The organism is Microbacterium soli (genome assembly GCF_039539005.1).
In the GTDB taxonomy this organism is placed as follows: Bacteria; Actinomycetota; Actinomycetes; order Actinomycetales; family Microbacteriaceae; genus Microbacterium; species Microbacterium soli.
The window spans coordinates 570,457-628,127 of record NZ_BAABCP010000001.1; the positions used below are offsets into that span (position 1 = coordinate 570,457).

The following is a 57,671-nucleotide window of genomic DNA, read 5'->3' on the forward strand; positions in this document are numbered from 1 at the left end:
GAGCGGCCAGCGGCTCAGCGCCACGAACCCGTACAGCGGGGTGAACCGGGCGATGTCGAGCATGACGCCGTCCAGCGGCATGAAGACGTTCCCGAAGAAGGCGAAGAAGACCAAGGAGATGGAGGCCAGCGCGGCCGCCGAGTCCGAGTTGAAGACCAGTCCCACTCCGAGGCCGTACAGTCCGAACATGAGCCCCACCCCGAGGATGATCCCCGCGGCGGCGACCCACCGCCACACGCTGTCGGCCTCGGCGCCGGTGAGGGCGCCGGCGATGTACACGACCGCCAGCGCGAACGCGGCGAAGGCGACGGCGGTGAGGAGCTTCGTCAGCGCGTACCCGGCGGTGCTCAGCGGCGTCATGGCGAGTTGTCGCCCCCAGCCCTGCTGCGCCTCCGCGGCGGCCAGGGAGGTCAGGGAGCTCATGGCGACGGCGGTGCCGTACGCCGCCATGGAGATCATCACGTAGAACGCCACATTCCCGTTCCCGGCGGACAGGGCGCCGTAGGCGGGTCCGGCGCCGAAGAGCAGGTACATGACGACGGGCATGGCCAGCGTGAAGGCGAGCGTGTACGGATTGCGCAGCTGGCGGAGCGCCTCGATGCGCAGCATGGTCATCGACATGCCGCCGGAGGAGCGACCGGTGGCGAGAGGGGTGAGCGTCGTGGTGGTCATGTCAGTCCTCCGTCAGGGCGGTGAAGGCGGTCTCGAGGGTGGGGGCGGTGATCTCCAGGTCGCGCGCGCCGGATGCCAGCAGAGCGGATGCCAGAGCGTCGGAGTCCTGGGCCCGCACGGTCAGCCGCCCCGCGTCCACGCGCAGGTCGGCGATGTCGTCGCGGTCGCGCAGGCGGGTGAGGATGTCGTCGCGTCCGGTCTCCGGGAGGGTCGCGGCGATCACGCGGGCTCCCAGCCCCGCGCGCAGCTGCGCGGTGGGGGCGTCGGCGACGATGCGTCCGTGGTTCATCACCACGGTGCGGCGTGCGAACTGCTCGGCCTCCTCCAGATAGTGCGTGGCGAAGAGGATGGTGCGGCCGGCATCGGCATCCGCCCGCATGACGTCCCAGAAGTGCCGGCGGGCGGTGACGTCCATGCCCGCGGTCGGCTCGTCGAGGACGAGGATGTCGGGGTCGGCGACCAGCGCGAGTGCGAAGCGCACCCGCTGCTGCTCGCCCCCGGAGCACTTGGACACCCGACGTCCGATGAGCCCCGACAGGTCCGCGCGCGCCAGAACATCGGGCACGCGGGAGAGGGCGTCCCGGCCGTGCAGGGACGCGACCAGGCGCACGGTCTCCCCGACGGTCAGATCGGCCAGCAGCCCGCCGGTCTGGAGTACGGCCGAGATGGAGCCGGCGGCGGTGGCGCGGGCGGGGCGAGCCCCGAAGACCCGCGCCGTGCCCTCGTCGGGCTCGGACAACCCCAGCAGGATGTCGAGCGTGGTCGTCTTCCCCGCGCCGTTGGGGCCCAGCAGGGCGACGATCTCCCCGGCGCGGACGGTGAGATCGACATCGTCGACGGCCTGCACGCGCTTCGCTCCGCTGCCGAAGCCGCGGCGTATGCCGCGCAGCTCGATGACGACGTCGCGCAGGCCGCCCTGCTGCGCCGTCGCGGTCGCGGTCCGTGGTTGTTCCGTGATCTGCATGTCTCCAGCGTCGTCGCACCGGCGCGCGGATGCCGGAGGGCGGTGTCACGTCTTCGGCATGACACCTGTCATGTCGTTCACGCCGGCAGCAGCGCCCCCTCCAGGAACGCCGCCAGCCGATCCGGCGCATCCAGCGGATGGATCGCCGCCACGTACTGGTCGGGGCGCACCACGACCACCACACCGTCGCGGGACAGCTCGCGCACGGCGAAGATGTCGTCCTCGCACCAGACGGTCGGCGCTGCCGCGTACACCTTCTCCCAGTCGGTCAGGCCGAAGGGGCCCGTCCTCGGCAGGAACAGCGCGGGCGCGTCGGTGATCTGGAACTCGTCGAAGCGCTGCTGGTAGATCGCCTTGACGTCGAAGACGGCGTCCACGTCGCCGTCCTGCGGCGTGTGGCGCGCGAACACGGGGCCCATGGCATCCGCCCAGGTCGCCAGCTTCGAGGCATCCGCATCGGCGAAGGCGTACACCCGCCAGCGCCCATCGGCGGTCGCGTGGTGGCCGAGGTGCACGACGTTGCCGTCGCCGACCCGGGTGACCTCGGCGGACTGGAAGCGCCTGCCGAGCGGGAACCCGATCGCCAGCTCCTGCCGCGAGGAGCCGTCGACGATCATCGACGGCTCGTACTGCGTCATGAACCCGGAGGGGAACTCGGCCGTGGCCAGATAGTAGGTGGCCAGCTCCTGCGGATCGGAGATCTCCTCGGGCTTGCGGGCCATGAGGCTCGACCACTCCCGGTCGAAGTCGATCAGCTGCTGGGCGACCGGGCGGCGCTCGGCGGCGTAGGTGGACAGCAGCTCGGCGGGCGCACGGCCCGTGAGCACGTGCCCGAGCTTCCAGCCCAGGTTGAAGCCGTCCTGCATGGACACGTTCATGCCCTGGCCGGCCTTGGCGCTGTGCGTGTGGCAGGCGTCGCCGGTGAGGAACACTCTGGGGTGGCGCTCGCCGTCCAGCGCATCGTCGAAGCCGTCGGTGACGCGGTGTCCGACCTCGTAGACGCTGTGCCAGGCGACCTCCTTCACGTCCAGCGCGTAGGGGTGCAGGATCTCATTGGCCTTGGCGATGATCTCCTCGATCGAGGTGGAGCGCACCTGATGGTTGTCGCCTTCGGCGACGGCGCCCAGGTCGATGTACATCCGGCTGAGGTAGCCGCCCTCGCGCGGGATGTGCAGGATGTTCCCCGCCTCCGCGTTGATCGCGCACTTGGTGCGCCAATCCGGGAAGTCGGTGTTGACGAGCACGTCCATCACGCCCCAGGCGTGTGCGGAGACACTGCCGACATGCTTGCGGCCGATGGCCTCGCGCACCGCGCTGCGTGCACCGTCGCAGCCGGCGACGTACGTCGCGCGGACGGTGCGCTCGGTGCCGTGGTCGTTCACCCGCACCTCGACCGGGTACTCCCCCTCCTCGTGCACGGTGAGGCCGAGGAACTCCACGCCGTAGTCCGGGACGATACGGCCCGGACCGTGCAGTGCCGCCTCCGCGAAGTAGTCCAGCACCCGCGCCTGGTTCACGATCAGGTGCGGGAACTCGCTGATCTTCAGACCGTAGTCCTCCGTGCGGGAGGTGCGGATGATGTTCGCGGGGTTCGCGGGGTCGGGTCCCCAGAAGTTCATCCAGCCGATGTTGTAGGCCTCGGCGATGATGCGCGGCGCGAAGCCGAAGGCCTGGAACGTCTCGACACTGCGCGGCTGGATGCCGTCGGCCTGGCCGAGCACGAGGCGTCCGTCGCGCTTCTCGATGATGCGCGTGCTCACGTCGGGGAACTGCGACATCTGCGCGGCCAGCAGCATGCCGGCGGGCCCGGAGCCGACGATGAGCACATCCATCTCGTCGGGGAGCTCCGCGGGCCTGTCGAGTCCGATCCCCGCGGCGGGGAGCACACGCGGATCGTGGGAGACATAGCCGTGGTGGTGGAACTGCATCGTCTGGTCCTTCCCCGGACACCGTCGTCAGGTCTTGCATGGCGAGGAGACTTGTTCTATATTCGAACGCAACGTTCTACTATTGAACAGATAGTACGTGATGGTCGGACGCCCGCACAAGGCCGTCCGCATCCCGAAGGAGTCCCATGCCCGCACCCGCCTCGCAGACGCTGAGCCGCGGCATCCGGATCCTGGAGATCCTCGCCGACGGACCGCTCTCGATCGACGAGATCGCCACCTCGCTGAGCGTGCACCGGTCGATCGCCTACCGACTGCTGCGGACTCTCGAGGATCACCGTCTGGTCGCCCGCGATGCCGCCGGGCGTGCGTCCCTCGGCCCGCGCATGGCGGCGCTGGCCGCCGGCGTCGCGCACGACGTGCAGGCGGAGGCTCTGCCCGAGCTGACCGCGGTCGCCAACGATCTGGGGCTGACCGCGTTCCTCGCCGTCCTGGACGGTGACGAGTGCATCACGCTCACGAGCGTCGAGCCCCGCCACACCGTGGCCAACGTCGCGCAGCGACCCGGCACCCGGCATCCGGTCACCGCGGGAGCGCCCGGCAAGGCGATCCTCTCCCAGCTGAGCGACCACGAGTGGCCGGCGATCGACGAGACGCTGCGGGCCCAGGTGCTCGCCGTCCGCGAGCGCGGCTACGCCACCAGCCACGACGAGGTCATCCCGAACCTGAGGTCCGTGGCGGTGCCGCTCCCCCTGCGCGGGCACCGCCCCGCCGCTCTGGCGGTCGTGCACGTCGCCGCCCGGCATCCGGATGCCGAGATCGCCGCGCGCCTGCAGCGCTCCGCCGCCGCGATCCGCGAGGCGCTGGACGGCTGAGCGGCCACCGAGGACCCGTGCGGCCATCGGGCCCCGCCTCAGGCGCTCCGCGCCCCGTGGATCGGCGACGCCGCCTGTTCCGCCTCGTGCTCCGGTCCCAGCGGGATGCCGGTGCGGTCGCGCAGCAGCAGGGTGGCGATCAGCCCGATCACGGTCATCCCCGCCAGGTACCAGGTGATGCCCTGCGTGGAGCCGGTGTTCTGGAAGATCGCCTGCGCGATCATCGGAGAGAACGCGCCGCCCACGATCGCCCCGATCGCGTAGGAGATCGAGACGCCGGAGAACCGGATCGATGCCGGGAACAGCTCCGAGTACAGCGCGGCCTGCGGCCCGTACGTCAGCCCCAGGCCGACGGTGAGGATCACCAGCGCCGCGGTGAGGGAGCCGATCGAGCCGAGGTCGGTGAGGAAGAACAGCAGGAACACGCCCACCAGCTGCAGGATCCAGCCGACGATGTACGTGGTGCGACGACCGATCCGATCCGAGATCCACCCGCCGAACCAGGTGAAGATCAGCCAGGTGACGCCGGAGAGCGCGACGACCCAGAACACCGCCGAGGTGTCCAGTGCGACGGGGCCCGCGGGATCGGTGGCGTAGCGCTGCACATAGCCGCCGGTGGTCATGTAGCCGACGGCGTTGTTGCCGGCGAACACCAGCGCGGCGATGAGCACGAGCGGAGCGTGATGCCGGAACAGCTGCACGATCGGCATCCGGGTCTTCTCCCTGCGCTCGGTGATCTCGGCGAACACGGGGCTCTCCTCCACCCGGCGACGCACCCAGTAGCCGACGGCGATGAGCACGATCGAGAGCAGGAACGGCACCCGCCAGCCCCACTGGCCGAACGCGGTGTCCTGCAGGTGGACGTCGGAGCCCGCCGGGACGCCGGGGGCGATCTGCGCCATGAGCGCGAGCATCATCGACGCCAGCAGCAGCCCGATCGGCACGCCGATCTGCGGCGAGGCGCCGAACAGCCCCCGCTTGCCCCTGGGCGCGTGCTCGACGGCCATGAGGACGGCGCCGCCCCACTCGCCGCCCGTGGAGATGCCCTGGATGACACGCAGGAGGATCAGCAGGATCGGCGCCCAGACGCCGATCAGCGCATGAGTGGGCAGGAGCCCGACGAGGGTGGTCGCGCCGCCCATCAGCAGCAGGGTGAGCACGAGCATCGGGCGGCGTCCGATCCTGTCGCCGAAGTGCCCGGCGAGGAAGGCGCCCAACGGACGGAACAGGAAGCTGACGCCCACCGTGAAGAACGACACGATCTGGGCGAACTCCGCACCCATCGGCTCGAAGAACAGTGCCGCGAACACCGTCGCGGCGGCGAACGCGTAGATGAAGAAGTCGTACCACTCGACGGTGGTGCCGACGACGGTCGCGACCACGACCCGGCGACGATCGCGTGCTGACGCGATGGTGCCCGTCGGCGTGAGCCCGTCCTGCGATTGCCCGCTCATGAGTCCCTCCTCGGGATCGACGCCCTTGTCACCGGCATACGTCGATGTGCTTGCCGGAATGCGACTGAGAATATACGATTTCAGATACAACGCACAAGAGGTTCTCCTGAGCCCCGTGAGACCCCGTGCGCGAACGCAAGGAGGCGCTTCATGCCGGTCATCCCCCGCCCGGGCAAGATCATCGCGATCCATCTCAACTACGTCTCGCGCGCCGACCAGCGCGGTCGGCGTCCCGCAGCCCCCTCGTACTTCTTCAAGCCCTCCAGCTCCGTCGGCGTCAGCGGCGGCACGGTCGAGCGGCCGGCGGGCACCGAGCTGCTCGCGTTCGAGGGCGAGATCGCCCTGGTCATCGGCGCACCCGCCCGCCGCGTCGGCATCGCGGACGCCTGGTCGCACGTGGCATCCGTCACGGCCGCGAACGATCTGGGGCTGTACGACCTCCGCGCGAACGACAAGGGCTCCAACGTGCGCTCGAAGGGCGGAGACGGCTACACCCCGCTCGGCCCCGGCCTCATCGACGCATCGCACGTGGACCCTGCCGCGCTGCGCGTGCGCGCCTGGGTCAACGGCGAGCTGCGTCAGGACGACAGCACCTCGGGGCTCCTGTTCCCACTCCCCCGGCTCATCGCCGACCTCTCCCAGCACTTCACGCTCGAGACCGGCGACGTCATCCTCACCGGCACGCCGGCGGGTTCGTCCGTGATCGTGCCGGGCGACGTCGTCGAGATCGAGGTGGACGCCCCGGATGCCGAGGGCGCGCCGACCTCCGGGCGGCTGGCCACCACGGTCACGCAGGGCGATGTCCCCTTCGACGCGGCGCTCGGCTCGCTGCCCGCCGTGGACGATCTGCAGCGCTCCGAGGCCTGGGGCTCGCGCGAGGCCGCGGGCCTGCCCCCGGCCCCCGCCGCATCACCGGCATCCGCCGCATCCCCGGCATCCGCTTCTCCGAGAACAGGAGATTCACTCGGAACAGGACGATCCGGCGAGAATCCTCCTGTCTCCGGAGAATCTCCTGTTCCGGCGGGTGCACGGATGCTGTCGCCCGAGCTGCGCGCCAAGCTCGAGGCCGCACCGACGGCGAGCCTGTCCAGCCAGCTGCGCAAGCGCGGGCTGCGCTCCTGCTTCATCGACGGCGTGCACGCGAACCTGCCCGGCAGCAGGATCGTCGGCCCCGCACGAACTCTGCGCTTCATCCCGGCCCGGGAGGACCTGTTCGCGGCGCACGGCGGCGGGTACAACGCGCAGAAGCGCACCTTCGACGCGGTGGCGGAGGGCGAGGTCGTCGTCATCGAGGCGCGCGGAGACTGCGGCGCCGGCACGCTGGGCGACATCCTCGCACTGCGGGCGAAGACCCGCGGGGCGGCGGGCGTGGTCACCGACGGTGCCGTGCGCGATTTCGCCGCGGTGGCCGAGATGGGTCTGCCGGTGTTCTCGAAGGGCCCGCACCCCTCGGTGCTGGGGCGCCTCCATGTGCCGTGGGAGTCCGATGTGACCATCGCCTGCGGCGGGGCGGCCGTCCAGCCCGGGGACATCATCGTCGGCGACGGGGACGGCGTGCTCGTCATTCCTCCGGGGATCGCGGAGGAGGTGGCCGATGCCGCCCTCGCGCAGGAGGAGGAGGACGCGTGGGTCGCCGAGCAGGTGGCGGACGGCAACGCACTGGAGGGCCTGTTCCCGATGAACGCCGAATGGCGCGCCGCCTACGACGCCCGGGAGCGGTCATGACCGAGGCAAGGCGCCAGGGCAGCAAGTCGGAGCAGGCCTACGACTGGATCCGTGCGCACATCACCTCGCACGCCTTCGTCCCCGGGTACCGGCTGGTGCTGGGGACCATCGCCGACGAGCTCGGCATGAGCGTGGTCCCGGTGCGCGAGGCGATCCGGCGACTGGAGGCCGAAGGGCTCGTGACCTTCGAGCGCAACGTCGGCGCGCACGTGTCCCTGATCGACGAGAGCGAGTACGCCCACACCATGCAGACCCTCGGCCTCATCGAGGGCTCGGCGACGGCGCTGTCGGCGCCGCTGCTGGACGAGGCGGCGCTGCGGCGCGCCGAGGAGATCAACGACCGGATGCGCCTGCTGCTCGGCCATTTCGACGCGCACATGTTCACCGTCCTCAACCAGGACTTCCACTCCGTGCTGTACGAGCCGTGCCCGAACCCGCACATCCTCGACCTCGTGCATCGCGGCTGGAGCAGGCTCTCGGGCATCCGGGACAGCTCCTTCGCCTTCGTCCCCCGCCGTGCACGTCACTCCGTCGAGGAGCACACCGAGATCCTCGAGCTCATCCGCCGCGGCGCGGATCCGCTGGAGATCGAGCTCGCCGCCCGCAACCACCGATGGCGCACGATGGACGCGTTCCTCGATGCCCACCGCCACCTCACCGAGGAAGGACGATCATGACAGCCCCGCACACCCCGGCCGATCTGCCCGGGAGGATCCAGCACTACATCGACGGCGAATTCGTCGATTCCGTGGACGGCGACACCTTCGAGGTGCTCAACCCTGTCACCAACGAGACCTACGTGCACGCCGCGGCGGGCAAGAAGGCCGACATCGACCGCGCCGTCGCCGCCGCCCGGCGCGCGTTCACCGAGGGGCCCTGGCCGCGGATGCTGCCGCGCGAGCGCTCACGGGTGCTGCACCGCATCGCCGACATCGTGGAGTCGCGCGACGCGCGCCTGGCGGAACTGGAGTCCTTCGACTCCGGGCTGCCGATCACGCAGGCGCTGGGCCAGGCGCGCCGCGCCGCCGAGAACTTCCGCTTCTTCGCCGACCTCATCGTCGCCCAGGCCGATGACGCCTTCAAGGTGCCGGGTCGCCAGATGAACTACGTCAACCGCAAGCCGATCGGGGTCGCCGGACTCATCACCCCGTGGAACACGCCGTTCATGCTGGAGTCCTGGAAACTCGGCCCGGCACTGGCCACCGGCAACACCGTGGTGCTCAAGCCCGCGGAGTTCACTCCGCTGTCGGCATCCCTCTGGGCCGGGATCTTCGAGGAGGCGGGGCTTCCGACCGGCGTCTTCAACCTCGTCAACGGTCTCGGCGAGGACGCCGGGGACGCTCTGGTCAGGCATCCGGACGTCCCATTGATCTCCTTCACGGGCGAGAGCCGCACAGGTCAGCTCATCTTCGCCAACGCGGCGCCGTACCTGAAGGGCCTGTCGATGGAGCTGGGCGGCAAGAGCCCGGCCGTCGTCTTCGCCGACGCCGACCTCGAGACCGCGATCGACGCCTGCATCTTCGGCGTCTTCTCCCTCAACGGCGAGCGCTGCACGGCGGGCAGCCGCATCCTCGTGGAGCGGGCGATCTACGACGAGTTCGTGGAACGCTTCACCGCCCTCACCAAACGCGTGAAGGTCGGCCTGCCGCACGACCCGGCCACCGAGGTGGGCGCCCTCGTGCACCCCGAGCACTACGAGAAGGTGATGAGCTACGTCGAGCTCGGCAAGTCCGAGGGCCGGCTCATCGCCGGCGGCGGTCGCCCGGAGGGATTCCCCACCGGCAACTACGTCTCCCCGACGGCCTTCGCGGACGTCTCCCCGGACGCCCGGATCTTCCAGGAGGAGATCTTCGGCCCGGTCGTGACGATCACCCCGTTCGACACCGACGAGGAGGCTCTGGCGCTCGCGAACAACACCCGCTACGGCCTGGCCGCCTACATCTGGACCAATGACCTCAAGCGCGCCCACAACTTCGCGGGCGCCGTGGAGGTGGGGATGGTGTGGCTGAACTCGAACAACGTCCGCGATCTGCGCACCCCGTTCGGCGGGGTCAAGGCATCCGGACTCGGGCACGAGGGCGGCTACCGCTCGATCGACTTCTACACCGACCAGCAGAGCGTGCACATCACGCTGGGCGAGCCGCACAACCCCGCGTTCGGCAAGCAGGATCCGGGACGCCCCGGACCCACGCTGAATCTCAGAGCAAGGACGCTGACATGAGCAACCACGAAGGAAAGACCCTCACCTCCTCCGGCTTCTACGTGAGCCAGGAGGCCCCCATCGACACGGCGAACCCCGTCGCGACCCCGCAGGCCGCTCCGCCGGACATCCTGCGCTGCGCGTACATGGAGCTCGTCGTGACCGACCTCGCGGCGTCCCGCGAGTTCTACGTCGACGTCCTCGGCCTGTACGTCACGGAGGAGGATGAGGACGCGATCCACCTGCGCTCCACCGAGGAGTTCATCCACCACAACCTGGTGCTGCGCCGGGGACCGGTCGCGGCGGTGGCCGTGCTGTCGTATCGGGTGCGATCGGCGGCCGATCTGGACCGCGCCGAGGCGTTCTACCGTGAGCTGGGATGCGACGTGCGCCGCAACCGCGACGGCTTCACGAAGGGCATCGGCGATTCGGTGCGCGTGGTGGACCCGCTCGGCTTCCCGTACGAGTTCTTCTTCGAGACCCAGCACGTGGAGCGCCTCTCCTGGCGTTACGACCTGCACACGCCCGGGGAGCTCGTGCGACTGGACCACTTCAACCAGGTCGTCCCCGATGTGCCCCGGGCCGTGCGCCACTACCAGGACCTCGGCTTCCGCGTCACCGAGGACATCCAGGACGAGGACGGCACGGTCTACGCCGCATGGATGCGCCGCAAGCCGACCGTGCACGACACCGCCGCGACCGGTGGCGACGGCCCCCGCCTGCACCACATCGCCTTCTCCACGCATGAGAAGCACAACATCCTCGCCATCTGCGACAAGCTGGGCGCACTGCGCCGGTCGGATGCCATCGAGCGGGGCCCCGGACGCCACGGCGTCAGCAACGCCTTCTACCTGTACCTGCGCGACCCCGACGGGCACCGGGTGGAGATCTACACGCAGGACTACTACACCGGCGACCCCGACAATCCCGTGGTCACCTGGGATGTGCACGACAACCAGCGCCGCGACTGGTGGGGCAACCCGGTCGTGCCGAGCTGGTACACCGACGCGTCGCTCGTGCTCGATCTGGACGGCAACCCGCAGCCGGTGCACGCCCGCACCGAGACCAGCGAGATGGCCGTGACGATCGGCGCGGACGGGTTCTCCTACACGCGCGCGAACGACGAGTCGGAGATGCCGGAGTGGAAGCAGGGCGAGTACAAGCTGGGACACCAGCTGTGACCCTGCCCGCCGACACCATCGCGGCGCTCGCGGCCGAGCTCGCCGAGGCCGAGCGCACCCGCGGCACGATCCCTCGTATCACCGCCCGGCATCCGGAGGCGACGATCGAGGACTCCTACGCCATCCAGGGCGTCTGGCGGGACTCGCAGCTCGCCGCCGGGCGCACACTCGTGGGTCGCAAGATCGGACTGACCTCGAAGGCCATGCAGCAGGCGACGGGGATCGCCGAGCCCGACTACGGCGTGATGTTCGACGACACGGTGTACGTCACCGGGTCGGAGATCCCCTTCGACGACTTCTCGAACGTGCGCATCGAGGTGGAGCTGGCCTTCGCCCTGAAGGCGCCGCTGGAGGGTCCGGACTGCACCCTCGAGGACGCCCTGGCCGCGATCGACTACGTCGTGCCGGCGCTGGAGGTGCTCAATTCGCACATCGAGCTGGAGGGCCGCACGATCGTGGACACCATCAGCGACAACGCCGCCTACGGCGCGATGGTGCTGGGCGATGTGCGCATGCGTCCCGACGAGATCGACCTGCGCTGGGTCCCCGGCGTCCTCTCCCGCAACGGGGAGATCGAGGAGACCGGTGTCGCGGCGGGCGTCCTGGGCCACCCCGCGAGGGGCGTGGCCTGGCTGGCGGACAAGTTCCATCAGCACGGGCAGCGTCTGCAGGCCGGGGAGCTGATCCTGGCAGGATCGTTCACGAGGCCGATGTGGGTCTCACGCGGTGACGCCGTGCTGTGCGATTATCACGAGATGGGAACCATCGAATGCCGCTTCGTCTAGACCCGACCTTCCGCGACGCCCTGACGGACGCCGACCGCCCGCTGATCGGGATGTGGCTGAGCACGGGTTCGCCCCTGCTGGCGGAGATCTGCGCCGGCAGCGGAATCGACTGGCTCCTCATCGACATGGAGCACGGGCCCAACACGCTCACGACCGTGCAGCAGCAGCTGCAGGTGATCGCCGCCTACCCGGTGACCGCGGTCGTGCGGGTGCCGTTCAATGATCCGGTGATCATCAAGCAGGTGCTGGACACCGGCGCGCAGAACCTGCTCGTCCCGATGGTGGCATCCGCCGCCGAGGCACGGGCGGCCGTCGCCGCCGTCCGGTATCCGCCGGAGGGCGTCCGCGGGGTCGGCTCGGCCCTCGCCCGCAGTTCGCGCTGGGCGCGCGTGGCCCGTTATGTGCAGGATGCCGCCACGACGGTCTCCCTGATCGTGCAGATCGAGTCGACGGATGCCGTGGAGCACGCCGCCGAGATCGCAGCCGTCGACGGTGTCGACGGCGTGCTGGTGGGCCCCGCCGACCTGTCGGCCTCCATGGGGCTGCCGGGGCAGCAGGACCACCCGGAGGTCGTCGCCGCGGTGCACCGCGTGTTCGAGGCGGCGCACGCCGCCGGCAAGCGGGCCGGTGTGAACGCCTTCGATCCCGCCGCCGCGGACGCCTACCTGGCCGCCGGCGCGGATTTCCTCTCGGCGAGCGCGGATGTGACCCTGCTCGCCCGCGGCTCGGAGGCGCTCGCGGCGCGGTTCATCCCGGCCTCGGGGGCCACGGGTTCCGGCGGAGCCACGGACACGTACTGATCGGAGTGCGGCGACGGCCGTCGACGTGCTTGGATGATCGGATGCACAGCGCCGGATCCGACCGATGACGCGCGGCCTCGCGGCGCTGGGGGACCGCAACTTCCGGTGGTTCTTCCTCGCCCGTGTGGTGACCATGATCACCGGCTCGATGTCATCGATCGCCCTGGCCTTCGCGGTGCTGGAGATCGACAACGACGCCCGCTCGCTGGCGGTGGTGCTCACGGTCTCGACGGTCTCGAACGTGGTGTTCCTGCTCTTCGGCGGCGTCGTGGCCGATCGCCTGCCCCGAGCGCTGGTGATCCAGGCGTGCTACGTCGTCGACATCCTCTCCATCGGGACGATGGCGCTGCTGCTGCTGACGGGAGCCGCGACGGTCCCGCGCTTCGCACTGCTGGCGGCCGTCAACGGTGCGTCCTCCGCGTTCGTGATGCCGGCGATGCAGGGCCTCATCCCGCAGCTGACGACGCCCGCGCATCTGCAGCAGGCCAACGCGATGCTGTCCTTCGTGCGCTCGGCCGTCACGATCGGCGGACCGGTGATCGCCGGCATCATCGTCGCGACGGTCGGTCCGGCATGGGCGATGGTCGTGCAGGCCTGCGGCTGGCTGGCCGCGATACCCCTGCTGGCGATGGTGCGGCTGCCTCGGCCGTCGCACGATCCGGACGGCTCGATGCTGCGCGACCTGCGCACCGGGTGGGGCGAGTTCTGGTCCCGCACCTGGATGTGGGCGATCTGCCTGTCGTTCATGGTGCTCAACGCGATCCACATCGGCGCGTGGCAGGTCGCCGGGCCGTTCATCGCCAACAACGATCCGCGCCTGGGCATCGCCGGCTGGGGGTGGGTGCTCAGCGCCGAGGGTCTGGGAGTGCTGGTGATGACCCTGCTGCTCATGTGGCTGCCGCTGCGCCGCCCGCTGCGGTGGGGGATGCTGGCGGTGTCCGCCATCGCCGTGCCGCTGGCCGTCCTGGGCGCGTCGCCGCACGCGGTGCCGCTGGCCGTCGCCGCGTTCATCGGCGGCGCCGGCATGGAGATCTTCAACACCGGATGGAACGTCACCGAGATGGAGCAGATCCCCGGCGACAAGCTGTCCCGCGTGGCCAGCTACGACATGCTCGCCAGCTTCGTCGCGCTGCCGATGGGGACCATGGTCTACGGCTGGCTGATCGTCGCCGTCGACGTCCCGTCGCTGCTGATCGTCTCCGCGGCGATCTACGCCGCGGGCTCGATCGGCACCGCCCTGATCCCCAGCGTGTGGCGGATGGGACGAGCGGATGCCGCCGTGCCGCCCGATTGAATCCGCACGAGCGGGCTCACAGCATCCGGGTCCAGACTTGAAGGCATGACCTTCGAGACACTGCGAGCCCTCGCCGATCGCGCCGCGCTGTTCACCGCCCTCCGCCAGGATCAGCTGCGCACCGCGACGGACGCGCTCGGCGAGCACCGGTGGGACGTGGACCTCCTCGCGGGCGCGTTCACGTGCACGTCGATCGACGACCCACGACGGACGGTGTCGGCCGTCCCGCACCTGCTGGCGTCGATCGCGCCCGGCCCGCGTTCGCTGATGTGGTCGTGGGCGCTTCCGCAGGGCGACCGCGCGGGTGTCGCGGAGCAGCTGCGCGCGTACGGGCACCAGCACGGCATCGCCGAGCTGACCGAGGGCGAGGTGCCCTTCCCCGACGACGCCGGTGACGACCTCGAGGCCTGGATGACCGAACTCGGCCACGTCATCGGCGGCGCGGCGACGGAGATCACGGGCCGTTCGCCGTACTACACCGCCTCGGTCGACGGCGCCAGGGCGGTGCTGCTGCTGGACGGCGCGATCGCGCCCCTCACCGTCGAGTCCGCGCTCACCGCGCTCCCCCGCCTCCTCTCCGGTCTCGCCCTGCGCGACCCGCGCGCATCGGTGTGGGACCTCGGGCGGCTGGCGGGCTGGCAGCTGGAGTGGGGCGATGACGCGTTCACGGCGGCGGTGCTGACGGATGCCACGGGGTCGGCGACGTTCCGCTTCGATGCGTTCGCGCGGATCACCGACGTCTCGGGCACGCTCGCACAGGTGCATCCCGTCGGCTGACGGGCCGCACGACACCGCGTTTTCCCCCCCCCCGTGCCGTCACCCGGGGCGCGCACGGCTCAGCGCCGACCCGCGGCCTCCTTCGAACCGTCCGTCCCGAAGGGCGTGCTTCCCAGCAGCGGCTGCGTTCCGACGGCGTCGCGCAAGCGCCACACGGTCTCGGTGAAATAGCTGTCGCCCACGATCACGGCGCTGTTCTCCCCGACCCCGTGGCCGTGGGGCACATCCAGTGCGGCACCGCGCAGGATGCCCAGTCCCCCATGGCCGACGACGTAGCCCGCTGCCAGCGCACCGGCCATGTCCGCGGTGTACCGACGCAGGCTGTCCGCGCGCTCCGGCGAGCTCCAGGCGGCCAGTTCCAGCAGACCGGCGTGCGCGAGGCTCGCCGCGAACGAGTCGCGGATCAGCGGCTCCCCCTCGGGCAGCGAGAAATCCCAGACGGGAGACGGATCGTCCTGCACATGATCGATCCAGAAATCCGCCATGGCGTCCGCCCGCTCCCGGTGCGCGGCATCGCCGGTGAGCGCGTGCAGCATGGCGTAACCGTAGATGCCCCAGGCCAGGCCACGCGACCAGCATCCGTCCTCGGCGCGGCCCTGGTAGGTTCCCGTGCCCGCGACGGTGCCGTCCGACGCGAACCGCAGCACCTGCGAGGTCGACCCGTCGGCGCGGATGAGCCGGTCCGCGATGACGGCGGCGGCGTCGCGCACGGCCTGGGCGAGCCGATCGTCTCCGGTCCGTGCGGCGTACCAGAAGGGGATGCAGAGATTGATCACATCGTCGATGGTCGTGAACGGGAAGCGCATGTCCTCCTGCTCGCCGAAGGACTTCATGTATCCGATCCGGAGGAACCGCTGCGAGATCGTCGCGGCAGCCGCCTCCAGCATCGGCAGGAGCTCGGCGGCGCCGTGCGCGCGCAGCGGCACGAGAGCACCGCGGAAGAACATGTGCGATACGGAGGCGAAGCTGGTGATGTCGGTGCGGTTCTCCAGGCGCCGACTCCACCGCAGCGCCCGCTCCCGTGCAGAGGGGTCGTCGTCGTGCGCGACGAACCAGGTGATGGACGGCAGATCCCCCGCCATCCAGGACCCGTCATGAGGCATGATGCCGCGGTCGCCCCGATCCAGAGGGGCTGTCACCCATGCCTCGCCGTCTGTCCACAGCGGGAAGGCCGCCGAGTCCGCCATGACCCGGGTCTTCGCGACCACGCACTGCCATGCTTCATCCAAGATCGTCACTTGTTCTGCTTTCTGATTCGGTGGGTGATGAGTTCCGTGTGCTCGCCCAGGCGGGGGGCCGGTCCGCTCGGCCCGACGCGGGATCGGGACATCCTGAAGGGCGTGTTCACGATGCGCAGCCCTCCGATCTCCGGATCGGGGACTTCCGGGAACGAGTTCCTGGAGCGGGCGGGTTCGCTGTCGGCGACGTCCCGCACGGCGCGCACCGGGCCGGTCGGGATGCCCGCGGACTCCAGCCTTCGCACGGCTTCGTCGCGACCGCCGACGCTCCGCGCCCACCGCTCGATGGCATCCTTCACCCGGTCCCGCTGCGCGAGCCGTCCGTCGTTCGTGGCGAGATCCGGCGCGCCGGCCGTCTCCGGTCCGAGCAGCGCCGCCAGCCGTGCCCACAGCCGATCCGTCCCTGCGGCGAGGACGAAGTACCCGTCGCCGGCGTTGTACACGCCGTAGGGCTCGACGGCACGGTGCTCCAGACCGTTGCGCGTCGGATCGACCTGACCGCCCCCGACCTCCACCTCGAGGAAGGCCGTCTCGTGGAAGGGAAGCGCTGCATCGAACAGCGCGATGTCGAGGTGCTCACCGACACCGTCTCCGCGATCCCGCCGGTACAGCGAGGTGAGGATCGCCGCATAGGCGTGGATCCCGGCCGAGACGTCGGCGACGGAGATCCCGAGAGGCACGGGCGGTCCGTCGGAGAAGCCGGTCATGTCGATCGCCCCCGAGTACCCCTCGGCGACGATGCCCTGGCCGGGCCGGCCGGCGAAGACGCCGGTCGCTCCGAAGGCGGAGATCGACGCCATGATCAGCCGCGGATTCTCTGCTGACAGGTCGCCGTAGCCCAAGCCCTTCGCCGTCAGTGATCCGGGGCGCATGTTCTCCACGAGCACGTCGGCGTCCCGCACGAGGTCGCGTACCAGGGCGACGCCGTCCGCGGTGCGCAGATCGGCGACGACGCTGAGCTTGCCCGCGTTCAGATTGATGAAGTAGCCGCTGCGGTCCCGTGAGATCACCGGTGGCAGCCCGCGCGAGGGGTCGCCCCCGGGCGGTTCGATCTTGACGACCTCCGCCCCCGCGTCGGCCAGCAGCCGAGTGCAATAGGGCCCCGCGAGGATCTGTGTCAGATCCACGACCCTCACGCCGGCCAGGGGCGCACGATCCCCGCCTGCCATTCGCATCCTCCTCGTCGATCCGGTGGCACGTTCCTGTGCCGCGTCCGCATGCAGCGGTCGGCTGCCTGCTGCTCTTCAGTCGCGCAGTCCGAACGTTCCGGAGCGATCGCCCGTCCGGATCTGCACCGCCTTCAGCTGCGTGAACTCCTCGAACCCGGCGCGACCCATCTCCCGGCCGTGGCCCGACGCCTTGTATCCCCCGAAGGACAGCTGCGGCGACCCGTCGATCGTGGTGTTGACGTAGACGGTGCCGCTGCGCAGTCGGCGCATGACCGTGAGGGCCCTGCCGAGGTCGGAGGTCCAGATGGTGTTGGCGAGGCCGTAGGCGACTCCGTTGGCCAGCTGCACCGCCTCCTCGGCGGTGTCGAAGGTCGTGACGGTCAGGACCGGCCCGAAGATCTCCTTCTGAAAGGCATCCGTCTCCGGTGCGACATCGGCCAGCACCGTCGGCGAGAGGAAGAGTCCCCCGGCATGCGCCGGGTCCTCGAGACGCGTGCCACCGGTCAGCAGCACGGCGCCGTCCTCCCGAGCATGCTCCACCGCCTGCAGGACGTTCTCGAGATGACGTTCGTGGATCATCGCCCCGTAGTCGGCATCGATCTCGGCCCCGCCGACGCGCAGTCGCCGAGTGCGTTCGACCAGACGCCGATCGAACTCCTCGGCGATGGTGGACTGCACCAGCAGTCGGGCGCCCGCGACGCAGCATTCGCCCTGGTTGTGGGTGGCCCCGAAGACCACGCCCTCGACCGCCGCATCGAGATCGGCATCGGCGAAGACGATCTGCGAGGCCTTGCCGCCCAGTTCCAGCGACGTCTTCTTCAGGTTCGTCTTGGAGGCCTCCAGCACGCGCCTGCCCGTGGCGGTCGACCCGGTGAACGTGATCATGTCCACATCGAGATGCTCGGCCAGCGCCTGACCGGTCTCGCCCTCCCCGGTCACCACGTTGAACACCCCAACGGGCACGCCGGCATCGAGGGCGAGCTCGGCCAGTCGCAGCGCGGATCCCGATGTGAACTCGGAGGGCTTGACGACGACCGCGCATCCGGCCGCCAGCGCGAACGCGACCTTCTGGCAGAGGATCAGCAGGGGGAAGTTCCACGGCACGATGGCGCCGACCACGCCGATCGGCTCGCGAACCAGGAGTCCGGTGAAGTCCGTGCCGAGGTTCGTGTGGATGTCGCCGTGATCCGTCGATGCGAGGCCGGCGGCGAACTCCATCAGGGCGATCGCGGTACCGGTGTCGTTCATCGCGACGCGCAGCGGTTTGCCGCCCTCGTCCGCGTCGAGTCGCGCCAGTTCCTCACGGTGCTCGGTCATCAGATTCGCGAGACGGGTGAGGATGCGCATCCGGCCCATGCCGTCCATGTCTGACCAGACCCCGGAGTCGAAGGCACGGCGCGCTGCGGCGACCGCGTCATCGACATCGTCACGCGTCCCCCTGGCGTACCGGGCGATGAGGACCCCGGATGCGGGATTCCACCGCTCGAACGTCTCCGCCTCATCACCGGGCACGATGCGACCGTCGATGAGATGGCCTCGACGTACCGGAGTGCGGGTGTCGGATGTGTTCATCATGCTGTTCAGCCCTTCTGCCGGGTGGATGCGTCCGGCCTGTGCCGCGCGAGGAAGGAGCGGACGGCCTCCCGCTGCGGACCGCTGCCGCAGCAGGCCTGCACGCCCAGCCGCTCGGCGCGCTGCCCGGCATCGGCTCCGGCGGACTGCCCGATGCGGACCGCCTGCTTGATCGCCGAGACGGCCCGCGGTGATCGCGTGGCCAGCAGCCGGGCGAGTTCTTCTGCGCGTCCGATCAGCGCACCTTCGGGGACGACCTCCGTGATCAGCCCGTAGTCCAATGCGGTCGCGGCGTCGATCGGCAGCCCGGTGAGCATCATCGCCATGGCCCGGCCCATGCCGATCGTGCGCGGCAGCCGCTGAGTGCCTCCCCAGCCCGGCGTGTTGGCGAGGGTGATCTCCGGCTGGCCGAAGCGCGCGCCCTCTGAGGCGATGCGCAGGTCGCAGGCGAGTGCGAGCTCCAGGCCGCCGCCGAGAGCGGCGCCGTTGATCGCCGCGATCACCGGCACGGGCAGATCCGCCAGCTGATCGAAGACGAACTGACCCGCGGCGGCGAATTCGTACGCCGCCGGGCCCTCCAGGTTCTCGAGTTCGGCCACATCCGCCCCCGCGCTGAACGTGCGTCCTGCGCCCGTGACGATCACACAGCGCACGGAATCGTCGCTGTGCGCGGCGGAGACGGCGGCGTTCAGGTCGCGGAACACCGCCGCGCTGAGCGCATTGGCCTTGTGCGGACGGTTGACGGTCAATGTCAGGATGCCATCCTCGGCATCGGCGTCGACGAGTGCGCTCGTCGGGCCCGTGGTCGGATTCCAGCTCATCGTGTCGTCCTTCCCCGGGAGGGCTCGTCCTGTCCGGAGTCGGCGACGGAGGAAGACGCGGCCCCGATCGGACGGTAGCGAGGCCCGGCCGAGATCACGGCGTCCAGCAGGTCGGCGTAGTCGGGAGCGACCTGGGCGGACAGCGGATGCGGGGTCGCGCCGTCATAGCCCAGTTGCGCCGTGACGGCCGGGTTGAGGAAGTATGCGCCACGGATGAGCAGATAGAGTCGGTCGAAGCGCGCGGGTGCGGTCCGCTCCCAGTCCGCGAGCACCGTCCCGGCCGGGGTGCCGTCGGCGACCGCCTCCGCCGCCGCCTCCAGCACCGGAGCCAGATCCGGGCGAAGGCCGATCGCCCGGTCCAGGAAGACGCCGGGAACCCCCGCCTGGGACGCGGCGAGCGCCCCGTCCGCCGCCGGGATCATGGCGTCGGCGATCCGCGCGATCCGCGCATCGCGCTCGGCGGCCGACCGCTCGTCACTCATCGCGCGCCCCCTTCGTCATGCGGGCCGCGAGGTGGTCCGCGCATCGCAGCGCGAGGGCGGCGATCGTGGCCGTGGGGTTCATTCCGGATGAGGTGGGCCAGATGCTTCCGTCGAAGATGTGAAGTCCCCGTACGTCATGCGCCTGTCCCCAGGGGTCGACGACGGACCGACGGGCGTCGGTGCCCATCACCGCCGTGCCCAGCAGGTGCCACCCGCTCTCCCTGATCTGCGGCGCGATGATGATCTCCGTGGCCCCCGCCGCGCGCAGCGCCTCCGACATCCTCTCGTTGTGCCAGTCGAGCATCCTGTGCGAGTTCTCGCTGGTACGGTAGACGAGTCTCGCGGCGGGCAGGCCGTCGTCGTCCGTGGCGTTCGGGTCCAGCTCCACCCGATTGGACTCCTCCGGCAGGTCCTCCCCGCAGCTGACCCAGAGCATCGAGCGGCCGAGTCGTCGTCGCAGCTGCCGATGGAAATCCTCACCCCAGATCGACGTCATGGTCCACGGATATGCGCCGGTGACCCGTTGCGGTCCGCCCGTGGGCTGCAGGCCCCACTTCGCCCCGCGGATGAACCCGCGGCTCGGGTCGGACTCGTAGAACTCCAACGAGTACAGGCACTGGCCCCATGAGCCGCGCTCCGTGCCGAGGTCCTCGTCGAAGAGGCCGATCACGGCACTGGCCGGGTGCATCATCAGGCGTCTTCCGACCAGTCCCGATGAGTTCGCCAGACCGTCCGGATGCTCTGCAGAAGCCGACATCAGCAGGAGCCGCGGTGTGCCGACTCCGTTGGCGCAGAGGATGACGGCGCGAGCGGGCTGCGCATGGAGCGCCCCGTCTCGAGCGATGTACTCGACGCCGGATGCGGCGCCGTCCCCATCCGTCATCACTCGGGTCGCACGGGCCCGGGTGCGCAGCTGCACGCCGGCGGCGACGAGATCCGGCCAGTGCGTGACATCGACCGTGCATTTGGAATTGTCCGCACTGCCCCACATGCAGTCGCCGCGCTGCACGGAGGGGGACAGGTGCCGGTACGGACGTGTGGCGATGGCGTTGGTCCCCGGCCACCAGTGCCAGCCGAGGCCGTTCATGGCCTCGGCGACCTTGCGTCCGCCCGGCCCCAGGGGCACGGGGGGCATCGGATATCCCCGCGCATCCGGATACGCGGGGTCGCCGTCCAGACCGGAGATGCCGAAATCCGCCTCGACCTGCTCGTAGAAGGGCACCAGATCCTCGTAGGTCATCGGCCAGTCGTCCCCGACTCCGTCGAGGCTGCGGACACGGAAATCGGACGGGGCGTTGCGCATCCACTGGGAGGCGTACACGACGGCGCTCCCGCCCACGCCGTTCCACATCAGCGCGGCGACGTCGGAGTCCGCATCATCGATCGGATAGTCGGCGGCACTGCGCCTGAGGTTCGGATTCCACTGCCAGTCCTTGTCCTGACGCAGTTCGAAGTCGTCGTGGCCGCCGCGGGAGTTGCTCCGATCGGGCCAATCCCCGCGCTCGAGCACACAGGCGCGCAATCCCGCCTCGTGCAGGCGCTTCGCGGTCACCGCCCCCGAGGGCCCTGCACCGACGATGCAGACGTCGACGGGCGGATCGACCGTCACCGGACGAGTCGCTGCGGTGGGGTGCGACATCGATGTCATCCCTTCGTGGATCCGAGAGTCAGTCCTGCCACGAACTGCTTCTGCAGCAGGATGAAGATGACGAGTGTGGGCAGCGCCGCCAGCAGTGCGGCGGCCGCGATCATGTTCTGGTTCGCGACGAACTCGCCCTTCAGGTCCGTGAGCGCGGAGGTGATGGGGCGCAGTCTGCCCGTGGAGATCAGGCTGATGGCCCAGAAGAAGTCGTTGTAGATCCAGGTGGTCAGCAGCGTCGCCAGTGCGGCGAGTGCGGGTCGGATGGTCGGGAGTGTGAGGCTCCAGTAGCGCGTCCACAGTGAGGCGCCGTCGACGATCGCGGCCTCGTACATCTCCTGGGGCACCGTCTTCATGTAGTTGCTGAGCACGAACACGCAGAAGCCCATCTGGAAGATCACGTTGATGACGATCAGGCCGAAGATCGAGTTGTACATGTACCCGCTGGGGCTGAGGAACGCCGGCAGCGGGATCATCAGATACAGCCGATACAGCGGTGTGATGATCACCTGCTGAGGGAGCAGGTTCCCCGCCGTGAAGAGGATCAGCAGCGCCAGATTGAGCTTTGAGCTGCGCCTGCTCACCACGAAGGCGATGGCCGATGCGAAGAAGAGCGTCACGACCACTGCCGGGGCGGTGATGACGAACGAGTTCCAGAAGTAGCCCAGGATGTTCGACTGCCGCCAGGCCTCGATGAAGTTCGTCAGGGTGAGGCTGTGCGCGATGGAGACATAGCCGTACTTGTTCGTCTCCTCGATCGGGCGCAGACCGACGTAGAGCGCGAAGACGACGGGAAGCAGCCAGATCAGCGCGACGCTCAGCATGAACAGCTCGGCGACGATCTGCCAAGGACGCCGGCGTCGCCGACGTCGTGGTCGCTGCTCCGCCCGGACGTCGTTCGAGGGCCGGGCGGCGTGGCGAGGGGCGTGCAGGGTCGGCGTCGTCATCGCTGTCCCGCTCTCTCGGTCCGGAAGGTCTGCCAGAGGAAGATCGTGATCGGCACCAGGGAGATGACCAGGAGGACGACTCCCATCGCCGATCCGAAGCCGATCCTCTTGATCTCCCCGACGATGTTGTTGGTGATGAGCACGGACAGCAGTTCCAGCCCGTTGTGACCGCGGTTGGTGATGTAGACCAGATCGAAGGCGCGGAGGGATTCGATCACGGTGACGATGAGCACGACGATGTTGATCGGGCGCATCGTGGGGAAGGTCACATGCCAGAACCGCTGCCACGAGTTCACGCCGTCCAGGGATGCCGCCTCTTTCAGGGCGGGGTCGACGGACTTCAGCCCGGCCAGGTACAGCACCATCACATAGCCCGCCTGCCGCCAGCTGGCCTCGATCAGGACCGCCCAGAGGTTGATCTTCGGATTCCCGAGCCAGTCGATCAGGTCGCTGTCCGAGGAACGGTCCAGCACGGCATTGACCAGTCCGTAGTTCGACGAGTACATGAATTCCCAGATGATGCCGATGAGCGCCAGCGACAGCAGCACCGGCAGGAACAGGGCGCTCTGATAGAAGCGACTGCCGCGCACGCCGCTGTCGATGATGAGGGCGAAGAACATCCCGAGCGGCGTCGCGATTCCCATGAAGACGACCAGCCAGATGAGGTTGTGCCAGACCGCCGGCCAGAACTCCGGGTAGACGGTGGCCGCCTGAACGTAGTTCTGCACTCCGTGGAGACAGCCGTTGCTCAGTCCCGCAGTCATCGAGGTGCCCTGGCAGGGGGCCGCCTGCAGCGGTCCGATGCCGTTCCACTTGGTGAAGGACAGCAGGACCGATGCCAGGGCGGGCCCCCAGATGAAGAGGAACAGGGCGAGCGTCGGAACACCGACGAGTGCTCCGGCCACCCACTTGTCCGTCCGCGTCAGGCGTGACAGCCGATGTCGGCGATGCCTCTTCCCGATCTGCAGAGTCGACATCATGACGGATCAGGAGAAGATCGTCTTGGCCTGCGCCTCGAGACGCTTCTGGATCGCCAGGATGTTCGAACTGCTGGAGTCCTGGATGAAGTCCTGGATACCGGAGAACGCCGCATCCGCCATCGCCGGATCCGTGTCGCGGTCGAGGAACTGCGAGACCGCCTTCTTCGACGCGATCAGTTCGGTCGACTTCTTCTGGATCGCGTTGTACTGCGCCGTGTCGATGCCCGTGGCCATGCCGACGTCCCACTGATCGGTCTTCAGGTAGGTGGCTTCGGCCTGTGCCGTGCCGAGGTACTCCAGCACCTTCTTCGCACCCGTCACGTTCTTGGCCTTGGCCGCGCACATGTAGCCATCCGCCGGAGCCTCCATGAAATCCGTCCCGTACTGGGAGTTCACGGTCGGGAATTCGAAGAAGTCCAGGTCGGGCAGGTTGTCCGGCGAGTAGTTCGCACCGACCTGGTTCGACCCCTGGAACATCATCCCGGCGTTGCCGTTCTCCAGGTCCTTCGCCGCGTCCTGCCAGATGCGGCCGTTCGCCCCGTTCTGGCAGTACGGCAGCAGCTCGGCGTAGTGGTCGAAGACATCGGTGACGCCCTTGTCCGTCCACGGGATCTCGTGCCGCATGAGCTGCATGTGGTAGTCGTATCCGTTGATGCGCAGGTCGAGCGTGTCGAAGAACCCGCACCCCGGCCACAGATCCTTGTCGGCGAAGGCGATGGGCACCAGGCCGTCCGCCTTCATCTTCTTGGCGAGCGCGATCAGCTCGTCCCATGTCGTCGGGTCGGTGTAGCCCCGCTCCGTGAAGACGCTCTGATTGTGGAAGAACACCCACGGGTAGTTGTACATCGGCACGAAGTAGTAGTGCCCGTCGAGGCCCTTCGACAGAGCGTGGGCGGCGGAACCGAAGTTGTCTCCGATGGCGTCCCAGACGTCGTCGATCGGCGTGGCGAGGCCCTGGTTGGCGAAGAAGGCCATGCGGAAGCCCGCGAACCAGGTGAACAGGTCGTCGGGGGTGGCCTGCAGGTAGTCGCTGATGCTGCTCTTGAAGGTCTCATGATCGACGAGATTGAGGGAGATGTCGAGCCCGGTCTTCTGCGCCGCCTCGTCGATGAGCGACTTCTGCGACTCCTTCACACCGGGGTTCGAGTTGTAGGAGCCGACCGTCACCTTCGTGTCGCCGTCGGCGCTTCCGCTGCGTCCGGAACCGCCGGCACCGGGGCTGCTGCAGGATGCCAGGGCCATGCTCGCCGCGCCGAAGAGCGTCGTCGCGGCGAAGCCGCCGAGCAGGGTCCTCCTCGTCATCAGATGGCGTTGAGAGTATGCGCGCAATTCCGAGTCGTTCATGCTCAACCTTTCAGGACGTCGTCGTCGAACTGCCTCTTGGTTGCGACCATGCCCGAAATGTTTGGCAGACATTACTGCCGTTTGGCTGGGCCAAATCAGCGTTACATCATCGTTATCGACGGTGCGGCCTGCGCTGGAACCCGATGCGCTGCCTGCCCGCGCCGTCTTCTCGACGCCGACGTCAGATCGACCGGTGCGCTCCCCCGCGACGGCTCTCCCAGTCGCGGCGGGCCGTCGGCTGATACCCCAGGCGCTCCTCGATCGCGTGCACGGCCGCGGTGAGCGGAGGCAGATGCTGCTGCACGGTCTGCTGATTGAGGCGGGTCGACATGCCGACGATGGTGAGCGCCGCCACGGCACGCCCACGATAGTCGTGCACCGGCATGGCGACCGAGCAGAGGCCGACCTCGCCCTCCTGCCAGCACGTGGCGAATCCTCGGCGCCTGGACCTGTCGAGCTCGTGCCGCAGCAGTTCGGGGTCCGTGATCGTCGCCGAGGTCAGCGCCGGCAGGCGCTCATGCAGCACCCGATCGTAGAACACGGGGTCAGCCCCGAACGCCAGCAGCACTTTCCCCGATGCCGTGGCGTGCAGAGGGAACCGGCGACCCGTGTTCGCCGTCACTCGGAACGGCGATGGCGCCTCACCGCGGTCCAGGTAGAGCACCGAGTCCTCGTCGAGGATGCCCAGCAGCACGAACTCCGAGGTCTCCGACGCGAGGCCGTCGAGGTAGTGCCGCGCGACGCGGGTGACCTCGACGCTGTTGGCGACCGAGGATCCCAGTTCGTACAGTCCCCAATCCAGCCGGTACGCACCGGTCACCGGATCCCGTGTCACGAATCGCCGGGTCTCGAGCGTGGCCAGCAGGTGATACACCGCGGCTTTGCTCATCCCGCTCCGGCCGGCGATATCGGCCAGGCCGAGCCCGCGGGGCGCGGCCGCGATCACCTGCATGACGTCGATGGCGTGGTCGACCGACCTGACTCTGCGGGACCGTGGTCCCGGAGTGGCCGCCGCCGAGGCATCCTGCTCGTCCGCGTCGGGACTGATCATGGCTGTTCCCGTCTGGTGCACCACTCGCTTCGCGTCAAGTGTCGCACAGACTCGTCGTCGCCGGTCCATGGGCGGAGCGCGACCGGGATCCCCCGTCGGTGCGCGGAGACCCCAGTCCGTCGCCCCCGGCTACGAGCGCAGCGTGCGCTCCGCGGCCTCCACGACGTTCGTCATGAGCAGGGCGACCGTCATGGGGCCCACGCCGCCGGGATTCGGCGAGAGGAAGCCCGCGACGTCTGCGACGTCCGGGTGCACGTCGCCGTAGACCTTGTTCTTCCCCGTCTCCGGGTCCGTCTCCCGCGTGACACCGACATCCAGCACCGCGGCACCGGGCTTCACGTCCGAGGCCCTGATGAGGTGCTTCACGCCGGCGCCGGCGACGATGACGTCGGCCTCACGCAGATACGGCGTCATGTCCGGCGTGCCGGTGTGCACCTGCGTGACGGTGGCGTTGACGGCCCGCCGGGTCAGCAGCAGACCCATCGGTCGCCCGATGGTCACACCGCGGCCGACGACGACGACGTGCTTGCCGTTCAGGTCGTAGTCGTTGCGCAGCAGCAGCTCGATCACTCCGCGCGGGGTGCACGGCAGCGGGGTGCGGATGGGGCCGTTGACGTTGAGCACCAGACGACCGAGGTTGGTGGGGTGCAGTCCGTCGGCGTCCTTCGCCGGATCGATGCGCTCGAGGATGGCGTGCGTGTCGAGATGCTTCGGCAGCGGGAGCTGCACGATGTAGCCATGGCAGCTCGGATCGGCGTTGAGCTCATCGATGAGAGCCTCGACGTCCTCCTGCGTCGCGTCGCCGGGCAGCTCGCGCTGGATCGAGTTCATGCCGATGGCCTCGGACTGGCGGTGCTTCATGCCGACGTACAGCTGGGATGCGGGGTCGGCGCCCACCAGCACGGTGGCGATACCGGGGACGACGCCGCGCTCGCGCAGCGCCGCCACTCGCTCGGCCAGCTCGCTCTTGATCGCCGCCGCAGCGGCCTTCCCGTCGAGGAGCTTCGCGGTCACTGCTGCAGCCCGGGGTACAGCGGGAACGCCTCGGCCAGCGTTGCGACGCGGGCACGCAGCGCCTCCACGTCGGCACCGGGCTGGAGCGCGAGGGCGATGACGTCGGCGACCTCGGTGAACTCCGCGTCTCCGAAGCCGCGGGTGGCGAGTGCCGGCGTGCCGATGCGCAGGCCCGAGGTGATCATCGGCGGGCGCGGGTCGTTGGGGACCGCGTTGCGGTTCACGGTGATGTGGATCTCGTGCAGCAGGTCCTCTGCCTGCTTGCCGTCGATCTCGGCGTCACGCAGGTCCACGAGCACGAGGTGCACATCCGTGCCGCCGGAGCGCACGGCGATGCCCGCGTCCTTCACGTCCTGCTGCGAGAGACGCTCGGCGATGATCTTCGCGCCCGACAGCACGCGCTGCTGGCGCTCGGCGAACTCGGGGGTCGCGGCGAGCTTGAACGCCGTGGCCTTGGCCGCGACGACGTGCATGAGCGGGCCGCCCTGCTGCCCCGGGAACACGGCCGAGTTGATCTTCTTGGCGATGTCGGCGTCGTTGGTGAGGATGAAGCCCGAGCGCGGTCCGCCGATGGTCTTGTGCACGGTCGAGGAGACGACGTGCGCGTGCGGCACGGGACTCGGGTGCAGGCCCGCGGCGACGAGCCCGGCGAAGTGCGCCATGTCGACCCACAGCAGCGCGCCGACCTCATCGGCGATGGCGCGGAACGCGGCGAAGTCCAGCTGGCGGGGGTACGCCGACCAGCCGGCGATGATGACCTTCGGCTTGTGCTCGATGGCCAGCGCGCGGACCTCGTCCATGTCGATGACGGAGGTCTCCGGGTTCACCCCGTACGCGACGATGTTGTACAGCCGGCCGGAGAAGTTGATCTTCATGCCGTGGGTGAGGTGCCCGCCCTGGTCGAGCGAGAGTCCCAGGAGGGTGTCGCCCGGGCGCGCGATGGCGTGCAGCACGGCGGCGTTGGCCGATGCGCCGGAGTGCGGCTGAACGTTCGCGAACTCGGAGCCGAACAGCGCCTTGGCGCGCTCGATCGCCAGGGATTCGGCGACATCGACCTCCTCGCAACCGCCGTAGTAGCGACGGCCGGGGTAGCCCTCGGCGTACTTGTTGGTGAGCACCGAACCCTGCGACTGCAGCACGGAGACGGGCACGAAGTTCTCGGACGCGATCATCTCGAGGTAGGTGCGCTGCCGGTTCAGCTCGCGCTCGAGCACCTCGGCGATCTCCGGGTCGACCTCGGCGAGCGGCGCGTTGAAGTATCGGTCGGTCATGGCAATCTCCTGTTCACATGGGAAAGGGGTGTGTTCCTCATCGGCCCAGGCGCGCGGTCGAACTCCTCGAGGTCGCTCCCCGGTGGTCACACCCACCCAGACGCCAGTCGCGACCACATGAGTTTACCGGATGCCGATGCCGTGTGTCCGGCGCGTCCGCACGGCGCGTCCGCGCTCCCGACGGTTTCGCGAGAGACTGGAGCGCGACGGCGCGCGCACCGCGTCCGCCGCACCGCACACCCCCTGGAGCGCACGATGACACCGACCACCCCCTCCCGCGGCTCGCGGCTCATCCATTCCGTCCGGATCGTCGACGGCGACGGCTCGATCACGGAGGACGGCTGGGTGCGCTTCGAGGCCGGCATCGTGTCCGCGCGCGGCACGGGGTCGGACAGACCGGATGCCGACGAGGTCGTCGACGCCGCCGCCGTCGCCGGACCGGCGGCCGTCCTCACTCCCGGCTTCGTCGACATCCACGGGCACGGTGGCGCGGGAGCCGCGTACGACTCCGGCGCGGATGCCATCCGCACCGGCCGGGACATGCATCGCGAGCACGGTACGACGCGCGCGGTCATCTCCCTCGTCACCGCCACGATCGACCAGCTCGCCGAGCAGGTGGCGACGATCGCCGACCTGGTGCAGACGGATGCCGGGGTGCTCGGCAGTCACCTCGAGGGCCCGTTCCTCGACCCCGGCCACCACGGCGCACACGAGCCGTCGCTGCTGCGCGATCCCGATGCCGACGCCATCGCGCGCCTGCTGGAGGCGGGGCGCGGGACGGTGCGGCAGGTGACGCTGGCACCGGAGCTGCCCGGCGGCATCGACGCGGTGCGCCAGATCACGGCGGCGGGTGCGGCTGTGGCCGTGGGGCACACGAACGCGGATGCCGGGATGGCCCGCGCCGCCTTCGAGGCCGGCGCCTCGATCCTCACCCACGCCTTCAACGCGATGAACGGCATCCATCACCGCGCGCCCGGCCCCGTGCTCATCGCCGCGGCCGATCACAGGGTCGTCCTGGAGGGCATCGCCGACAACATCCATCTCGACCCGCACATCATCAAACTGCTCTTCGATGCGGCACCGGGCCGGGTGGCGCTCATCACGGATGCGATGGCGGCGGCGGGCAGCGCGGACGGCCACTACGACCTGGGCGCGGTGAAGGTGACCGTCACCGACGGGGTGGCGCGCACCGACGCCGACGGGGCGATCGCCGGATCCACGCTCAGACAGGATGCCGCGCTGCGCAACGCGGTCGACGCGGGCGTCGCCCTCGGCGAGGCCGTGCGGGCGCTGACGGCGACACCGGCGTCCGCGGTGGGCTTCGGCGGCTCGCTGGGTCTGCTGCACCCGGGTTTCACGGCGGATGCCGTGCTGCTGGACGCCGACCTCGCCGTCCGCGGCGTATGGACGGGCGCCGCGCCGGTGCACCGTTCCGCGGTGAGCTGATCCCGCCGGCGCCGCGCACACGCGCGGGCATCGGCGAGGCGGGACCACCGGTCTCCCCAGCTCGGCGGCCCCGCCTCTCCTCGAGCCGATCAGGTCGGAGTCTCCTCCCCCGAGGACTCCGTCCCGACCACGTTCTCCGCCGCGACGCTGTCGCGACGACTCCATCCGCACCGCCCCCCGGTGGTGGCATCAGGAGTGCTCTACGAGAAGAGACGGCGCAGGACGGGTTTCATTACGCCGGTTCGTGAAAATCTTCCGAACGGATTCTGGGAGCGCTCCTGAAGGTTGTGGACAGGGGTGGCCTTCGCGCGCGTTTCAGGGGAGAATGTCGAAGACGCGTGATGAATGAGCCATCCACGCGTCTCTTGTTGTGAACGCGTTCCGGGGAGCGCGCGAGCGAAGGACCACGTGGAAGACCAGAGTTCAAGGACATCAGCTGCCGCTGACGCCGATCTCGTGCTGCGCACGCGATCGGGCGACGCGGAAGCCTTCGGCGAACTCTGGCGTCGGCATTACCGCTCGGGGATCACCGTGGCGCGCTCGGTCACCTCCTCGATCGATCCCGATGATCTCGTGCAGGAGTCGTACGCGCGGATCTACCAGGCCATCCTCAAGGGCGGAGGGCCCAACGGCTCGTTCCGCGCCTACCTGTTCACGAGCATCCGCAACACGGCTGCGGCCTGGGGACGCGCCCGCCACGAGAGCACGATCGAGGAGCTCGAGGTCGTCGATCCCGCCAGCACGGATGCCGCGGTGAACGAGGAGCTCGATCGCGGGCTGACCGCCCAGGCGTTCCGATCCCTGCCCTCGCGCTGGCAGGAGGTGCTCTGGTACTCGGAGATCGAGCAGATGAAGCCGGCGGCGATCGGCACGCTGCTGGGCATGAGCGCCGGCGCGGTCTCACAGCTCGCGTTCCGTGCCCGCGAGGGTCTGCGAGAGGCCTGGGTCCAGGCCCACCTGCGCAGCGTCGGCGAGGGATCCGAGTGCCGGTGGACGATCGAGCATCTCGGCGCCTACTCCCGCGGCAATCTCGGCTCTCGATCCCAGCAGCGCGCCGACAGGCATCTGGAGTCGTGCACGCGCTGCATGATCGTTGCGGCGGAGGCGAAGGACGTCTCCAGCAGGCTCGCACTCGTGCTCCTCCCCCTCGTGCTGGGCGTCACCGGCGCGTCCGCGTACCTCGCGACGCTGCAGGGCGCGGGCGCCCCCGTCGTCGCTCTGGCCGCCATGCCGTCGAGCGTCGTCGAGGGCGCCGTCGTCGCAGGGTCGGGCGCAGCCACAGGCTCCGCGTCCGCCGTGTCGGGCTCCGCGACCTCGGGCTCCGGAGCGTCTTCGGGTTCCGCGGCGGCGGGGTCGGCCACGGCAGGGTCGAGTTCCGTCGGCGGGCTCGGGGCCCTGGTCGGCGTGGGTTCGGCCGCACTCATCGTGGCGGGTGTCGTGGCCGCAGCAGCGGTGCTCCCGGGCATGCTCAGCTCCGCTCCGGCGACCTCGCAGCCGAGTGCCACCGACCGTGAGCAGTCCGGCCTCTCCTCGGAGGTCGTCCCGGACCCGGCGATGGAGGCCGACGATCCGCTGGTGATCGAACTGGAGGAGCAGACTCCGCCAGAACCGGAGCCGGAACCCGAGCCGTCGGAGCCCGAGGTCGCACCGCAGCTCGACACCGTTCCCGCTCGACAGCACCCGGATGTCGCGGATCCCCCCGCGGAGCCGGAGGCTCAGCCAGAACCGGAAACCGAGCCGGAACCCGAACCCGAGCCGGAACCCGAACCCGAGCCGGAACCCGAACCCGAGCCGGAACCCGAACCCGAGCCGGAACCCGAACCCGAGCCGGAACCCGAGCCCGACCCTCAGCCGGAGCCGTCACCCGACCCGGAGACCGAGGTGCCGGGGTCGCCGGAGGATCGACCCGGGCTGCCGGTGGGCGTGCCCGGGCTCGGCAAGGGGATGGTCGCCTGGAGCATCCCGGATCACACGGTGCACTACCTGGTCCTCTTCACCGGTGAGCCCGGTGTGACGGTGCGCGCGACGCTGGGCGACAGCGTGCAGGAGATCACGATCCGCAAGCGCGGCAGGGCCCTGCTGAATCTCGATCCGACCTGGCAGCAGGTGTGCGAGGACGCTCCACTGTCGTACGGGTATGCGGACGGCGACGAAGTCGGCGAGGTGGCGGTCGTGCGGCTCTCCGAGCTCAGCCGGTTCGCGCCGCCGCCGGGACAGTGCAAGCTCTGAGAGCGGGTCGGCCGACCCGGCTGTTCGGCCCCGCCGCCTAGACTTGAACGCATGCCCGAGGATTCCGCCGCCGACCTGAACCGCCCCGCGCCGAACGCCCTGGATCTCATCCGCGTGGTGGTGCTGCTGGTCGCTCTGATCTCCCTCGCGCTGTGGGGCTTCGGCAGTTGGTCCATGCCCTGGAGCATCGTGATCGGCATCGGCACCCCCGTCGTGACCCTCCTGGTGTGGGCGCTGTTCCTCTCCCCGCGCGCGGTGCTGCACCTGCATCCGTTCCTGCGCGCACTCGTGGAGCTGCTCGTCTACGCCGCCGTGACGCTGGCGTGGTGGTCGCTCGGGCAGGCCTGGATCGGCATCGCCTTCGCCGTGGTGGCCGTCGCCGCGGGCGTCATCGCCGGCCGGCGAGCGCTGGCATGACAGCGCTCGCTCGTCTGAGAGACGAACTCGGCGAGGCGGTGGACACCACCGCCGAATCGCTGGAGGCCGCTCGTGCCGACCGCAGCGGGCATCGTTCGCCCGGCAGGCCGCTTGCCGTCGTGCACGCCCGCAGCGTGGATGACGTGCAGCGCACACTGCGGATCGCGTCGGCCACGGGAACCGGTGTCGTCGTGCGCGGAGCCGGCACCGGCCTGGCCGGCGGTGCGAATGCGGGACCGGGCGAGATCGTGCTCTCGACCGCGCTCATGAACCGTCTCGTCGAGGTGCGCCCCGATGACCTGCTCGCCGTGGTCGAGCCGGGCATCCTGAACGCCGATCTGAATGCGCGGCTGGCCGAGCACGGCGTGTGGTGGGCGCCCGACCCCGCCAGCCGTGACATCTCCACGGTCGGCGGCAACATCGCCACCGGCGCCGGCGGACTGCTGTGTGCGAAGTACGGCGTCGTCCGCGACGCGGTACTGGGCGTCGACCTCGTCCTCGCCGACGGACGGATGCTGCGCCTGGGCCATCGCACCGTCAAGGGCGTCACCGGTCTCGACCTCACGTCCCTCGTGATCGGTTCCGAGGGCCGGCTGGGCGTCGTCGTGGGTGCGACGCTCAAGCTGCGGCGCCTGGTGAAGGGCGACGCCTGCACCATCACGGCGTCCTTCAGCGCCGTGGGCGCAGCGGCCTCCGCAGCCTCATCGGTCACGGCCGCCGGCATCCAGCCCGCGATCATGGAGCTCATGGACGCCCGCTCGCTGCGCGCCGTGCACGATCTGCTGGGTCTGGCCGCACCGCCGGCGGGAACCGTCCAGCTGACCGTCAGGACCGACGGCCCGGCCGCCCGGGAGGACGCCGGCCGCATCGCCGCCGTGCTGACGGCGAACGGAGGCGATGTCACGATGACCGAAGACCCCGTCGAGGGCGAGCGCCTGCTCAGCATCCGCCGTTCCGTGCACCCCGCGCTGGCGGCGCTGGGGACGACACTCATCGAGGACGTCGCCGTTCCCCGCAGCGCGATGCCGGCGATGTTCGAGGAGATCGCCCGCATCGAGCGGGTCCACGGGCTGCAGATCCCCACGGTCGCGCACGCCGGGGACGGCAATCTGCATCCGAACTTCATCTTCGAGGGCGAGGAGGTCCCCGAGTCGATCTGGGCCGCCGCGGACGAGCTGTTCCGCGCCGCGATCCGGCTGGGCGGAACGCTCACCGGCGAACACGGGGTCGGCGAGCTGAAGAGCCGATGGCTGGCGGAGGAGCTCGGAGACGACCAGTGGGAGCTGCAGCGGCGGATCACGCGCGTGTTCGACCCGCAGGGCATCCTCAATCGGGGGAAGGTGTTCGCCGATGCCTGACATCCGCGTCAGCGCGGCGGTGATCGTCGATCGCGCGGGCCGCGCGCTCGTCGTCCGCAAGCAGGGCACGACACGCTTCATGCAGCCCGGCGGCAAGCCCGAGCCCGGCGAGACGCCCGCCCAGACCCTCATCCGCGAACTGGATGAGGAGCTCGCGCTGCACGTCGAGGAGTCCGATCTCGAGCCGCTCGGCACGTTCGTCTCCGCCGCCGCGAACGAGCCGGGCCACCGCGTGATCGCCGACGCGTTCGCGCTGCGCGCCGAGGCCGAGGACGTGGTCGTGCGCGCCGAGCTCGCCGAGCTGCGCTGGCTGGAGCGCGGCGACCGCACGAGCGTGCCGCTCGCGCCGCTCAGTCAGGAGCACCTGCTGGCGTTCGCCTGGCAGTGACGTCGGCGCGGGATCAGAGACCCTGCCAGGCCGGCTTGTTGGCGTAGGAGCGGCGGTAGTAGTCGGCGAGCTTCAGCTGCGATGCGGCTTCCTCGTCGACGACCACCGTGACGTGCGGATGCAGCTGCACGGCCGACCCGGGGACCATGGCGCTGACGGGCCCCTCAACCGCGGCCGCGACCGCGTGCGCCTTGCCCTCGCCGAACGCGAGCATCACGAGGTGCCGCGCCCGCAGGATCGTCCCCAGACCCTGGGTGATGCAGTGCTGCGGGACATCGTGCACGGAGTCGAAGAAGCGCGCGTTGTCCTGGCGGGTCTGCTCGGTGAGCGTCTTGATGCGCGTGGTGGAGGCGAACGAGGAGCCCGGCTCGTTGAAGCCGATGTGGCCGTCGGTGCCGATCCCGAGGAGCTGCAGGTCGATGCCTCCCGCGGCGACGATGGCCGCGTCGTAGTCGTCGCCGGCATGCTGGATCGTCTCGATCGCGCCGTCGGGGACACGGATCAGCTTCGGGTCCAGCCCCAGGGGCTCGATGACCTCACGCGTGATGACGGAGCGGTAGCTCTGGGGATGCGCGGGGTCGATGCCGACGTACTCGTCCAGCGCGAACCCGCGGACGTGCGACAGATCGCGGCCGGCCAGGCGTGTGCGGAGGGCATCGTAGACCGGCAGCGGGGTGGATCCCGTCGCGAGCCCCAGGACGGGTTCGGGGACGGTGTCGATGAGCCGGACGATCTCATCGGCGACGAGCGCGCCGCCGACGTTCCGGTTCTCCACGATGACGACTTCAGCCATGAACGATTCTCTCCTTGTCGAGGGCGACGGTGCCGGGTTCCCGCAGAGCTGCTCCGCCGCCGCCTGTGGCGGCGAGTCGATCGGAGCACCCCGATTCTCTCATCGACGCGGAGAACTCGCGCATCCGCCCGGACCGGCGGCGGCGCGAAGCGGCCTGCAGGACGGAGAGGACCTCCGCAGGTTATCGAAATGTTACCGGTCCGGGCGTTCCCGAGGCGCACGGGGCGTTTCACGGACCCGCCCGTCGCTTAACATGGGAGGGTCAGCCGAATCGTGTGCCATGGGGGGGGTGAGCGGGTGACCGATCTGATCTCCGATCCCGGAACAGGAGAGGTCCGCACCTCAGCGCCCGACGCGCTGACGCAGGAGAGCGGGCAACCCGTGCAGTGGGCTCCGACCGAGGCGCCGGCCAAGAAGAAGAGGCACATCGGCCTGTGGGTCGGACTCGGTGCGGGCGCACTGGTGCTCGTCGGCGCGGCCGCATCGCTGATCCTCATCGCCCCCGGCACCACGATCGCCGGCGTCCCCGTCGGCGGCATGACCCCGGGCATCGCGGCCGAGGCGATCAGCTCCCGCCTGGCCACCACGGAGATCGAGCTGACCGGCGCGGGCGACGGAACGACGCTCACCGGCGCCGACCTGGGTGCGCACGTCGACGCCGAGGGCCTGGCGGAGCAGGCGTTCGCCGATCGCCCCCTGTGGAACATCTCGGCGTGGATGGGCGAGCCGATCCACGCCGACGTGCTCCTCGACCCTGAGATCGCGGAGCACGCGCTGCACGCAGCCGTCCCCACCAGCTACGTCGACCCCGTCAGCGCCGACGTCGTCTTCGATGCGGACGCGTCCGCGTACACCTTCACGCCCGCCGAGACCGGTACCGGCATCTCCGTGCCCGACCTCGCCGATGCGTTCACCGCGGCCGCGTCGGACGGCGAGCGCGCGTTCCGCTTCTCCGCCGATGCGACGGAGGTCACCGCCACCATCACCGACGAGAAGGCCGCCGCCACCGTCGAGAAGCTCAACGACATGCTCGCCACCATCGGCTTCTATGTCGGCGACGAGCGCACCGTGCCCGTCGCCGCGGACGTGGCGGCGTCCTGGCTGAGCATCGACGAGGTCGACGGCGAGCTGACGATCACCGCCGACCAGTCCGCGATCCAGACCATGGTGGCGTCGCTGCCCGACCTGGTGAACCGCGACGTCGTCACGCAGCAGAACATCGTCGATTCGACGGGCAAGGTGCTGCGCACCCTCACGGAGGGCAAGGACGGCCGCGTCCTCGGGGACACCACGGGCATCGCCTCCGCCTTCGCGACGGATCTCACGCAGGGCGAGGCGGCCTTCCAGCTCCCCGTCACCTCGACGCCGTTCGAGACGACGACGCTGTTCCGCCGCATCGAGGTGGACATCAGCGAGCAGCGGACGTACCTCTTCGAGAACGAGAAACTCGTCGAGTCCTGGGCGATCTCCAGCGGTCTGCCGGAGACCCCGACTCCGCTGGGACGCTTCCGCGTGTTCGGCCACACGGCCAAGCAGAGCATGGGCTGCGGACCGGACTCCCCGTACTGCACACCGAACGTGCCGTGGAACACCTGGTTCGCCCCGGACATCGCCTTCCACGGCGCGTACTGGCACAACAACTTCGGCCACCGCATGAGCCACGGCTGCGTGAACCTGCCGCCGTCGATCGCCAAGCAGGTCTACGATTGGTCTCCGGTGGGCCTCGAGGTGTGGGTGCACGCCTGACGAGTCTCCACGGTCGCCTCGTCGGCCGGGGACGGGAAACGGGCGGATGCCTGTGCCGCATCCGCCCGTTTCCCGTCCGGGCTCAGATCAGGGCGTCGATCGCGGCGTTGAACGTCGCGGACGGGCGCATGACGGCGGCGACCTTCTCGGGATCCGGACGGTAGTAGCCGCCGAGGTCGGCGTGCTCGCCCTGCACGGCGTTGAGCTCTTCGACGATCTTCTGCTCGTTCTCGGCCAGCGTCTCCGCGAGGGGGGCGAAGGCGGCCGCCAGCTCGGCGTCCTTCGTCTGCGTCGCCAGCTCCTGGGCCCAGTACAGTGCGAGGTAGAAGTGGCTGCCGCGGTTGTCGATCGTGCCCAGCGCGCGCCCCGGTGAGCGGTCCTGCTCGAGGAAGGTGCCGGTCGCGGCGTCCAGGGTCTCCGCCAGCACGCGGGCCTTCTCGTTGCCGGTGCGGTCGGCGAAGTGCTCGAGCGACGCCGCCAGCGCGAAGAACTCGCCCAGCGAGTCCCAGCGCAGGTAGTCCTCCTCCACCAGCTGTTGCACGTGCTTGGGCGCGGAGCCGCCGGCACCCGTCTCGAACAGCCCGCCGCCGGCCAGCAGCGGCACGATGCTGAGCATCTTCGCCGACGTGCCGACCTCGAGGATCGGGAACAGGTCGGTCAGGTAGTCGCGCAGCACGTTGCCGGTGACGGAGATGGTGTCCTGCCCCTTGCGCATGCGTGCGAGGGTGTATCGGGTGGCCTCCTCGGGGGCGAGGATCGTGATCGTCAGCCCCTTCGTGTCGAGGGTGGCGAGGCCCTGGTGCACCTTGGCGATGATCTGCGCGTCATGCGCACGGTTCGCGTCCAGCCAGAACACCGCCGGAGCGCCCGTCGCGCGCGCGCGGGACACCGCGAGGCGGACCCAGTCCATCACCGGGATGTGCTTGGCCTGCGTGGCGCGCCAGATGTCGCCCGCCCCGACCTCGTGCGAGATGAGCACCGTGCGGTCGCTGTCGAGCACCCGCACGATGCCGTCCGAGGGGATCTCGAAGGTCTTGTCGTGGCTGCCGTACTCCTCCGCCGCCTGGGCCATGAGGCCGACGTTGGGGACCGTGCCTATGGTGGCCGGGTCCAGCGGGCCGTTGGCGATGACGTCCTCGATGACGGCCTGATACACCCCGGCGTAGGAGGAGTCCGGGATCACGGCGATGGTGTCGGCCTCGCCGCCGTCGCTGCCCCACAGCCTGCCGCCGTTGCGCACGAGCGCCGGCATGGACGCGTCGACGATCACGTCGCTGGGCACGTGCAGGTTCGTGATGCCCTTGTCCGAGTTCACGTAGGACAGCCGGGGGCCGTTCTCGATGGCGCGGTCGAAGGCTGCGGCGATCTCCTCGCCGCCTGCGACGCCCGACAGACCCGCGAGAATCGACCCGAGGCCGTTGTTCGCGCTCAGCCCCGCCTCCGCCAGCCGGTCGCCGTACTGCGCGAACACGTCCTTGAAGAACGCCTTGACCACGTGGCCGAAGATGATCGGGTCGCTGACCTTCATCATGGTGGCCTTCAGATGCACGGAGTACAGCACGTCGTCGGCCTTCGCCGCCGCCAGCGTGTCGGCGAGGAACGCGTCCAGCGCGGCGGCCGACAGGAAGGTCGCGTCGATGATCTCGCGCGGCAGCACCTTCAGCCCCTCCTTGAGGACCGTGACGGTGCCGTCGGCGGCGACGTGCTCGAAGCTCAGCACGTCGTCGTGGGCCGCGACCCAGGAGCGCTCGTTGTGCTTGAAGTCGTCGTGCCCCATGGTCATCACGCGGGTCTTCGATCCCGCCGCGAACGGCTTGTTGCGATGCGGGTGCTTCTTCGCGTAGTTCTTGACGGCGAGGGGCGCACGGCGGTCGCTGTTGCCCTCGCGGAGCACGGGGTTGACGGCCGAGCCCTTGACACGGTCGTACCGCGCCCGCACGTCCTTCTCCTCGAGCGTCTGCGGCTCGTCGGGGTAGTCCGGGATGTCGAAGCCCTTCTCCTGCAGCTCGGCGATCGCCGCCTTCAGCTGGGGGATGGATGCCGAGATGTTCGGCAGCTTGATGATGTTCGCCTCCGGCAGCGTGGCCAGCCCGCCGAGCTCGGCAAGGGCGTCGCCCACCTGCTGCTCGGGGGTGAGCTTCTGCGGGAACGCCGCGAGGATGCGCCCCGCGAGGGAGATGTCCCGCGTCTCCACCGCGATGCCCGCCTGGCCGGTGTACGCCCTGATGATCGGCAGGAAGGACGCCGTGGCCAGCGCCGGCGCCTCGTCCGTGTAGGTGTAGATGATGGCGTCGTCGGTCACCGGATCTCCGTTCGCGAAGGCAGATTTTATCTTGATACCAAGATACCCGAGTCTGATCGGCGTCATGCGTGGCGCCTCTCGACTCCGGCGCCCGGTTTCCGCCACACGAGGTCGATCACACGCTAGCCTGGGTGCATGTCGGAACTGCGTGTGGTCGAACTGTCCGCGGCGACGATCGTCGCCGTCAACAACCTGTCCCTCAAGCCGGGGCAGGAGCAGTTCCTCGCGCCGGTGTCGTACGGCATCGCCGCGACGGTCGTGAACCCGCAGACCTCCTGGCAGCGCGTGGTTCTCGACGGGGACCAGGTGGTCGGGTTCGTGAGCGCGAGCTTCAACGCCGACGCGCCCGACGAGCATTTCCGAAGCGTGCTGTGGCGGATCAACGTCGATGCCGACGACCAGGGGCGGGGCATCGGCCGCTTCGCCGTCAAGACTCTGATCGACGAGGCCCGTGCGCGGGGCGTCGGTCACGTGAACGTGATCTACGAGGCCGGTGAGGACGGGCCCGAGGCCTTCTTCCGGCGAGTGGGCTTCGAGCCCGTCGGCGAGACCGAGTACTCCGAGGTCATCGCCCAGATCCGCGTCACGGACTGAACCGGCGGCGGGGCCTCGGATCCCCTCCCCCACCGAGACCCCGTCGCCGTCCTCGGCTCTCCCCGGCGAGCCGAGGATCGACCCGGGAGCGCCCGCGCCGCGCACGGAGCCCCGAGCGCGCGCACCCCGGACGCTCGTCGTGACCCCGACGCTCCCGACTTTACGTATCGCAATGCAACAAAATGCATGATCCCTCATTAGGCTCGGCCCCATGGCCGAACCCTCCTGGTCGTGGCCCGACCTGCATGATGCGCAGCGCTCCGTCCTGCTCGAGCTCCTCGTTCATGGGTCGCATTCCCGCGCCGAGCTGACGCGCCGCACAGGACTGTCTCGGGCGTCATTGATGCGTCTGGCCCGGAACCTCGTCGACCTGGGCCTCGCCAGTGAGGGCGGCACCGAGACGCGCAGGAGTCGCGGACGCCCTTCGGGGACTCTCCATCTGCGCGGTGAGGCCGCGCACTTCATCGGCATCAAACTCACCGGGGACGCCCTGTACTGCGCCGTCACCGATCTGTCGGCCCGCGTCGTGAGCACCTCCGAGAAGAAGTTCCGCTCGAGATCCGTCGACGACGTCGTCGATCTCATCGGACACGTGGTGGATGAGATGCGCCGAGACCACCCCAGGATCGCCGCCATCGGGGTGTGCCTCGCCGGGGACATCACGGGCGCAGACGGTGAACGGGAGGTGGTCGGCTCGCACTTCCTCGGCTGGGACGCCGTGCCTCTCGTGCGCCTGGTCGCCGAGCGCACCGGTCTGCCCACCGAGATCGCGAACGATGTCCAGGCGCTCACCACGGCGCATCACTGGTTCGGTGCAGGACGCGGCAGTCGTTCCATGGCGCTGATCGGACTGGGCGCGGGCATCGGCGCGGGCATCGTCGTCGATGACGACCTCATCCGAGGCGCCGGGGGGCGCCCGGGCAAAGTGGGGCATCTCCGCGTGCACGACTCCGGGCCGGAATGCGATCGCGGGCACGTCGGATGCGTTTCGGCGTACGTCACCGGACCCGCCATCGAGCGCCGCGCCGGCGCTCCCGTCAGGGCCGTCGTGGCGCGCGCCGCCGACGGGGACGCCGGATGCACGAGCATCCTCGATGACGCCGTCCGTGCCCTGGGCGTGGTGATCGGAACCCTGGTCAGCATCACGGATGTGGAGAAGGTGATCGTCACCGGCGAGGGCCTTCCGATCATCGCGCGGAACCCCGCGCTGCTGTTCGCCTCAACGGCCGCGGCCCTCGACCCCGCGTCCGCACCGCCCCGCGTCGAGATGCATCCGTTCGAGTTCTCCGACTACGCCTGGGCGGCCGCCGTCTGCGCCACGCGACTGCTCCTTTCCAGCTGACGAGCCGCCGACCGGCGCCGGTTCGTCTCCGGACGCCGAAGAAGTCGGATCTCCGATCCTACGTTCCCCGCTCGGCGTGCCGACTGACGCGATCATGACCACCTCCGCAATCATGCGGACTTTTGGGGTCATGTGCGCCAGAAAACACCGTATTCCTGGGGTTCACCGGTCCTGGGGAGACGCCCGTGAGACGCCCCGAACGGCGGATCGTTCCGCGGCACTCATCCTCCCTCGCTTCTCGATCCAACCCAGACATCGGATCAATTTGTGAAATCTCCTTGACTTTATGTATTGGCGAAACACAAAATGGGGTCCGGAGGTTCCCCGTGGAACTCCTCTTCCGCCCCGAAGCCAGACAGCGTCGTCCGAAAGGAATCAGCACATGAAATCTCCCCGAGCATCCTCCCGCGTTCCCCTCCGATGGACCGCGATCGCCCTCGCACCGGCCCTTGCCGCACTGGCTCTGGCCGCGTGCTCCTCCTCTTCCGACCCCGCTCCGGGCACGGGCACCGCCGATGAGCCGGTCACCGTCGACTTCTGGGGCTGGGTCCCCGGTCTGGAAGATCTCGTCGCGCAGTGGAACGAGCAGAACGACCACATCCACGTGGAGTTCCACCGCATGACCGGAGACGACGGCCAGAAGGTGGAGGCCGCCGTCGACGCCGGTAAAGGACCCGACCTCGTGCAGCTGTCCACCCATGATCTCCCCGACTACGTGATCAGCGAGCGCGTCGTCGACATCACCGAGTACGTCTCCAAACACGAGGACAACTACACGCCCGCATCCTGGGCCGCCGTGTCCTTCGACGGACAGGTCTACGGCGTCCCCCAGGGCATCGGTCCGGCGGCGACGATGTACCGCACCGACATCTTCGAGGATCTCGGTCTCGAGATGCCCGAGACGTGGGACGAGTATCTCGAGACGGCTCGAGCCCTGAAGGCCGCCGACCCCGAGGTGCGGATCGCCAACCTCTCCCCCTCGGAGATCGGGCAATGGGCCCAGGAGATCCAGCAGGCGGAGAGCAGCTGGTACGGCATCGACGGCGACGCCTGGACGGTCGGCGTGAACGACGCGGGAAGCAGGCTCGTCGCCGAACGCTGGCAGACCCTGCTCGACGAGGACCTGGTCACCACCGAGCAGATGTGGACCCCGGAGTACTGGGCACTGGTGAACTCCGGCCGGATCGCCACGATCACCTATGCCGCGTGGTTCCCGACGTCCATCGTCGAGAACGCCGCCGACACCGCGGGGAAGTGGCGCGTGGCGCCGATGCCGAAGAACGCCGGCTCGGAGAACTCCGGCGACTCCGGCGGCGCGGCCGTGGTGGTGCTGAAGAACACGGAGAACGCCGCAGCGGCCGCGGAGTTCGCCGCGTGGCTGAACGGGTCCGACGACACGCAGGACGCCCTCATCACCGTGGGCGGCCTGTTCCCGTCGACGCTCAACGGACTGGCATCGGATGCCCTGACCGCGCCCTCGGACTTCTTCGGCGGTCAGGTCGTCAACGAGGTCTTCATCGAATCCGCGAAGCAGACTCCCGCGACCTGGGTGGAGGGCCCCAACTACGGTGCCATCCAGACCGTGCTGCTGGACGAGTTCGCGAAGGTCGTCGGCGGCGAGGGCACATTCCTGCAGGCTCTCGACACGGCGCAGCAGGCCGCCGTCGCAGACCTCGAATCCCGCGGCCTCAGTGTGAAGGGCTGACCCTGTGACCGCTCCACTGGCCACGGCCTCCCGGCGCCGGTTCTCCGGCGCCGGGAGGCCGTGGGTGCCCTACGCGTTCGTGGCGCCGTTCACCGTCCTCTTCCTCGTGTTCCTCGTGGCGCCGATCATCGTGGGAGTGCTCAACAGTCTGTTCTCCCGCAAGTCGAGCGGCCTGGGATTTGGCGGCACCTCGGTCGAATTCACCGGTCTCGAGAACTTCATCCGCGTGTTCGCGGACGAGGACTTCCTCCTGGGCTTCCCCCGGGTCATCCTCTACGGGCTGATCCAGGTCCCGGTCATGATGATCATCGCCGCCGCGCTCGCGCTCCTGTTCGACTCCGCGCTGGTCAGGGCGAAGCGCTTCTTCCAATTCGCCGTGTTCCTCCCCTACGCGGTCCCCACGGTCATCGCCGCTCTGCTGTGGGGATTCCTCTATCAGCCCTCCGTGAGTCCGCTCCTGCAGTTCCTGTCCTCCTTCGGGGTCGACATCGACCTGCTCGGCCCCGGCACGGTCTGGTTCGCGATCGGGAACATCAACCTGTGGTCCTTGATCGGCATCAACATGATCATCCTGTTCTCCGCTCTGCAGTCCGTCCCCCGGGAGATGTACGAGGCGGCGAGGATCGACGGGGCCGGCGAGGTGCGCACCGCTCTCCAGGTCAAGCTGCCGATGATCACCCCGGCGGTGCTGCTGACGACCCTCTCGAGCGTGATCGGCACGCTGCAGCTGTTCAACGAGCCCCAGGTGCTGCAGAGCATCACCTCGAACATCCCGAGCGATTTCACACCGAACATGGCCATCTACGCGACCTCGACTCTCGGCAAGAACGCGAACCTGTCCTCCGCGATGGCGGTCGTCCTCGGTCTGGCGACGCTCATCGTCTCGCTCCTCCTGCTCGCCGCGAACAGGGCCAATGCAAAGGCGGCCACCGATGGCATCTGACCTCCTGACCCGCCCGAGCTCCCCCGTCGCACCACCGCTCGATGCGCGGACCCGGACGATCTTCGTCAACGGCGACCGCGTCAGCAGAGGATGGATGGCGATCGTCACGACGGTGATGGTCGTCGTCGCCGCGTATTTCCTCGTCCCTGTGCTGTGGCTGGTGATCGCGTCCACCAAATCGACGGGAGACCTGTTCTCCACTCCCGGATTCGCGTTCGCGGACTGGCATCTCTGGGACAACCTCGTCGCGCTCAGCACTCACCAGGACGGCATCTTCTGGCGGTGGACGCTGAACTCGATCATCTACTCCGTGATCGGATCCGCGTTCACCACCCTCGTCTGCGCCATCACCGGATACGCGCTGGCCGTCTACCGCTTCCGCGGCAGATCCGCACTGATCGCCGTGGTGCTGGCGAGCCTGCTCGTGCCGGGGACGGTCATCGCGCAGCCGACCTACGTGCTGCTCGTCCACCTCGGCCTGGACAACACCTACTTCGGCCTGCTGCTGCCCGCTCTGTGCTATCCGTTCGGCGTTCTGCTCTCCTTCATCTACGCGCAGGGCTCCGTGCCGATCTCCCTCATCGAAGCCGCCCGCCTCGATGGTGCCGGTGAGCTGCGGATCTTCACGACACTGGGGCTGCGGCTGATGTCATCCGGCATGGTCACGGTGCTGCTGTTCGCCTTCCTCGGCAGCTGGAACAGCTACATCCTCCCCCTGTTCGTCCTCACGGACTCCTCGCTGATGCCGCTCACGGTCGGACTGACGGGCTGGAGCCAGGCTTCGATCACGATCCCGGGGCTCCAGATCCTCACGGTGATCGGTTCGCTGGTCTCGATCATCCCCATCGCCATCGTGTTCCTGTCGCTGCAGCGGTTCTGGCGAGCCGGCCTGAGCGCAGGCAGCATCAGAGGCTGAGATGCGTGCTCTTCGGTATCGGGGCAGGGCTCGGACGTGGCTGGAGTGCCTGCCGCTCGGTGACGGCCGCCTGGGGGCCATGACGGACGGAGGCGTGTCGTCGACCACGATCCATCTCAACGATGCGACCGCATGGTCGGGATCCCCGCACTCCGAGGCGGCCCACCCCCTGCCGGATGCCGCACGGTGCTCCGAACTGCTCTCCGAGGCTCGCGCAGCCATCGCCGGGGGCGACCCCGTCGGAGCCGAGGCGCCGCTGCAGGCGATGCAGACGTCGTACGCCCAGTCATTCGTTCCCCTCGGTTCGGTCGTCATCACCACGGAAACGGCCCCGGACGATTCGCAGCTCACCCGCGAGCTCGACATCGGCACCGGACTGCACACGTCGACCACCTCCGCGCATCGGACGACCACCTTCATCGCGCCGGAGCAGAGCGTCCTCGTGCACACGATCGAACCGGCAGCGCCGGTGAGCGCCGTGCTGTCCTCGCCACTGCACGGTCCGGGAGCCGGAGACGCACCGCTTCCGGTCGACGTCGACACGCACACGAGTGCGCTACTGCTGCGGCTGCCCAGCGATGTCGCGCCGGGGCACGAACCCGATCTTCCCGGCGCCGTGTGGTCGACTCAGGAGGGTGCGGCGCTCCGAGCGGCGCTCGTGGCCCGGGTGCTGCACGCGCCGGAACGCACCGTCGTGATGGTCGCGGCAGCCACCACCTACACCGCGCCCGGTCGCCCGCCGACGGGCGACGCGCACGACGCCCTGCAGAGTGCTCTCGCCCGGCTCGACGCCGCGCAGTCGCAGGGCGCGGACGCCCTGCGGCAGCACGCACGCACGCGGATGCGCGACGCACTCGACGGGGTCGACCTCTCGTTCCGCCCGGATCACTCGGAGCTCGACACCGCCTCACGACTGGCGCGGGCGCGCACGGATCCGGCCGGCATGCTCGCACGCGACCCCGACCTCGCCGCCCTGCTGTTCCATTACGGGCGCTATCTGCTGGTCTCCTCCTCACGGCCCGGCGGCCTCCCCGCCACTCTCCAGGGCATCTGGAACGCCGAGATGCGCCCTCCCTGGGGCAGTGCCTACACCGTGAACATCAACACGCAGATGAACTACTGGGGTGCCCACGTCACCGGGCTCAGCGCGGCCGCCGAAGCGCTTTCGGACTTCACCCTCGCGCTCTCCGAAGCGGCGGCCGCGCACACCTCACGACTGTACGGTGCTCCGGGATGGACCGTCCACCACAACACGGATGCCTGGCTCTACTCGACATCGCCCGGGCGCGGGTCGGGCGATCCGCGCTGGGCGTTCTGGCCGATGGGCGGCGCATGGCTCGCGAGCATGCTCACGGAGCCGTGGGAGTTCGGCGCGGCGGGCGCCGCCGAGCTGGCGCGCATCTGGCCGGCGCTGCGCGGGGCCGCCACATTCGCCCTCTCCTGGCACCGGGACGGGCGCACCTCGCCATCGACCTCCCCGGAGAACGCCTACCTCCTGGACGACGGGCGGGCAGCATCCCTGGCGAGCACGAGCACAATGGACCTGTCCTTGGTGCGGATGGTCCTGGAGCGGACCGTGCGTGCCGCGCAGGCTCTCGAACTCGCCGACGACGAGGTCGCCGCTGCCGCCGCGGCCCGCCTGAGCGGACTCGCGCGGAGCCCCGCCGTCACCGCCGACGGGAGAATCGTGGAGTGGGACGTCGCCCGGACCGAGGAGGACCCGCACCACCGTCACATGAGCCATCTTCTCGGGCTGTTCCCCGGGACCGAGGACTGGAGCCCGCGCGCGCGGGCAGCCGCCGCGGCCACGTTGGAGCGGCGGGGCGATGACTCCAGCGGCTGGTCGCTGGTGTGGAAGCTGGCCCTGTGGGCGCGTCTCGGAGATGAGGCCCGGACGGGTCGGCTGATCGAGATGCTCCTGCGCGACGCGCAGACGGTCTCCGGCCCGTGGGCGGGCGGGCTCTACCCCAACCTGTTCGCCGCGCACCCGCCGTTCCAGATCGACGCGAATCTGGGTTACGTCGGTGCGCTCGCCGAGTGCCTGCTGCAGTCGCACCGGGGCATCGTCCTGCTTCCTGCGCTTCCCCGGCAGTTGGGGGACGGATGCGTTCGCGGTCTGATCGCCAGACCGGGCATCATCGTCGATCTCGAATGGGCGGATGGAGAGCTCGTCGAAGCGCGGCTCCGAGCCCGACGCGCCGAGGCCGCAGGCGTGCATCGTGTTCTCTGGCGGGGACGAGCCGTGTCCGTGGAGATCGGCATGGAGGAGACCGTCCTGCTGCAGCCCGGAGACTTCCCGTCACGCACCCCAAGAGCTTGACATGACACTCGACGAGCACTATATTCACTGTCACGGTGATCGAAGCGCTTCGATCACCCCTTCACACCCAGGAACGATGGAGTACCGATGACGACGATCCACGAGGTGGCTCGAGCAGCCGGCGTCTCCATCAGCACCGTCTCCTACGCGCTGAGCGGCAAACGACCCGTCGCCGAGCAGACCCGTCGTCGCATCGAGGACGCCGCCGCCGCACTGGGGTACACGCCGGACGCCGGCGCCCGGATGCTGGCGGGACGACGCACGCACATCTTCGCGCTCACCGAGCCGCTGCGCGCCGACACGCACGCCCCCACGCACATGGCCTTCGTGCTCGCCACGGCCGTCGCCGCCCGCCGGCACGACTACGACATCCTGCTCCTGACCGAGGAGCAGGCCTCGCAGGGCATGAGCCGGGTCACCTCCAGCCGTCTGGTCGATGCGACGCTCGTGCTCGACGTCGCCCCCGACGACGCCCGCGTCGAGATCGCCCGGTCGATCAGCACGCCGACGGTCTTCATCGGCATCCCCGACGACACCGAGGGACTCACGTGCGTCGATCTGGACTTCGAGGCCGCCGGCCGCATGGCCGTCGACCGACTCGCCGACGCCGGGCACACGGCGATCACACTGCTGGGCCAGCCCGTCGTCGCGTACCGAACCTCGAATTTCGCGCGCCGCCTGCGTCGGGGCGTCGTCGATCGCGCCCGCACCCGCGGCGTGCAGCTGCAGACCACCTCCTCCGGCCGGGTCGCCACGGAGGAGGCGACGGTGCGATCCGCCGTCGAGAACGCCCTCGCACGCGGCGACCGCGCCTTCATCGTCCACGCCGTGGACGATGTCCATGAGGTGCTGCTGTCGGTGCTGGCGGAGCGCGGCCTCCGCGTCGGACAGGATGTGTCGGTGATCTCCGCCGCGACGACGTTCGACACGGCCGCGCTCGGCGTTCCGATCGACGTCATCCCGCTCGATCCCGCACAATCCTGCACGCTCGCCGTCGAGACGGCCCTGCGCCATCTCGAGCACAGGGGCACCCCGCCCGAAGTGCATCTGATCCCACCCGTGTACCGCGCCGCCGGCTCCGTCCGCGCGCACGCGGACTGAGCCCGGCCCGAAGCACCGCGATGACGCATGCGCGAGATCGAAACGCTTCGATTCCCCCTTCCCACAACTGAAGACCCGATGTAACAACTCGCGGCCCTCCCCGGGGCCCTGACGCAAAGGAGTGCCGACGATGGCACGCACGAATCGCAGAACGAAGCTGCTGGCCGGACTGGCCGGCCTCACCGCCGCAGGAGTCGCCCTGGTCGGGTGCGCTCCGTCCGGAGGAGACGAGGAGGACGGGCAGTCGCTCCGCCTCTGGCACTACGAGGGCGCCGACAGCGCCATGGGCAAGGCCTGGGCCGAGGCCATCACGATCTTCGAGGAGGAGACCGGCGCGACCGTCGAGTTCGAGGAGAAGTCCTTCGAGCAGATCCAGAAGACCGCGAGCCAGGTGCTCGACACGGACGCGGCCCCCGATCTGATGGAGTTCAACAAGGGCAACGCCACGGCCGGCTTCCTCGCCTCCACCGGCCTGATCGCCGACATCTCGGATGCCGTGGACGAGTACGGCTGGGCCGACAAGCTCGCCCCGTCCCTCCAGACCACCGCGAAGTACAGCGACGACGGCGTGATGGGTGGCGACACCTGGTACGGGGTGCCGAACTACGGCGAGTTCGTCGGTGTGTACTACAACAAGGACGCCTTCGCCGACGCCGGCCTGGAGATCCCCACCACCTACGACGAGTTCGTCGATGTGCTCGACGCGTTCGTCGCGAAGGGCATCACCCCTCTCGCGGAGGCCGGCGCCGAGTACCCACTCGGCCAGCTGTGGTACCAGCTGGCGCTGCGGGAGGGCGATCGCGGCTTCGTCGACGACTACCAGCTGTACAAGAACCCCGTCGACTGGCAGGGCCCCGTGATCACCTCCGCGACCGAGACGCTCGCGGAATACGTCGACAAGGGCTACATCGCCGACGACGTCTCCTCCATCAAGGCGGAGGATGCCGGGGTGTCGTTCATCAACGGCACGGCGCCGATCTTCGTCTCCGGATCGTGGTGGTTCGGCCGATTCGTCGCCGAGGCCACCGGCTTCGACTGGACGATGACCGCGTTCCCCGGAGCCGATCTGTCGCTCGGCTCGTCCGGCAACCTGTGGGTCGTCCCGGAGAACGCGGCGAACAAGGAGCTGGCCTACGAGTTCATCGACATCACGATGCGCCCCGAGATCCAGGCCATCATCGGCAACAACGGCGGCCTGCCCGTCGCGGCCGACCCCGCCGACATCACGGATGAGAAGAGCTCCGAGCTCATCGGCACCTTCAACGGCATCCTCGAGAAGGACGGACTGGCCTTCTACCCGGACTGGCCGGCACCCGGCTTCTACGACGTGATCGTCCAGCAGCTGCAGGGCCTGATCACCGGGGTCGAGGACGTCCAGGCCACCAACGAGGGCCTCGGCGAGGCCTACGACGAGGGAACCGCGGACTTCCGCTGACCGACGGCGTCGGGGCGGCACCCCCTCTGCCGCCCCGGCCCGTCCGAGGAGCACTGGACATGACACTCATCACTCGCGGAGAACGTACCGCCGTGCCGCGCGAACAGCCGGCGATCCCTCAGGGCCGTGGCGGCGCCGGCGCCTACTGGCTGTACCTGCTTCCCGGCTTCATCCTGCTGCTGGTCATCGTTCTCATCCCCCTGGGATGGAACGTCTTCCTGACGTTCCAGAAATGGCGCGGCGTGCGCGCACCCGAGTTCATCGGACTGGAGAACTGGCAGAAGCTGCTCACCGACGACGACTTCTGGACGTCGTTCACGAACTCGGTGTGGATGATCCTCGCCATGGTCGTCGTGCCGACGATCCTGGGTCTGCTCGTGGCCGCGCTGCTGTTCGACGTGATCGGCCGCAAGTTCGGCGGCAGAGTCGGCAGCTTCCTGCGCGCGACCTACTACCTCCCGCAGATCCTCCCCGTCGTGGTCGCCGGCATCGTCATCGGCTGGATCGTGCGCCCCGACAGCGACGGCGCACTCAACCAGATGCTCGGCTGGATCGGCATCCCCGCCGTCGACTGGCTCGGGCAGATGCCCTCGGCCCTGATCGTCCTCATGGTCGTCATGGTGTGGGTGCAGCTCGGCTACCCCGTCGTCATCTTCATGGCGGCGCTGCAGCGGGTGGACCCCGAGTTGTACGAAGCCGCCGAACTCGACGGCGCCAACTGGGTGCAGCGCTTCTCCGCCATCACCGTCAGCATCATCCGACCGGAGATCTTCGTCGTGACCCTCACGTGCACGATCGCCGCGCTGAAGGTGTTCGGCCCCGTGTACGTCATCACCCGCGGCGGACCGGCGGGGGCGACGCTCGTGCCGGCCTACTACGCGTATCAGGAGTTCTTCACCAAGCGGAACATCGGCTACGGCGCGACCATCGCCACCGTGCTGACCATCGTCGTCGTCATCGTGTCGATCGTGTTCATCCGCGTGCAGAACTCCATGGAGCAGAAGGAGAGGGCGGGACTGTGACCACCACCACCGCGGTCGTGACCGGGGATCGCACCCGGCCGCGCGCACGAGGCGGCATGACGCGCAGGCGGCCGGTCGACTGGCTCCTGCTGGCGCTGGTCGTCGTCGGCGGCGTCCTCGTGCTCGTGCCGTTCTATCTCGTGCTCGTCAACTCGTTCAAGTCACCCGTGGACTACGCGCTCTCGGGCCCGCTCGCCCTGCCCAGCGAACTCGACTTCACCGGCATCTCGAAGTTCTGGGAACGGGTGAACTTCCCCGAGAAGGTATGGAACTCGATCCTCATCTCGGGCGTCGTCTCCCTCCTCGCCGTGCTCATATCCGTGCTCAACGCCTTCGCGATCGGCATCGGGCGAGTGCGCGGCAGAACCTGGATCGTGCTGCTGTTCCTGATGGCCAACCTGCTGCCGCAGGAGGCGCTCCTGTACCCGCTCTACTACATGTTCAAGAGCGTCGGCCTGTACGACAACGTCTGGTCGGTCATCATCGTGTTCACCGTCATCCAGGCCGCGTTCGGCACGTACCTGCTCTCCTCCGTGTACGGCACCTTCCCCAAGGAGGTGCTCGAGGCCGCTTCCATCGACGGGGCGAGCCGGTGGCAGATCCTGTGGCGCGTGGTCTTCCCGATCAGCCGTCCGACCCTGTCCGTACTGCTCATCTTCTTCTTCATCTGGACGTGGAACGAGTTCCTCATCCCGCTGACGTTCCTCGCGTCCAACGCGAACCAGACGGTCCCCGTCGCCATCAGCGTGCTGCAGGGCGACCGGCTCATGGATGTGACCACCACGAGCGCATCGGCGCTGCTGGGCATCATCCCGACACTCATCTTCTTCCTCATCTTCCAACGCACACTCACTCGCGGCATCACGGCAGGAGCGATCAAGTAATGAAATTCACCGACGGGTTCTGGCAGCTCCGACCGGGAGTCACCGCCCTGTACGCCCAGGAGGCGTACGACATCGACCGCACCGAGGACACCCCGGACGGGCCGGGGCTGGTCATCACCGCCCCGACGTCGGTCATCACCAAGCGCGGCGACGTGCTCAACCGGCCGGTGCTGACGACCACGCTGTCCTCGCCCGCCGAGGGCGTGATCCGGGTGCGCATCGCCCACCACGTCGGCCGCCCGTGGCACGGCGGGTTCGACCTGCCCGGCGCGGGAGGCGGTACGGCATCCGCGTCGATCGGCGAGGACGGCGGACGCCTGGACGCCGGCTCGCTCGTCGCGCGCATCGCCCCGGGCGCCCCCTGGGACCTGTCCTTCGAGATCGGCGGACGGCGGGTGACCGGCAGCGGGCACAAGGCGCAGGGCTGGATGACCCTCACCGCGGACGCCGAGGTGGATCCCGGGATCGTCGGGAACGCCCGGCAGGACTCGGCGGCACCGCAGCGCTCGACCTTCATCCACGAGCAGCTCGACCTGGGTGTCGGCGAGCTCATCTACGGCCTGGGCGAGCGCTTCGGACCGCTGGTGAAGAACGGGCAGTCGATCGAGGTGTGGAACGCCGACGGCGGCACCTCCAGCGAGCAGGCGTACAAGAACGTCCCCTTCCACCTCTCCAGCCGCGGGTACGGAGTGCTCGTCAACGACCCCGGGCACGTGTCCTACGAGGTCGGCTCCGAGGCTGTGGAGCGCGTGCAGTTCTCCGTCTCCGGTGAGGTCCTGGAGTACTTCGTCATCGCGGGCCCCACACCCAAGGAGGTGCTCGGCAGGTACACCGCCCTCACCGGCCGACCGCCCGTGGTCCCGGCCTGGTCGTATGGACTGTGGCTGTCGACGAGCTTCACCACCGATTACGACGAGCAGACCGTGAACTCGTTCATCGACGAGATGGCCGTGCGCGAGCTGCCGGTGTCGGTGTTCCACTTCGACTGCTTCTGGATGCGCGAGTTCAACTGGTGCGACTTCGAGTGGGATCCCCGCGTGTTCCCCGACCCGGAGGGCATGCTCTCCCGCCTACACGAGCGCGACCTGCGCGTGTGCGTGTGGATCAACCCCTACATCGCCCAGCGGTCGCCGCTGTTCCGCGAGGCGGCCGATCGCGGCTACCTCGTCACCCGTCCCGACGGCTCGGTGTGGCAGTGGGACCTGTGGCAGGCCGGCATGGGCCTGGTCGACTTCACGAACCCGGATGCCACCGCGTGGTTCCAGTCCCACCTGCGTCGGCTGATGGACCAGGGCGTGGACTGCTTCAAGACCGATTTCGGCGAGCGCATCCCCACCGACGTCGTCTGGGCCGACGGCGCGGACCCGGAGCGGATGCACAACCTGTACGCCCAGCTGTACAACCGCGCCGTGCACGACGTGCTGGTCGAGACCAGGGGCGCCGGCGATGCAGTGGTGTTCGCGCGCTCGGCGACCGCGGGCGGGCAGAGCATGCCCGTGCACTGGGGCGGGGACTCCACCTCGACATACGCGTCGATGGCCGAGACGCTGCGCGGCGGGCTGTCCCTCGCCATGAGCGGATTCGCGTTCTGGAGCCACGACATCGGCGGGTTCGAAGGCACCCCGGACGCGGGCGTGTTCAAGCGCTGGACGGCGTTCGGACTGCTGGGGTCGCACTCGCGCTTCCACGGTTCCGGCTCCTACCGGGTGCCGTGGGCGTTCGACGAGGAGGCCGTGGAGGTCACCAGACGCTTCACCCGGCTGAAGATGCGACTGATGCCGTACCTGCACCAGCTCGGGCTCGACGCCACCCGCACCGGCGTGCCGCTCATGCGTCCCATGGCCCTGGAGTTCCCCGACGACCCCGCCGCCGGCCATCTGGACCGGCAGTACATGCTCGGCCCCGATCTCCTGGTCGCCCCGGTGTTCAGCGCTGACGGCGCCGTGCAGTTCTATCTGCCCGCAGGGCGGTGGACGTCGCTGCTGACCGGTGAGACCGTGTCGGGCGGATCCTGGCGGGAGGAGGTGCACGGCTACGATTCACTGCCGCTGTACGTCCGTCCCGGCACGGTGCTGCCGTGGGGTGCACGCGAGGATCGCCCGGACTACGACTACCACGACGGTCTGCGTCTGCGCGTCTTCCCGGGCGGCGAGGGCACGGCATCCGTCACCGTCACCGCCCCCGACGGCACCGCACGCGCCTACTCCGCCGACCTCGGTTCGCCGACCGAGTAGCGGTTCGTCCGGGCCGGCTCGAATCGTGCCGGCCCGGACGATCAGCCCTGCCCGCCGCGCTTCTCGCTCAGCGCACGGGCGTCCCCGGGGGCGACGCCGACGACGTCCGCGGTCTCCTCGCCGGTGAGCAGGTCGATCGAGCCCGCCGTCACCGGCACCTCCACGGAGTGCTCACCGTGGTTCAGCAGGAACAGCACATCCCCGCGGCGCACGGCCTCCAGCCCGTCCGGGAGCACGTCGATGCCGGGCACGGGACCCGTCACGGCGGCCTCGGCGAGCACGCGGGCGACCACGGCATCCAGCGCACTGTCGGCGACGACCGCCCCCACGTACCATGCACTGCCGTGCCGGGTGATGGCGGGGATGCCGTCGAGGTCTCCCCCACGGTGAACGGCGAGGACCTGCGCGCCGTCACCGCGCAGGCGCTCGGCGAGGATGTCGACCCCGTGCCGCCTGCCGGCGACGGTGTCGCCGGTCCCGTCCGTCTCGGCGGAGAATTCGATCTCGCCCTGCTCGATCGCCGCCCACTCCTCACCGCTGGCGCCGATCAGCTCCCGCAGCAGCGCGGGCGAGCGCCCCTGGACGATGGCGGCGTTCTCGTCCGCGACGCCGCTGAACGGCCCGATGACGACCTGGGCGCCGCGCGCGGCAGCTGCGGAGAGGGACGTCGCGGCCTCGGGCGTGACGATGTACGAGTGCGGCACGAGGATCACGCGGTACGCGTCCAGGGGCGCTTCGGCCGGCACCACGTCGACCGCGATGCCTCGGCGCCACAGCGCCCGGTACCAGCGCGCCACCTCCGTCATCGTGGAGAGCCGCTCCGTCGGCCGTGCGGGCTCCTCCCCCGCCCACCAGCTGGGCCAGTCGAAGATCATCGCGACGTCCGTCGGCACCCCGGCGCCGGCCACGGAGGACAGCCGCTTCAGGTCGGCGCCCTGCCTCCGCACGCCTCGGAAGACCTCGGTGTCGGCGCCGGCGTGCGGCAGCATCGAGGAGTGGAACCGCTCCGCTCCCGACCGGGCCTGTCGCCATTGGAAGTAGCAGACGCCGTCGGCCCCTCGTGCGACCGCCTGCAGCGAGTCCAGCCGTGCGCGCATCGGCGACTTGGGCAGGTTGTGCGCGCGCCAGGAGACGGCGCTGACCGCCTGCTCCATGAGCATCCAGCTGCGGCCGCCGCCGAGGGAGCGCATGAGGTCCTGGACGAGCGCGGTGCTGCTCGCGGCATCCGGATCCGCCGGGTCGGGGTACTGATCGTCGGCGACCACGTCCACGTGGTCCGCCCAGGAGTGGTAGTCGACATGGGCGAAGAAGCCCATGAAGTTCGTGGTGATCGGCTGCTCGGCGCCGGTGGCGCGGATCGCGTCGCGCAGCTCGGTGAAGCAGGCCAGCAGCTGGTCGGAGCTGTACCGCCGGAAGTCCAGCGACTGGGCCGGGTTCACCAGGTAGGGCATCCGTCGTGGCGGCAGGATCTCCTCGAAGGAGTCGTAGCGCTGCGACCAGAACGCGGTGCCCCAGGCGCTGTTGAGGGCGTCGATGTCGTGATAGCGCCGCTGCAGCCAGAGCCGGAACTCGCGGGCGGCCTCATCGCCGTAGTCGAGCTGACCGTACTCGTTGCCGACGTGCCACATGCGCACGGCCGGATGCCGGACGTACCGCTCGGCGAGGTCGCGGGTGACGGCGAGCGCGTGCGCCCGATAGGTTCGCGATGCCGGGGAGAACTGGTTGCGGGATCCGGCGACCAGGCGCACGCCGTCCCGGTCGACGGGGAGCACGTCCGGATGCCGCAGCCCCAGCCACGGCGGGGGCGATGCGACCGGGGTGGCGAGGTCGACGGCGATGCCGTTCGCGTGCAGGAGGTCGAGGACCTCGTCCAGCCATCCCCATTCGCGCGCTCCGGGACGCGGTTCGATCGTCGCCCAGCTGAACACGCCGACGGTCACGAGATTCACCCCGGCCTCACGCATCAGCCGGACGTCCTCATCCCACGTCTCGCGCGGCCACTGCTCGGGGTTGTAGTCGCCTCCGAACACGATTCCGCGCTCGGCGATGAGCTCCTCGAAGTGGGAGCGTCCCACCGTCTGCGATGACATGATCTGTGTTCTCCGTCGGGTTATCGAAGCGTTTCAACACCGAGACACTATCCCAGCCCGAGGGCGATGTCCACGGAAGCGCGAGGCACCCCGATCAAGCGGTAGCCTGTCCACGTGCCACTGACCGACATGCCCCTCGACGAACTCCGCGCCTACCGACCCGACGTCGCGGTCCCACCGGATTTCGACGCGTTCTGGGACACCACGATCTCGCAGTCCCGCGCCCTGGCCTCCGCCCCGGAGCTGTCCGCAGCGCAGACGCCGGTCACGGAGCTCATCGTCGAGGACCTCGCCTTCTCCGGATTCGGCGGCGAGCGGATCCGCGCCTGGGTGACCCGACCGCGCTCTGCGGCGCCGCTTCCCGCCGTCGTCGAGTACATCGGCTACGGCGGCGGGCGCGGCATCCCCGGCGAGAAACTGCAGTGGGCGGCCGCGGGCTTCGTGCATGTGCTCATGGACACCCGCGGCCAAGGCGCCAACTGGGGCTCGGGCGGGGACACGCCGGACCCGCACGGATCGGACGGCGCCACCACCGGCTTCATGACCCGCGGCATCCTCGACCGTGACGAGTACTACTACCGCCGTCTGTTCACCGATGCGGTGCTGGCCGTCGACGCGGTGCGCACCCTCCCCTTCGTCGACGCCTCCCGCGTGAGCGTGACCGGCGCGAGTCAGGGCGGCGGCGTCACCCTCGCCGCCGCCGCCCTGCACGACGGCGTCTTCGCGGCCCTGCCCGATGTCCCCTTCCTGTGCCACTTCCGGCGATCCGTCGAGCTGACACCCGACCACCCCTACCGGGAGATCGAGCGCTACCTGGCCGTGCACCGCGACAGCGTCGACAAGGTGTTCGACACCCTGTCGAACTTCGACGGTGTGAATTTTGCGCGCCGCATCACCGCACCCGCCCTGTTCTCCGTGGCTCTCATGGACGGCATCGTGCTCCCCTCCAGCGTCTTCGCGGCCTTCAACCAGGTGGGGTCCTCGGATGCCTCCATCGAGGTGTACTCGTTCAACGGGCACGAGGGCGGGCAGCACGCCCAGTGGGTGCGTCAGGTCGGGTGGCTCCGCGAACGGCTGTGAGAACCGCCGCCGGGTGGTGACGACCGCCCCTCAGCGCGATGCCCTCAGCGGGGGTCGCGGCGGTTCGAGGCCCAGGAGTGGAAGAGCTCGGAGGTGCGGTCGATCGCATCCGCCGCCTTCTCCATGATCGCCCGCGCGGCCTCCAGGAGCGCATCCGGCAGCTCCTGGTGCACCTTCTCGCCGCGCGCCGAGCGCTCTGCGATGTCGAACGCCTGCTCGAGATCGTCCACAGCCCGGCGGTACCGGGAGAAGTCGGATGCCGTCATGCGTCGCTCCTGCGCGGAGGGGCGCAGCACCCCGGCCTGCTCGACGGCGGCGAGGAACGCCGCCGTGAACGGCTGCCGTGCATCGCTCATGGCGGGGAACGCCAGCGCCTTCGCCGCGTCCGTCTCGTAATCCATCCAGCGCGCCAGCACCCGGTCGTGGCGGGCGCGCACCGCATCCAGCGGATGCGCGCCGCGGCGGATCGCCGCGCGCTCGGCGGACACCCGGGCGCGCGCGGCCTTGACCCGTGCCGCGGACGCCTTCGACGCCCGTTGCGCCTCGCGCAGTCGGCGCCGCGCAGACGCCACAGCCGCGCCATCCGTCCTGGCCGCGGCCCGATCGGCGACGACGCCCGCGGTCTCCGCGCGGACGATGCGGGCGGCATCCGCGGCCGCCCTCGCCTCCTGCCGGGCCTGACGCAGCTCCAGCCGCGCCGCATCGTATCCGAGCCGTCTGCCGGTCATGGTCCGCCGCCTCCGAATCGCGACGAATCCCGCCGCGCCCGCACCGACCGCGCTCGGTGCGAGCCACCACAGCTCCGCCGCCGTCGCCCAGATCGGATCCACACGCCCAGCCTAACCGCCCGCGCGCCGGACGGTCGGGCCGGGTCGGGCGAGGTCACACGAGGGTCTGCTGCCAGGCGGCGTGCAGCCGGGCGAACTTCCCGGTGCCCTGCGCCAGTGCGTCGGGGGTGTCGTCCTCGATGATCCGGCCGTGCTCCATGACCAGCACGCGGTCGGCGATCGCGACGGTCGACAGCCGGTGCGCGATGATGATGGCCGTGCGATCGGCCAGCAGCGTCTGCAGCGCATCCTGGATGAGCCGCTCCGAGGGGATGTCCAGCGACGCGGTCGCCTCGTCGAGGATGAGCACGGCGGGATCGGCGAGGAACGCCCGGGCGAAGGAGATCAGCTGCCGTTG

General features: G+C 69.5%; 48 protein-coding genes and 1 riboswitch (2 of these 49 only partly in view). Of the genes, 27 read left to right on the plus strand and 21 right to left on the minus strand.

Features of this window, described 5'->3' with window-relative positions; translation table 11 throughout:
• From ABD770_RS02685 to ABD770_RS02695, 3 genes are all read right to left on the minus strand, one after another.
• Positions 1-672, minus strand: the 5' portion of a protein-coding gene (locus ABD770_RS02685; RefSeq protein WP_344817951.1) for an ABC transporter permease. 129 nt of this gene lie to the left of the window's left edge; only the first 672 of its 801 coding nucleotides appear in the window; it begins with the start codon at positions 670-672; the stop codon falls past the left edge of the window.
• Position 673: 1 nt separating this feature from the next.
• Positions 674-1,636 (minus strand): ABC transporter ATP-binding protein, encoded by a 963-nt coding sequence (locus ABD770_RS02690; RefSeq protein WP_344817952.1) that lies wholly within the window; start codon positions 1,634-1,636, stop codon positions 674-676.
• Positions 1,637-1,713: 77 nt separating this feature from the next.
• On the minus strand, positions 1,714-3,564 hold the full coding sequence (locus ABD770_RS02695) for an FAD-dependent monooxygenase (protein ID WP_344817953.1): 1,851 nt from the start codon (positions 3,562-3,564) through the stop codon (positions 1,714-1,716).
• A gap of 146 nt (positions 3,565-3,710) precedes the next feature.
• Between ABD770_RS02695 and ABD770_RS02700 the strand changes: the two genes are divergently transcribed.
• On the plus strand, positions 3,711-4,397 hold the full coding sequence (locus ABD770_RS02700; protein ID WP_344817954.1) for an IclR family transcriptional regulator: 687 nt from the start codon (positions 3,711-3,713) through the stop codon (positions 4,395-4,397).
• Positions 4,398-4,435: 38 nt separating this feature from the next.
• On the opposite strand, the gene ABD770_RS02705 is transcribed toward ABD770_RS02700, so the two are convergent.
• Entirely contained in the window at positions 4,436-5,851 is a 1,416-nt protein-coding gene (locus ABD770_RS02705) for an MFS transporter (protein ID WP_344817955.1), read from the minus strand.
• A gap of 150 nt (positions 5,852-6,001) precedes the next feature.
• Here ABD770_RS02705 and ABD770_RS02710 point away from each other — a divergent pair, with 150 nt between their 5' ends.
• The 8 genes from ABD770_RS02710 (at position 6,002) to ABD770_RS02745 (ending at position 14,613) form a co-directional block, all read left to right on the plus strand.
• On the plus strand, positions 6,002-7,576 hold the full coding sequence (locus tag ABD770_RS02710) for a fumarylacetoacetate hydrolase family protein (RefSeq protein WP_344817956.1): 1,575 nt from the start codon (positions 6,002-6,004) through the stop codon (positions 7,574-7,576).
• Positions 7,573-8,253, plus strand: a complete 681-nt coding sequence (locus tag ABD770_RS02715) for a GntR family transcriptional regulator (protein WP_344817957.1) — start codon at positions 7,573-7,575, stop codon at positions 8,251-8,253. The genes ABD770_RS02710 and ABD770_RS02715 overlap by 4 nt, the downstream gene beginning before the upstream one ends.
• Positions 8,250-9,797: a 5-carboxymethyl-2-hydroxymuconate semialdehyde dehydrogenase gene (hpaE, locus tag ABD770_RS02720; RefSeq protein WP_344817958.1), complete on the plus strand. Its 1,548-nt coding sequence runs from the start codon at positions 8,250-8,252 to the stop codon at positions 9,795-9,797. The genes ABD770_RS02715 and hpaE overlap by 4 nt, the downstream gene beginning before the upstream one ends.
• Positions 9,794-10,957 (plus strand): 3,4-dihydroxyphenylacetate 2,3-dioxygenase, encoded by a 1,164-nt coding sequence (hpaD, locus tag ABD770_RS02725; RefSeq protein WP_344817959.1) that lies wholly within the window; start codon positions 9,794-9,796, stop codon positions 10,955-10,957. The genes hpaE and hpaD overlap by 4 nt, the downstream gene beginning before the upstream one ends.
• A gap of 2 nt (positions 10,958-10,959) precedes the next feature.
• On the plus strand, positions 10,960-11,742 hold the full coding sequence (locus ABD770_RS02730) for a fumarylacetoacetate hydrolase family protein (protein WP_344819855.1): 783 nt from the start codon (positions 10,960-10,962) through the stop codon (positions 11,740-11,742).
• Positions 11,727-12,542, plus strand: coding sequence for an HpcH/HpaI aldolase family protein (locus tag ABD770_RS02735; protein WP_344817960.1), 816 nt, complete (start codon positions 11,727-11,729; stop codon positions 12,540-12,542). The genes ABD770_RS02730 and ABD770_RS02735 overlap by 16 nt, the downstream gene beginning before the upstream one ends.
• A gap of 64 nt (positions 12,543-12,606) precedes the next feature.
• Positions 12,607-13,836, plus strand: a complete 1,230-nt coding sequence (locus tag ABD770_RS02740; RefSeq protein WP_344817961.1) for an MFS transporter — start codon at positions 12,607-12,609, stop codon at positions 13,834-13,836.
• 45 nt (positions 13,837-13,881) lie between these two features.
• The gene (locus ABD770_RS02745; protein WP_344817962.1) at positions 13,882-14,613 is read left to right on the plus strand and encodes a DUF6882 domain-containing protein; all 732 of its coding nucleotides are present in this window, start codon (positions 13,882-13,884) and stop codon (positions 14,611-14,613) included.
• A gap of 59 nt (positions 14,614-14,672) precedes the next feature.
• On the opposite strand, the gene ABD770_RS02750 is transcribed toward ABD770_RS02745, so the two are convergent.
• From ABD770_RS02750 to glyA, 12 genes are all read right to left on the minus strand, one after another.
• The gene (locus tag ABD770_RS02750) at positions 14,673-15,851 is read right to left on the minus strand and encodes a YyaL domain-containing protein (protein ID WP_344817963.1); all 1,179 of its coding nucleotides are present in this window, start codon (positions 15,849-15,851) and stop codon (positions 14,673-14,675) included.
• Entirely contained in the window at positions 15,848-17,020 is a 1,173-nt protein-coding gene (locus ABD770_RS02755) for a CaiB/BaiF CoA transferase family protein (RefSeq protein WP_344817964.1), read from the minus strand. Before ABD770_RS02755 ends, ABD770_RS02750 begins: the two co-directional genes overlap by 4 nt.
• Positions 17,021-17,095: 75 nt before the next feature.
• The gene (locus tag ABD770_RS02760) at positions 17,096-18,595 is read right to left on the minus strand and encodes an aldehyde dehydrogenase family protein (protein WP_344817965.1); all 1,500 of its coding nucleotides are present in this window, start codon (positions 18,593-18,595) and stop codon (positions 17,096-17,098) included.
• Between the two features lie 5 nt (positions 18,596-18,600).
• Positions 18,601-19,413, minus strand: a complete 813-nt coding sequence (locus ABD770_RS02765) for an enoyl-CoA hydratase/isomerase family protein (protein WP_344817966.1) — start codon at positions 19,411-19,413, stop codon at positions 18,601-18,603.
• Positions 19,410-19,895 (minus strand): hypothetical protein, encoded by a 486-nt coding sequence (locus tag ABD770_RS02770; RefSeq protein ID WP_344817967.1) that lies wholly within the window; start codon positions 19,893-19,895, stop codon positions 19,410-19,412. The genes ABD770_RS02765 and ABD770_RS02770 overlap by 4 nt, the downstream gene beginning before the upstream one ends.
• Entirely contained in the window at positions 19,888-21,534 is a 1,647-nt protein-coding gene (locus ABD770_RS02775; RefSeq protein WP_344817969.1) for a GMC family oxidoreductase, read from the minus strand. Before ABD770_RS02775 ends, ABD770_RS02770 begins: the two co-directional genes overlap by 8 nt.
• A 5-nt stretch (positions 21,535-21,539) precedes the next feature.
• A complete protein-coding gene (locus ABD770_RS02780) occupies positions 21,540-22,481 on the minus strand; it encodes a carbohydrate ABC transporter permease (RefSeq protein WP_344817970.1) in 942 nt (313 codons plus the stop codon).
• Positions 22,478-23,386, minus strand: a complete 909-nt coding sequence (locus ABD770_RS02785) for a carbohydrate ABC transporter permease (RefSeq protein WP_344817971.1) — start codon at positions 23,384-23,386, stop codon at positions 22,478-22,480. Before ABD770_RS02785 ends, ABD770_RS02780 begins: the two co-directional genes overlap by 4 nt.
• Positions 23,387-23,467: 81 nt before the next feature.
• Positions 23,468-24,763 carry an ABC transporter substrate-binding protein gene (locus ABD770_RS02790; RefSeq protein WP_344817972.1) on the minus strand — a complete coding sequence of 432 codons (1,296 nt, stop codon included), beginning with the start codon at positions 24,761-24,763 and terminating at the stop codon, positions 23,468-23,470.
• Between the two features lie 223 nt (positions 24,764-24,986).
• Positions 24,987-25,856, minus strand: a complete 870-nt coding sequence (locus tag ABD770_RS02795; RefSeq protein ID WP_344817973.1) for an IclR family transcriptional regulator — start codon at positions 25,854-25,856, stop codon at positions 24,987-24,989.
• Between the two features lie 129 nt (positions 25,857-25,985).
• Positions 25,986-26,870: a bifunctional methylenetetrahydrofolate dehydrogenase/methenyltetrahydrofolate cyclohydrolase gene (locus tag ABD770_RS02800; protein ID WP_344817974.1), complete on the minus strand. Its 885-nt coding sequence runs from the start codon at positions 26,868-26,870 to the stop codon at positions 25,986-25,988.
• Positions 26,867-28,141, minus strand: a complete 1,275-nt coding sequence (glyA, locus tag ABD770_RS02805) for a serine hydroxymethyltransferase (protein WP_344817975.1) — start codon at positions 28,139-28,141, stop codon at positions 26,867-26,869. The genes ABD770_RS02800 and glyA overlap by 4 nt, the downstream gene beginning before the upstream one ends.
• Positions 28,142-28,177: 36 nt before the next feature.
• Positions 28,178-28,262, minus strand: a riboswitch (ZMP/ZTP riboswitch).
• Positions 28,263-28,396: 134 nt separating this feature from the next.
• On the opposite strand from glyA, the gene ABD770_RS02810 reads away from it, so the two are divergent.
• From ABD770_RS02810 to ABD770_RS02830, 5 genes are all read left to right on the plus strand, one after another.
• A complete protein-coding gene (locus tag ABD770_RS02810) occupies positions 28,397-29,587 on the plus strand; it encodes an N-acetylglucosamine-6-phosphate deacetylase (RefSeq protein WP_344817976.1) in 1,191 nt (396 codons plus the stop codon).
• 408 nt (positions 29,588-29,995) lie between these two features.
• Positions 29,996-31,816, plus strand: a complete 1,821-nt coding sequence (locus ABD770_RS02815; RefSeq protein ID WP_344817977.1) for a sigma-70 family RNA polymerase sigma factor — start codon at positions 29,996-29,998, stop codon at positions 31,814-31,816.
• 51 nt (positions 31,817-31,867) lie between these two features.
• A complete protein-coding gene (locus ABD770_RS02820; RefSeq protein ID WP_344817978.1) occupies positions 31,868-32,233 on the plus strand; it encodes a YrdB family protein in 366 nt (121 codons plus the stop codon).
• Positions 32,230-33,591 (plus strand): FAD-binding oxidoreductase, encoded by a 1,362-nt coding sequence (locus ABD770_RS02825; RefSeq protein WP_344817979.1) that lies wholly within the window; start codon positions 32,230-32,232, stop codon positions 33,589-33,591. The genes ABD770_RS02820 and ABD770_RS02825 overlap by 4 nt, the downstream gene beginning before the upstream one ends.
• Complete coding sequence (locus tag ABD770_RS02830; protein ID WP_344817980.1) at positions 33,584-33,979, plus strand: NUDIX hydrolase; 396 nt, start codon at positions 33,584-33,586, stop codon at positions 33,977-33,979. Before ABD770_RS02825 ends, ABD770_RS02830 begins: the two co-directional genes overlap by 8 nt.
• Before the next feature lie 13 nt (positions 33,980-33,992).
• Here the strand turns inward: ABD770_RS02830 and ABD770_RS02835 are convergent, their stop codons facing one another.
• Entirely contained in the window at positions 33,993-34,772 is a 780-nt protein-coding gene (locus ABD770_RS02835) for a glucosamine-6-phosphate deaminase (RefSeq protein ID WP_344817981.1), read from the minus strand.
• Between the two features lie 297 nt (positions 34,773-35,069).
• Between ABD770_RS02835 and ABD770_RS02840 the strand changes: the two genes are divergently transcribed.
• The gene (locus ABD770_RS02840; RefSeq protein WP_344817983.1) at positions 35,070-36,518 is read left to right on the plus strand and encodes a L,D-transpeptidase; all 1,449 of its coding nucleotides are present in this window, start codon (positions 35,070-35,072) and stop codon (positions 36,516-36,518) included.
• 82 nt (positions 36,519-36,600) lie between these two features.
• Here ABD770_RS02840 and ABD770_RS02845 read toward each other — a convergent pair whose 3' ends face one another.
• Complete coding sequence (locus ABD770_RS02845; RefSeq protein ID WP_344819856.1) at positions 36,601-38,820, minus strand: NADP-dependent isocitrate dehydrogenase; 2,220 nt, start codon at positions 38,818-38,820, stop codon at positions 36,601-36,603.
• Positions 38,821-38,955: 135 nt separating this feature from the next.
• On the opposite strand from ABD770_RS02845, the gene ABD770_RS02850 reads away from it, so the two are divergent.
• From ABD770_RS02850 to yicI, 11 genes are all read left to right on the plus strand, one after another.
• Entirely contained in the window at positions 38,956-39,414 is a 459-nt protein-coding gene (locus ABD770_RS02850) for a GNAT family N-acetyltransferase (RefSeq protein ID WP_344817984.1), read from the plus strand.
• A 211-nt stretch (positions 39,415-39,625) separates the two neighbouring features.
• The gene (locus tag ABD770_RS02855; protein WP_344817985.1) at positions 39,626-40,756 is read left to right on the plus strand and encodes an ROK family transcriptional regulator; all 1,131 of its coding nucleotides are present in this window, start codon (positions 39,626-39,628) and stop codon (positions 40,754-40,756) included.
• Positions 40,757-41,138: 382 nt separating this feature from the next.
• Positions 41,139-42,461: an ABC transporter substrate-binding protein gene (locus ABD770_RS02860; RefSeq protein WP_344817986.1), complete on the plus strand. Its 1,323-nt coding sequence runs from the start codon at positions 41,139-41,141 to the stop codon at positions 42,459-42,461.
• Between the two features lie 4 nt (positions 42,462-42,465).
• The gene (locus ABD770_RS02865) at positions 42,466-43,404 is read left to right on the plus strand and encodes a carbohydrate ABC transporter permease (protein WP_344817987.1); all 939 of its coding nucleotides are present in this window, start codon (positions 42,466-42,468) and stop codon (positions 43,402-43,404) included.
• On the plus strand, positions 43,394-44,320 hold the full coding sequence (locus tag ABD770_RS02870) for a carbohydrate ABC transporter permease (protein ID WP_344817988.1): 927 nt from the start codon (positions 43,394-43,396) through the stop codon (positions 44,318-44,320). Before ABD770_RS02865 ends, ABD770_RS02870 begins: the two co-directional genes overlap by 11 nt.
• A gap of 1 nt (position 44,321) precedes the next feature.
• Positions 44,322-46,640 carry a glycosyl hydrolase family 95 catalytic domain-containing protein gene (locus ABD770_RS02875; protein WP_344817989.1) on the plus strand — a complete coding sequence of 773 codons (2,319 nt, stop codon included), beginning with the start codon at positions 44,322-44,324 and terminating at the stop codon, positions 46,638-46,640.
• A gap of 87 nt (positions 46,641-46,727) precedes the next feature.
• Entirely contained in the window at positions 46,728-47,741 is a 1,014-nt protein-coding gene (locus ABD770_RS02880) for a LacI family DNA-binding transcriptional regulator (RefSeq protein ID WP_344817990.1), read from the plus strand.
• Positions 47,742-47,871: 130 nt separating this feature from the next.
• Positions 47,872-49,176 (plus strand): ABC transporter substrate-binding protein, encoded by a 1,305-nt coding sequence (locus ABD770_RS02885; protein ID WP_344817991.1) that lies wholly within the window; start codon positions 47,872-47,874, stop codon positions 49,174-49,176.
• 59 nt (positions 49,177-49,235) lie between these two features.
• Positions 49,236-50,198 carry a carbohydrate ABC transporter permease gene (locus ABD770_RS02890; RefSeq protein WP_344817992.1) on the plus strand — a complete coding sequence of 321 codons (963 nt, stop codon included), beginning with the start codon at positions 49,236-49,238 and terminating at the stop codon, positions 50,196-50,198.
• A complete protein-coding gene (locus ABD770_RS02895) occupies positions 50,195-51,082 on the plus strand; it encodes a carbohydrate ABC transporter permease (RefSeq protein ID WP_425562722.1) in 888 nt (295 codons plus the stop codon). The genes ABD770_RS02890 and ABD770_RS02895 overlap by 4 nt, the downstream gene beginning before the upstream one ends.
• Positions 51,082-53,316, plus strand: coding sequence for an alpha-xylosidase (gene yicI, locus ABD770_RS02900; protein ID WP_344817993.1), 2,235 nt, complete (start codon positions 51,082-51,084; stop codon positions 53,314-53,316). Before ABD770_RS02895 ends, yicI begins: the two co-directional genes overlap by 1 nt.
• A 41-nt stretch (positions 53,317-53,357) precedes the next feature.
• Here yicI and ABD770_RS02905 read toward each other — a convergent pair whose 3' ends face one another.
• Positions 53,358-55,406 carry a beta-galactosidase gene (locus ABD770_RS02905; RefSeq protein ID WP_344817994.1) on the minus strand — a complete coding sequence of 683 codons (2,049 nt, stop codon included), beginning with the start codon at positions 55,404-55,406 and terminating at the stop codon, positions 53,358-53,360.
• 114 nt (positions 55,407-55,520) lie between these two features.
• On the opposite strand from ABD770_RS02905, the gene ABD770_RS02910 reads away from it, so the two are divergent.
• Positions 55,521-56,486 carry an acetylxylan esterase gene (locus ABD770_RS02910; RefSeq protein ID WP_344817995.1) on the plus strand — a complete coding sequence of 322 codons (966 nt, stop codon included), beginning with the start codon at positions 55,521-55,523 and terminating at the stop codon, positions 56,484-56,486.
• Between the two features lie 44 nt (positions 56,487-56,530).
• Here ABD770_RS02910 and ABD770_RS02915 read toward each other — a convergent pair whose 3' ends face one another.
• Positions 56,531-57,316, minus strand: coding sequence for a hypothetical protein (locus ABD770_RS02915; protein WP_344817996.1), 786 nt, complete (start codon positions 57,314-57,316; stop codon positions 56,531-56,533).
• Between the two features lie 52 nt (positions 57,317-57,368).
• Positions 57,369-57,671, minus strand: partial view of an ABC transporter ATP-binding protein gene (locus ABD770_RS02920; protein WP_344817997.1) — the 3' portion only. It continues 1,506 nt past the right edge of the window; only the last 303 of its 1,809 coding nucleotides appear in the window; its start codon lies beyond the right edge, outside the window — the gene reads right to left on this strand; it ends in the stop codon at positions 57,369-57,371.

What these genes read in the sequence shown, in the direction of transcription:
- ABD770_RS02810 (WP_344817976.1), top strand. Translation starts at nt 28,397, where the DNA reads ATGACACCGACCACCCCCTCCCGCGGCTCGCGGCTCATCCATTCCGTC.
- ABD770_RS02775 (WP_344817969.1), bottom strand. Translation starts at nt 21,534, where the DNA reads ATGTCGCACCCCACCGCAGCGACTCGTCCGGTGACGGTCGATCCGCCC.
- ABD770_RS02695 (WP_344817953.1), bottom strand. Translation starts at nt 3,564, where the DNA reads ATGCAGTTCCACCACCACGGCTATGTCTCCCACGATCCGCGTGTGCTC.
- ABD770_RS02830 (WP_344817980.1), top strand. Translation starts at nt 33,584, where the DNA reads ATGCCTGACATCCGCGTCAGCGCGGCGGTGATCGTCGATCGCGCGGGC.
- ABD770_RS02880 (WP_344817990.1), top strand. Translation starts at nt 46,728, where the DNA reads ATGACGACGATCCACGAGGTGGCTCGAGCAGCCGGCGTCTCCATCAGC.
- ABD770_RS02790 (WP_344817972.1), bottom strand. Translation starts at nt 24,763, where the DNA reads ATGACGAGGAGGACCCTGCTCGGCGGCTTCGCCGCGACGACGCTCTTC.
- ABD770_RS02765 (WP_344817966.1), bottom strand. Translation starts at nt 19,413, where the DNA reads ATGAGCTGGAATCCGACCACGGGCCCGACGAGCGCACTCGTCGACGCC.
- ABD770_RS02760 (WP_344817965.1), bottom strand. Translation starts at nt 18,595, where the DNA reads ATGATGAACACATCCGACACCCGCACTCCGGTACGTCGAGGCCATCTC.
- hpaE (WP_344817958.1), top strand. Translation starts at nt 8,250, where the DNA reads ATGACAGCCCCGCACACCCCGGCCGATCTGCCCGGGAGGATCCAGCAC.
- ABD770_RS02710 (WP_344817956.1), top strand. Translation starts at nt 6,002, where the DNA reads ATGCCGGTCATCCCCCGCCCGGGCAAGATCATCGCGATCCATCTCAAC.
- ABD770_RS02825 (WP_344817979.1), top strand. Translation starts at nt 32,230, where the DNA reads ATGACAGCGCTCGCTCGTCTGAGAGACGAACTCGGCGAGGCGGTGGAC.
- ABD770_RS02835 (WP_344817981.1), bottom strand. Translation starts at nt 34,772, where the DNA reads ATGGCTGAAGTCGTCATCGTGGAGAACCGGAACGTCGGCGGCGCGCTC.
- ABD770_RS02875 (WP_344817989.1), top strand. Translation starts at nt 44,322, where the DNA reads ATGCGTGCTCTTCGGTATCGGGGCAGGGCTCGGACGTGGCTGGAGTGC.
- ABD770_RS02745 (WP_344817962.1), top strand. Translation starts at nt 13,882, where the DNA reads ATGACCTTCGAGACACTGCGAGCCCTCGCCGATCGCGCCGCGCTGTTC.
- ABD770_RS02890 (WP_344817992.1), top strand. Translation starts at nt 49,236, where the DNA reads ATGACACTCATCACTCGCGGAGAACGTACCGCCGTGCCGCGCGAACAG.
- ABD770_RS02735 (WP_344817960.1), top strand. Translation starts at nt 11,727, where the DNA reads ATGCCGCTTCGTCTAGACCCGACCTTCCGCGACGCCCTGACGGACGCC.
- ABD770_RS02850 (WP_344817984.1), top strand. Translation starts at nt 38,956, where the DNA reads ATGTCGGAACTGCGTGTGGTCGAACTGTCCGCGGCGACGATCGTCGCC.
- ABD770_RS02905 (WP_344817994.1), bottom strand. Translation starts at nt 55,406, where the DNA reads ATGTCATCGCAGACGGTGGGACGCTCCCACTTCGAGGAGCTCATCGCC.
- hpaD (WP_344817959.1), top strand. Translation starts at nt 9,794, where the DNA reads ATGAGCAACCACGAAGGAAAGACCCTCACCTCCTCCGGCTTCTACGTG.
- ABD770_RS02795 (WP_344817973.1), bottom strand. Translation starts at nt 25,856, where the DNA reads ATGATCAGTCCCGACGCGGACGAGCAGGATGCCTCGGCGGCGGCCACT.
- ABD770_RS02740 (WP_344817961.1), top strand. Translation starts at nt 12,607, where the DNA reads ATGACGCGCGGCCTCGCGGCGCTGGGGGACCGCAACTTCCGGTGGTTC.
- ABD770_RS02855 (WP_344817985.1), top strand. Translation starts at nt 39,626, where the DNA reads ATGGCCGAACCCTCCTGGTCGTGGCCCGACCTGCATGATGCGCAGCGC.
- ABD770_RS02860 (WP_344817986.1), top strand. Translation starts at nt 41,139, where the DNA reads ATGAAATCTCCCCGAGCATCCTCCCGCGTTCCCCTCCGATGGACCGCG.
- ABD770_RS02690 (WP_344817952.1), bottom strand. Translation starts at nt 1,636, where the DNA reads ATGCAGATCACGGAACAACCACGGACCGCGACCGCGACGGCGCAGCAG.
- ABD770_RS02870 (WP_344817988.1), top strand. Translation starts at nt 43,394, where the DNA reads ATGGCATCTGACCTCCTGACCCGCCCGAGCTCCCCCGTCGCACCACCG.
- ABD770_RS02820 (WP_344817978.1), top strand. Translation starts at nt 31,868, where the DNA reads ATGCCCGAGGATTCCGCCGCCGACCTGAACCGCCCCGCGCCGAACGCC.
- glyA (WP_344817975.1), bottom strand. Translation starts at nt 28,141, where the DNA reads ATGACCGACCGATACTTCAACGCGCCGCTCGCCGAGGTCGACCCGGAG.
- ABD770_RS02700 (WP_344817954.1), top strand. Translation starts at nt 3,711, where the DNA reads ATGCCCGCACCCGCCTCGCAGACGCTGAGCCGCGGCATCCGGATCCTG.
- ABD770_RS02885 (WP_344817991.1), top strand. Translation starts at nt 47,872, where the DNA reads ATGGCACGCACGAATCGCAGAACGAAGCTGCTGGCCGGACTGGCCGGC.
- yicI (WP_344817993.1), top strand. Translation starts at nt 51,082, where the DNA reads ATGAAATTCACCGACGGGTTCTGGCAGCTCCGACCGGGAGTCACCGCC.
- ABD770_RS02755 (WP_344817964.1), bottom strand. Translation starts at nt 17,020, where the DNA reads ATGGCAGGCGGGGATCGTGCGCCCCTGGCCGGCGTGAGGGTCGTGGAT.
- ABD770_RS02705 (WP_344817955.1), bottom strand. Translation starts at nt 5,851, where the DNA reads ATGAGCGGGCAATCGCAGGACGGGCTCACGCCGACGGGCACCATCGCG.
- ABD770_RS02780 (WP_344817970.1), bottom strand. Translation starts at nt 22,481, where the DNA reads ATGACGACGCCGACCCTGCACGCCCCTCGCCACGCCGCCCGGCCCTCG.
- ABD770_RS02770 (WP_344817967.1), bottom strand. Translation starts at nt 19,895, where the DNA reads ATGAGTGACGAGCGGTCGGCCGCCGAGCGCGATGCGCGGATCGCGCGG.
- ABD770_RS02715 (WP_344817957.1), top strand. Translation starts at nt 7,573, where the DNA reads ATGACCGAGGCAAGGCGCCAGGGCAGCAAGTCGGAGCAGGCCTACGAC.